General features: G+C 63.6%; 31 protein-coding genes and 2 pseudogenes (1 of these 33 running past the window's edge). 11 read left to right on the forward strand and 22 right to left on the reverse strand.

What is annotated here, in order from left to right; genetic code table 11:
• From nirB to AC4FIJ_RS02330, 10 genes are all read right to left on the reverse strand, one after another.
• On the reverse strand, positions 1 to 1457 hold the 5' portion of the coding sequence (nirB, locus tag AC4FIJ_RS02285; RefSeq protein WP_490335112.1) for a nitrite reductase large subunit NirB. It extends 1009 nt beyond the left edge of the window; the window shows 1457 of its 2466 coding nt (coding positions 1-1457); the start codon lies at positions 1455 to 1457; its stop codon lies beyond the left edge, outside the window.
• 287 nt (positions 1458 to 1744) lie between these two features.
• The gene (locus AC4FIJ_RS02290) at positions 1745 to 4309 is read right to left on the reverse strand and encodes a nitrate reductase (RefSeq protein WP_490335142.1); all 2565 of its coding nucleotides are present in this window, start codon (positions 4307 to 4309) and stop codon (positions 1745 to 1747) included.
• 202 nt (positions 4310 to 4511) lie between these two features.
• On the reverse strand, positions 4512 to 5756 hold the full coding sequence (locus AC4FIJ_RS02295; protein WP_490335113.1) for an alginate export family protein: 1245 nt from the start codon (positions 5754 to 5756) through the stop codon (positions 4512 to 4514).
• A 204-nt stretch (positions 5757 to 5960) separates the two neighbouring features.
• Positions 5961 to 7640 carry an ABC transporter ATP-binding protein gene (locus tag AC4FIJ_RS02300; protein WP_490335114.1) on the reverse strand — a complete coding sequence of 560 codons (1680 nt, stop codon included), beginning with the start codon at positions 7638 to 7640 and terminating at the stop codon, positions 5961 to 5963.
• Positions 7641 to 7663: 23 nt separating this feature from the next.
• The gene (locus AC4FIJ_RS02305; RefSeq protein WP_490335115.1) at positions 7664 to 8719 is read right to left on the reverse strand and encodes an ABC transporter permease; all 1056 of its coding nucleotides are present in this window, start codon (positions 8717 to 8719) and stop codon (positions 7664 to 7666) included.
• Between the two features lie 76 nt (positions 8720 to 8795).
• Positions 8796 to 10226 (reverse strand): CmpA/NrtA family ABC transporter substrate-binding protein, encoded by a 1431-nt coding sequence (locus tag AC4FIJ_RS02310; RefSeq protein ID WP_490335143.1) that lies wholly within the window; start codon positions 10224 to 10226, stop codon positions 8796 to 8798.
• A 220-nt stretch (positions 10227 to 10446) separates the two neighbouring features.
• Positions 10447 to 11661, reverse strand: coding sequence for an ABC transporter substrate-binding protein (locus tag AC4FIJ_RS02315; protein WP_490335116.1), 1215 nt, complete (start codon positions 11659 to 11661; stop codon positions 10447 to 10449).
• A gap of 34 nt (positions 11662 to 11695) precedes the next feature.
• Positions 11696 to 12271, reverse strand: coding sequence for an ANTAR domain-containing response regulator (locus AC4FIJ_RS02320; protein WP_490335117.1), 576 nt, complete (start codon positions 12269 to 12271; stop codon positions 11696 to 11698).
• 73 nt (positions 12272 to 12344) lie between these two features.
• Entirely contained in the window at positions 12345 to 14426 is a 2082-nt protein-coding gene (locus AC4FIJ_RS02325; protein ID WP_490335118.1) for an NAD(+) synthase, read from the reverse strand.
• Positions 14410 to 14952, reverse strand: a complete 543-nt coding sequence (locus AC4FIJ_RS02330) for a CinA family protein (protein ID WP_490335119.1) — start codon at positions 14950 to 14952, stop codon at positions 14410 to 14412. Before AC4FIJ_RS02330 ends, AC4FIJ_RS02325 begins: the two co-directional genes overlap by 17 nt.
• A 196-nt stretch (positions 14953 to 15148) precedes the next feature.
• Between AC4FIJ_RS02330 and AC4FIJ_RS02335 the strand changes: the two genes are divergently transcribed.
• Positions 15149 to 17266: a TonB-dependent receptor gene (locus AC4FIJ_RS02335; RefSeq protein WP_490335120.1), complete on the forward strand. Its 2118-nt coding sequence runs from the start codon at positions 15149 to 15151 to the stop codon at positions 17264 to 17266.
• Here AC4FIJ_RS02335 and AC4FIJ_RS02340 read toward each other — a convergent pair.
• Genes AC4FIJ_RS02340 through AC4FIJ_RS02350 form a run of 3 tightly spaced genes read right to left on the reverse strand, consistent with a single transcriptional unit; the run spans position 17263 to position 19497 of the window.
• Positions 17263 to 18609 (reverse strand): ABC1 kinase family protein, encoded by a 1347-nt coding sequence (locus AC4FIJ_RS02340; RefSeq protein ID WP_490335121.1) that lies wholly within the window; start codon positions 18607 to 18609, stop codon positions 17263 to 17265. The genes AC4FIJ_RS02335 and AC4FIJ_RS02340 overlap by 4 nt on opposite strands.
• 4 nt (positions 18610 to 18613) lie before the next feature.
• On the reverse strand, positions 18614 to 19108 hold the full coding sequence (locus AC4FIJ_RS02345; RefSeq protein ID WP_490335122.1) for a DUF427 domain-containing protein: 495 nt from the start codon (positions 19106 to 19108) through the stop codon (positions 18614 to 18616).
• Positions 19105 to 19497: a thiol-disulfide oxidoreductase DCC family protein gene (locus AC4FIJ_RS02350; protein WP_490335123.1), complete on the reverse strand. Its 393-nt coding sequence runs from the start codon at positions 19495 to 19497 to the stop codon at positions 19105 to 19107. Before AC4FIJ_RS02350 ends, AC4FIJ_RS02345 begins: the two co-directional genes overlap by 4 nt.
• A gap of 120 nt (positions 19498 to 19617) precedes the next feature.
• Between AC4FIJ_RS02350 and AC4FIJ_RS02355 the strand changes: the two genes are divergently transcribed.
• Entirely contained in the window at positions 19618 to 19797 is a 180-nt protein-coding gene (locus AC4FIJ_RS02355; protein ID WP_490335124.1) for a hypothetical protein, read from the forward strand.
• Positions 19798 to 19942: 145 nt separating this feature from the next.
• On the forward strand, positions 19943 to 20818 hold the full coding sequence (locus AC4FIJ_RS02360) for a DUF5996 family protein (RefSeq protein WP_490335125.1): 876 nt from the start codon (positions 19943 to 19945) through the stop codon (positions 20816 to 20818).
• A 40-nt stretch (positions 20819 to 20858) separates the two neighbouring features.
• On the opposite strand, the gene AC4FIJ_RS02365 is transcribed toward AC4FIJ_RS02360, so the two are convergent.
• From AC4FIJ_RS02365 to AC4FIJ_RS02380, 4 genes are all read right to left on the reverse strand, one after another.
• Positions 20859 to 22271, reverse strand: coding sequence for an amidohydrolase family protein (locus AC4FIJ_RS02365; protein WP_490335126.1), 1413 nt, complete (start codon positions 22269 to 22271; stop codon positions 20859 to 20861).
• Complete coding sequence (locus tag AC4FIJ_RS02370; protein WP_490335127.1) at positions 22268 to 23344, reverse strand: alpha/beta fold hydrolase; 1077 nt, start codon at positions 23342 to 23344, stop codon at positions 22268 to 22270. Before AC4FIJ_RS02370 ends, AC4FIJ_RS02365 begins: the two co-directional genes overlap by 4 nt.
• A gap of 74 nt (positions 23345 to 23418) precedes the next feature.
• Positions 23419 to 24570: a copper resistance protein B gene (locus AC4FIJ_RS02375; RefSeq protein WP_490335144.1), complete on the reverse strand. Its 1152-nt coding sequence runs from the start codon at positions 24568 to 24570 to the stop codon at positions 23419 to 23421.
• Positions 24570 to 26399: a copper resistance system multicopper oxidase gene (locus AC4FIJ_RS02380; RefSeq protein ID WP_490335145.1), complete on the reverse strand. Its 1830-nt coding sequence runs from the start codon at positions 26397 to 26399 to the stop codon at positions 24570 to 24572. The genes AC4FIJ_RS02375 and AC4FIJ_RS02380 overlap by 1 nt, the downstream gene beginning before the upstream one ends.
• A 102-nt stretch (positions 26400 to 26501) precedes the next feature.
• Here AC4FIJ_RS02380 and AC4FIJ_RS02385 point away from each other — a divergent pair, with 102 nt between their 5' ends.
• The 4 genes from AC4FIJ_RS02385 to AC4FIJ_RS02400 all read left to right on the forward strand — a co-directional run bounded on the left by AC4FIJ_RS02385 (position 26502) and on the right by AC4FIJ_RS02400 (position 30303).
• Positions 26502 to 26777, forward strand: coding sequence for a metal-sensitive transcriptional regulator (locus tag AC4FIJ_RS02385; protein WP_490335128.1), 276 nt, complete (start codon positions 26502 to 26504; stop codon positions 26775 to 26777).
• Between the two features lie 62 nt (positions 26778 to 26839).
• Positions 26840 to 27316 (forward strand): DUF411 domain-containing protein, encoded by a 477-nt coding sequence (locus AC4FIJ_RS02390; RefSeq protein WP_490335129.1) that lies wholly within the window; start codon positions 26840 to 26842, stop codon positions 27314 to 27316.
• A gap of 29 nt (positions 27317 to 27345) precedes the next feature.
• Entirely contained in the window at positions 27346 to 28071 is a 726-nt protein-coding gene (locus tag AC4FIJ_RS02395) for a glutaredoxin family protein (protein WP_490335146.1), read from the forward strand.
• A 294-nt stretch (positions 28072 to 28365) separates the two neighbouring features.
• Positions 28366 to 30303 (forward strand): hypothetical protein, encoded by a 1938-nt coding sequence (locus AC4FIJ_RS02400; protein ID WP_490335130.1) that lies wholly within the window; start codon positions 28366 to 28368, stop codon positions 30301 to 30303.
• Between the two features lie 275 nt (positions 30304 to 30578).
• Here AC4FIJ_RS02400 and AC4FIJ_RS02405 read toward each other — a convergent pair whose 3' ends face one another.
• Positions 30579 to 31097 carry a DUF6692 family protein gene (locus AC4FIJ_RS02405; RefSeq protein ID WP_490335131.1) on the reverse strand — a complete coding sequence of 173 codons (519 nt, stop codon included), beginning with the start codon at positions 31095 to 31097 and terminating at the stop codon, positions 30579 to 30581.
• Positions 31094 to 31615 (reverse strand): DUF305 domain-containing protein, encoded by a 522-nt coding sequence (locus AC4FIJ_RS02410; RefSeq protein WP_490335132.1) that lies wholly within the window; start codon positions 31613 to 31615, stop codon positions 31094 to 31096. The genes AC4FIJ_RS02405 and AC4FIJ_RS02410 overlap by 4 nt, the downstream gene beginning before the upstream one ends.
• A 303-nt stretch (positions 31616 to 31918) precedes the next feature.
• On the opposite strand from AC4FIJ_RS02410, the pseudogene AC4FIJ_RS02415 reads away from it, so the two are divergent.
• A pseudogene (locus AC4FIJ_RS02415) lies at positions 31919 to 32793 on the forward strand (DUF5996 family protein).
• 50 nt (positions 32794 to 32843) lie between these two features.
• Here AC4FIJ_RS02415 and AC4FIJ_RS02420 read toward each other — a convergent pair.
• The gene (locus tag AC4FIJ_RS02420) at positions 32844 to 34724 is read right to left on the reverse strand and encodes a beta-L-arabinofuranosidase domain-containing protein (RefSeq protein ID WP_490335133.1); all 1881 of its coding nucleotides are present in this window, start codon (positions 34722 to 34724) and stop codon (positions 32844 to 32846) included.
• A 334-nt stretch (positions 34725 to 35058) separates the two neighbouring features.
• Here AC4FIJ_RS02420 and AC4FIJ_RS02425 point away from each other — a divergent pair, with 334 nt between their 5' ends.
• Both AC4FIJ_RS02425 and asd read left to right on the forward strand, forming a co-directional pair.
• On the forward strand, positions 35059 to 36273 hold the full coding sequence (locus AC4FIJ_RS02425; protein WP_490335134.1) for a Gfo/Idh/MocA family protein: 1215 nt from the start codon (positions 35059 to 35061) through the stop codon (positions 36271 to 36273).
• Between the two features lie 70 nt (positions 36274 to 36343).
• Positions 36344 to 37195: an archaetidylserine decarboxylase gene (gene asd, locus AC4FIJ_RS02430; RefSeq protein WP_490335135.1), complete on the forward strand. Its 852-nt coding sequence runs from the start codon at positions 36344 to 36346 to the stop codon at positions 37193 to 37195.
• A 159-nt stretch (positions 37196 to 37354) separates the two neighbouring features.
• On the opposite strand, the pseudogene AC4FIJ_RS02435 reads toward asd, so the two are convergent.
• Together AC4FIJ_RS02435 and AC4FIJ_RS02440 are read right to left on the reverse strand one after the other, a co-directional pair.
• A pseudogene (locus tag AC4FIJ_RS02435) lies at positions 37355 to 38226 on the reverse strand (IS3 family transposase); the annotation flags it as partial.
• A gap of 196 nt (positions 38227 to 38422) precedes the next feature.
• Complete coding sequence (locus AC4FIJ_RS02440) at positions 38423 to 38935, reverse strand: hypothetical protein (RefSeq protein WP_490335136.1); 513 nt, start codon at positions 38933 to 38935, stop codon at positions 38423 to 38425.
• 607 nt (positions 38936 to 39542) lie between these two features.
• Here AC4FIJ_RS02440 and AC4FIJ_RS02445 point away from each other — a divergent pair.
• Positions 39543 to 43355, forward strand: a complete 3813-nt coding sequence (locus AC4FIJ_RS02445) for a MobA/MobL family protein (protein WP_490335137.1) — start codon at positions 39543 to 39545, stop codon at positions 43353 to 43355.
• The last annotated feature ends 378 nt before the right edge of the window (positions 43356 to 43733 follow it).

Raw genomic sequence — 43733 nt, forward strand, 5'->3', positions numbered from 1 at the left:
ATCGCCTTGGGGGCGCTGGCATCGAAGCTGTCGCCCAGCGTCAGCGCCATCAGGCTCTCGACCAGATTGGTGCAGGTGCCACAGGACGCGCTCGCCTTGGTATGGGCGCGCACCTCGTCCAGCGTGGACAGGCCCTTGTCCTTGATCGTGCCGGTAATTGCCCCCTTGCAGATACCGTTGCAGCCGCAGATTTCCGCGTCGTCCGCAAGGTTGGCGACAGCCGCAAGGGGGTCAGAATTTCCCGCGTTCTGGAACGCCTGCCCGAAGATCAGCGTCTCGCGCAACTCGCGCACGCATTCGCCCTTGCGCAGCAGTTCGTTGTACCATCCGCCGTCGGCCACATCGCCATAGAGCACCGCGCCGATGATGCGGTCGTCCTTGACGATCACCCGCTTGTAGGTGCCGCGCGCGGCATCGCGCAGGACCACTTCCTCGCGGTCGTCGCCTTCCGCGAAATCGCCGACGGAATAGAGGTTCACGCCCGTGACCTTCAGCTTGGTCGGCGTTTCGGCGTGGAGGAACCCGTCGACGGGCGCGCCTGCCAGATCGGCGGCAAGGATCTTCGCCATAGTATAGAGCGGCGCGACGAGGCCATAGACGCGCCCGTCCACCTCGACACATTCGCCGATGGCGCTGATCGCCGGATCGCTGGTGCGCAATTGCACGTCGCACACGATGCCGCGATTGACCTCAAGCCCCGCCTCGGCGGCGAGGGCGGTGCTGGGCCGGATGCCGACCGCCATCACGACCATGTCGGCGTCGATCACCGTGCCGTCGTCCAGTTCGACCGCGATCACCCTGTCGTCGCCGTCGCCAAGGATCGCCCTGGTGTTCGCGCCGCAGCGAATGTCGATGCCGCGCCCTTCCAGCTCCTTTTGCAGCAGATAGCCGGCAGCGGTATCCAGCTGGCGTTCCATCAGCGTGGGCATCAGATGGATGACGGTGACCTTCATGCCCTGCATGTGCAGTCCGGCGGCAGCCTCAAGCCCAAGCAGGCCGCCGCCGATCACCACCGCGTTTCCGCGGAACGAGGCATAGCGCTGCATCGCCTCGACATCGTCGAGATCGCGGTAGGCAAGCACGCCTTCCAGCTGATGGCCGGGGACGGGGATGATGAAAGGGCTGGATCCCGTGGCGATGACCAGCCGGTCGTATGGCGCGGTAATGCCGTTCGCCGATGTCACGGTCTTGGACGCGCGATCGATCTCGGTGACGCGCGCGCCGCGGTGCAGGGTGACGTTATGGGTTTCGTACCAGGCATCGTCGTGGATCACGATGTCGTCGAACGATTTCTCGCCCGACAGCACCGGCGACAGCATGATGCGGTCATAGTTCACGCGCGGTTCGGCGTTGAAGATCGTGACGTCGTATCGGCCGGGCGCCTGCTCGAACAGATGCTCCAGCATGCGGCCCGGGGCCATGCCATTTCCGACGATGACGAGTTTCTCAAGTGCCATGAAGGCCCTCCGTGTTCGGCAGCGGTCAGGCTGCGGATTGCTGGGAAGCAGGAACACGGGGGTGCAATGGGCTGACCGCGTTCCCCGATCAGCCGGATATCCGGTTGATCGACCGCGCAGCGCCATTGCTGCTGTTACAGATTGGATCTGGATGATGACAATACCGCTTCGGCGCGGAGAGCCCAAACGGGGCCTGTCATCGATGCATCATTATTACCGCGATTCGCCCATTGCTGCAATGCAAAAAGGCCGAATGACCCAAGCTGCGGTAATTGCGGGCGAAATCGTCACACCCTGCTCGCCAGCGCCTCCTCCTCGACCATGCGAGCGATCAGCGGGCGGCAACTGCCGCAATTGCTGCCGGCGCCGGTCCTTCCCGCGATTTCGTTCAGCGTGCCGCAGCCTTCGCGGATGGCGCATCGCACGTCGTTCTCTCCCACGTCGAGGCACAGGCAGACCAGCTTTCCGCGATCGGGCGCAGGCCGGGCCGGGCGGCCCGCCAGCAATTCGATGGCGCTGGCATCCTCGGCCACGAATTGCCGCGTCACCCAGTCGCGATCGGGCAAGGATCCGCTGCGGGTCAGGTAGAGCACGGCTGCGAGCACGCCGTCCTCTGCGCGCACGGTGATACGGGTCATGCCTTGCGCCTTGTCCGCGGCTTCGGACCTGATGCCTGCGGGCAAAAGCGCGTCGACATCAACGGCGCCCGTTCCGGCCAGCTCGGTCAGCCACCCGCCTTCGACGCGGGCCAGTGCCCAGAACAGGCTGCCGGGCCGCACAGGCTCGCGCGTCACCAGAAAGCCGCGCCAGTCGGGCGTGACGGCGGCAATCGCGGCCGCGACATTCTTGAAGCCGGGCTGGCCCGATACCGGATCGACTGCCGGGTGCATCAGCCTGCCTGTGCGCCCGCTGCCGGTCAGGTCGGTCCAGTGCATCGGCACGAAGATCTCGCCGCCGTGCTGTCCATCGGTCACCGCCACGCGGTAGGCGGCATCGCCCCATGGTGTCGAAACGCGCGCAAAGCCGCCGTCAGTCAGGCCGAAGCGCTGCGCATCGTCAGGCGCGACTTCGACCAGAGGCTCGCGGCGATGGATCGACAGTTTCGGGCTCAGCCCGGTTCGCGTCATCGTGTGCCACTGGTCGCGGTAGCGCCCGGTGTTGAGGCGCAGCGGGAAATCGGGATTGACGGGCGGCGGGGCAGGGGGCTCCACCGCGACGATCCGCGCCTTGCCGTCGGGAAAGGCGAAGCGCCCGCCTGCCGGATGCGCGCCGCCCCAGCGGAACGGCTGCATCGCGTCATACTCCTCGCGGCTGCATCCGGCCCAATCGGTCAGGTCGAACAGCCTTCCGTGCCGAACGCTCAGCCGGGTCATGGCGGCATATTCGGCGAAGATCTCGGCGGGATGGCCGAAGGCAAACGCCGCGCCGTGCCCCAGCCTGTCCGCAATGTCGCACAGGATCCGCCAGTCGGCGCGCGCTTCGCCGGGCGCGGGAAGCAGTGCGCGCTGGCGGCTGATGCGGCGTTCCGAATTGGTGACCGTGCCGTCCTTCTCACCCCAGCCGAGCGCGGGCAGGCGGATGTCGGCCAGCTTGGCCGTGTCGGTCTCGGCGATGACTTCGGACACGACCAGCGTTTCGCAGCGGGCCAGCGCCTCGCGCACGAAGCCCGCGTCGGGCATGGATACGGCGGGATTGGTGCCCATGATCCACAGGAACCTTATGCGCCCGTCGTGCACGGCGCGGAACATCTCCACCGCCTTGCTGCCGGGGCCGGAGCACAGGTTCGGCGCGTTCCAGAACGCGGCGACGGAGGCGCGCTCGTCATCCTCGAAGCCGAGGTGGCAAGCAAGCATATTGGCCAGCCCGCCAACCTCGCGCCCGCCCATCGCATTGGGCTGGCCGGTGATGCTGAACGGGCCGCTGCCCGCGCGATTGATCCGCCCCGTCGCCAGATGAAGATTGATGATCGCATTGCCCTTGTCGGTTCCGCAAACGGACTGGTTCGCCCCCTGGCTGAACAGGGTCACCATGCGGGGATGGTCGGCCACCAGATCGCACAATTGCGCGAAGATTCCGGGATCGAGCCCATGAGCGGCGGCGTCCAGACCGTCGACAAACCCGCCGGGCTGCTCGCAATGTTCGGCCATGTAGCTGCCGTCGAGCAGCCCCCGTTCGCGCATCGCGGCAAGCAGCGCGTTGAACAGCGCCACGTCGCCATCGGGCGCGACCGGCACGTGCAAATCCGCGCGTTCCGCGGTTTCGGTGCGGCGCGGGTCGATCACGACCAGCTTCGTGCCGCGCTGTTCCCGCGCCTGTTCGATGCGCTGCCAGATGACCGGATGGCACCATGCGGTGTTCGACCCGACCAGCAGGATCAGATCGGCGCTGTCGAGGTCCTTATAGCTGCAAGGCACCACGTCTTCACCAAAGGCCCGGTTATGCGCGGCGACCGCGCTGGCCATGCACAGCCGCGAATTGGTGTCGATATTGGCGGTGCCGACAAAGCCCTTCAGCAGCTTGTTGGCGACATAGTAATCCTCGGTCAGCAGCTGGCCGGAGACATAGAACGCGACGCTATCAGGGCCATGTTCGGCAATTGCGGCGCGCATCCGCTGCGCCACCAGCTCCAGCGCTTCGTCCCATTCGGCCTGCTCGTCGCCGATCATCGGATGCAGCAGGCGGCCTTCCAGCCCGGTGGTCTCGCTCAGCCACGTGCCCTTGGAACAGAGCCGCCCGTGATTGGCGGGATGGTCCGGATCGCCCGCCACCTCGATCCGGCGCGGGCCGGTGACGCGCGCGGCAATGCCGCAGCCGACACCGCAATAGGCGCAGGTGGTGCGGATTGCGGTCATGGTCACGTCAACCTTTCCGTCATGCGCACGCAAAAAAGCCGCCACGATCCTGCACCCATCGGGCAGGTTCGGGCGGCACCATTGCCACGCGCGTCGCGATTTGGGGTCGATGCCATGCGGCGAAGCCCGACCATGGGCTCCGCGGCATCGACCCTGCCTCTATAACGCGATTTATGGGACTGCAGCAAGACGCGGCTCCGGATCAGAAGCTGAAACCGGCCTGCAGCCAGAACTTCTCGGTATCGGTGCCGAAATTGGCGGCCTGGTAATTGGCATATTTCGCCAGAACCCCGATCGCGCCCAGCTTGAAACTGATCACCGCATCCCATTCGCTGCCATAATCGATGCCGCCGACATCGCTGTCGAACTGGTGATAGATGATATTGGCGCCCAGCCCCTTCATCATCGCGACATCGCCCAGCTTGATGCTGGCCGTCCCGTAATAGTCCTGCAGGCCGGTGGCGGGCGTGGAGAGGAACAGGTCGGCAAAGCCGTTGAACTTGTGCAGCGTCGCCAGCGGGGTCTGGAACGCGGCCGCGCCGTCGTCGCTGCCCAGCAATTCATATCCGCCCTTAAGCCCGACCGGGCCGATGGCAAAACCGGCCTCGCCGTTGAGGTAATCGGCGTCATAGGACACCGGGTTGTCGCCGTAATCGCTCTGCCGCGCATAGCTGGCGAGGTAATCGAGCTTGAACGTCTCGCCGATGGGAACGGCGCCCATCGCGCGGAACCCATAGCTCTGGCTGGAATAGACAAGCCGGCCCGGCTTCTCTTCGTCATAGTCCAGCAGATAGGCAAAGGCCTTCACCTGCGCGATCTTCACGTCGATCCCGCCGTTCAGCAGGATCATGTCCCCGTCGAAATGCGCATTGGGGCTGTCTATGCCAAAGATCGTGCGCTGCGAGATCGCATAGGTCGCGTCCAGCGCCACCGGCCCGATCTTTCCTTGGGCGCGCACCGCGTCGAAGGTCTGCTCGTTCTGCCGCCAGCCGACATTGCCGACGAAGCGGTGATCGTCATGGATGATGCGCTGGCGCCCGACGGTCAGCGTGCCCGCCTTGCTCTTGTATCCGATCTGCAGGCGGTTGAGCTCGACGTTCTCGGGATCGGGGACGACGGGATAGGGCTCGATCCCGTTGCCGGGAATGGTGTCGTTGTAATTGTCGACGATGGCCAGCGTCGCTTCCGCTTCGCCCAGCACGAAAAAGCCATGGCTGACCAGTTCGGCGCCCGACCGCATGCGGAAGGTCAGCGCGTCGGCGTCCTGCAGCGGCGTATCGGGCTGGCTGACGGTTTCATAGCGCAGCATGCCGTCGACGATCAGGTCCAGCGTGGTGTCGTCCGCGATCTGAACCGGAGCGGCCGCGAACGGACCCGATTGGGCACAGGCCGGCGCGGCGGAGCCCATGGCCGATGCGGCACACAGCAAGGCAAGTTTCTTCTTCATACAAGGCCTCCCTTCCGGGCCAGCGCGGCCCGGTGTCGTCTGGAAAGGGCAGGCTTCGTCGCCCGCCGATGTGGGTGGAAAGCGGGCCCCTCATGCGCCCGCCGGGTGTTCTTCGCCTGCGCTACCGGGCGCCCTTGCCCGGAATCGCGGCGTGAATTCGGTCAATCGGGGCCCGGCCGGATCCTTCCGGTCCGGGCGAAACGGTCAGGCCGCCTTGGCCGAGGGACCGTGATCATATTCGGCCAGGAAGTGCAGTACCTCCTGCCGGTATTGGTAGAACTTCGGATCCTCCAGCAGCGCCTTGCGATCGCGCGGACGCGGCAGGTCGACCTTCAGCACCTTGCCGATGGTGGCATTGGGGCCGTTGGTCATCATCACGACGCGGTCGGCCAGCAGGATCGCCTCGTCCACGTCATGCGTCACCATGATGGCGGTGACCTTAGTGCGGTTCCAAACCTCGACCAGCACGTCCTGAAGGTCCCAGCGCGTCAGGCTGTCGAGCATGCCGAAGGGCTCGTCCAGCAGCAGCAGGCGCGGGCTGAGCGCGAAGGCGCGGGCGATGCCGACACGCTGGCGCATGCCGTTCGACATTTCGGCGGCCATCTTGTCCTTGGCATCGGCCAGCCCGACGCGGTCGAGATAGTAATCCACGATGTCGCGGCGCTCGGCGCGGGCGGCATGCGGATAGACCCGCTCGACCCCCAACGCCACGTTCTGCCGCGCGGTCAGCCACGGCATCAGGCTGGGGGCCTGGAAGACCACCGCCTTGTCCGGTCCCGCCGCGCTGATTTCCCGGTTGTCGAGGACGATGCCGCCCTTCGAAATCTCGTTCAGGCCCGCCGCCATGGTCAGCACGGTCGACTTGCCGCAGCCCGAATGGCCGATCAGCGAGACGAATTCGCCGCGGTTCATGATCAGGTTGAAATCCTCGACCACGGTCAGCGGGCCCTTGGGCGTCGGATACACCTTATCGAGCTTGAAGAATTCCAGATAGCGGTTCTCGACATTGCTCTGCCCCGCCTCGCGATAGGCCTTGGGCGGGGGCGCGAGGTCGAGCGGGATCACGCCGGGCAGTTCGGTCGCGCTTTCGCCGACGCTGGACGAGGCATCGTTCAGCTTTGCCAGATAGTTCACGATGCGCCCGCGCAGGGCCTTGTAGCGGTCGTCGTCGTTCATCGCCTCCCTCTCGCGCGGGCGGGCGATGTCGACGTCGAAGATCTGGCCGATCCTTGCGGCGGGCGCGGGCGTCAGCACGGCCACGCGGTCGGCCAGCAGCAGCGCCTCGTCCACGTCATTGGTGACGAGGATGATGGTGCGCTTCTCCTCCTCGCGGATGCGCTCGATCTCGTCCTGCAGCTTGGCGCGGGTGAGCGCGTCGAGCGCGGAGAGCGGCTCGTCCAGCAGCAGGATCTCTGGCTCCATGGCGAGCGCGCGGGCCACCGACACGCGCTGGCGCATCCCGCCCGAAAGCTGGGCAGGCTTGCGGTCCATCGCATGGCCCAGCCCGACCAGTTCCACCTTCTGTCGGACCAGAGCGGCGCGGTCGGCCTTGCTGCGGTCCTTGTGCACCGCGTCGACCGCCAGCGCGACATTCTGCTGCACCGTCAGCCAGGGAAACAGCGAGTAGGACTGGAACACCAGCCCCCGGTCGCGGTCCGGCCCGTCGATGGCCTTGCCGCGCAGCAGCACCTCGCCGCCGTCCGCCTGAACCAGCCCCGCGACGGTGCTGATCAGCGTGGTCTTGCCCGCCCCAGAAAAGCCCAGGATCGCGATGAATTCGCCTTCCTCGACGTCCAGGTCGATACCGCCCAGCACTTCGGTGACGCCGCCGGTCTTGCCGGTGTAGCTTTTCGTCACGTTCTTCAGCGAAAGGATCGGCTGCATGTCCGCTCTCCTCTTCCGGGCGATCAGATCTGGTGGTTCTTGGAGACGAGCGCCTGAAGGCTCATCATGATGCGGTCGAGGCCGAAGCCGATGAAGCCGATCACGACCACCGCGAACATGATGCGCGCCAGTGACTGCGAGGATCCGTTCTGGAATTCGTCCCACACGAACTTGCCGAGGCCGGGATTCTGCGCCAGCATTTCCGCGGCGATCAGCACCATCCAGCCCACGCCCAGCGACAGCCGCATGCCGGTGAAGATATAGGGCAGGCTGGCCGGCAGGACCAGGCGGCGAAGCTTGGCGAACCAGCCCAGTTTCAGCACGCGGCCCACATTCAGCAGGTCCTTGTCGATGCTAGCAGTGCCGACGGCGGTATTGATCAGCGTCGGCCACAAAGAGCAGAGCATCACCACCAGCGCCGAGATCACGAAGGCCTTGGGAAGGATCGGATCGACGCTGCTGATCGTGGCGCTGATGACCATGGTCACGATGGGCAGCCATGCGAGCGGGCTGACCGGCTTCATGATCTGGATCAGCGGGTTGATCGCCGCGTTGAACAGCGGCGACAGTCCCGCCGCCAGTCCCAGCGGCACCGCGACCAGCGTGGCAAGGCCAAAGCCCAGCGCCACCGTTTTCAGCGAGGTGAAGATCTGGTCGAGGAAAGTCGGCGGGCCCGCATATTCGAAGTCGCGCACCGCCGCCGTGTTGCCTGCCGCCATGGCCTGCGCATTGCGCGCCTCCTGATCGGCATAGAACTGCGCTTCGGTCTCGCGCGCCGCCTGCCATTCGCCGAACAGGCTGACGCCTTGCTCGGCAACTTCGACCGGCCCCGGCAGCGCGCCCAGCGAGGTATCGACTTGCGGAGCAAGCACCGCCCACAGGCCGAGAAAGGCGAGGATGCCCAGCACCGGAGCGACGATGGTCTGGCCCCATTTCGCCATGAAGCCCGACAGCGGCGAGACGGCGCTCCCCCCCGTCTCCGCCGGTGCGGCCACCTTGCCCGCGACCGAGCCTGCCATGGCCTCAGTCGCCGGCTGCGCGGTGCCGTCGTCGAACTTGTCTGCAAATACGGTCGCCATCTGATCGCTCCTGTTCGCGGTCACTGGTTGGTTGCTGGCCGGCAGCTTATTGGCCGGCAGCTTATTGGCCGGTAGCTTATTGGCCCGTCACGCCCGAAGCGGCGACCCGCTGACCCTGCTTCAGGCCGATGGGGAATTTCGCCAGATAGGCATTGGGCTGCGATCCATCGAAGCTGATATTGTCGATGAAGCCGCTCTGTTCGCCCCGGAACCCGTCGGTCTGCGGGATGGAGGCCGCCGGGATCACCCCGTCCGCCACCAGCTTGTTCGCCGCCGCGAGATAAAGGTCGGGACGGTACACCGATTTCGCCTTTTCGATGTACCAGCTGTCGGGATGGTCCTGAGGAATCTGGCCCCAGCGGCGCATCTGCGTCAGATACCAGATCGCGTCCGAGTAATACGGGTAGCCCGCATATTTATCGAAGAAGATGTTGAAGCCCTTGGCATCGCGGGTGTCGCCCTTTTCAAAGGTGAACTTGCCCGTCATCGAGGCCGCGATCACTTCCTCGTCCGCGCCGACATAGTTGGGCTGGGCCAGGATCTTGACCGCCTCGGCCCGGTTCGCGCCATTGTCGGCGTCCAGCCATTGCTGCGCCTTGATGATCGCGCGCAGCATGGCGGCGGTGGTGGCCGGGTTCTGCTCGGCGAAATCCTTGCGGATCGAGAACACCTTTTCCGGATTGTCGTGCCAGATCTCGTCATCGGTGATGACCGGCACGCCGATGCCCTTCTGCACCGCGGCCTGGTTCCACGGCTCGCCGACGCAATAGCCTTCGATCGTGCCTGCCTCCAGCGTGGCGGGCATCTGCGGGGGAGGGGTGACCGACAGCTTCACATCGGCATCGACCGTGCCCGACACGTCGCCATCGGTGTAGTATCCGGGGTTCAGCCCGCCCGCCGCCAGCCAGTAGCGCAGCTCGTAATTATGGGTCGAGACGGGGAAGACCATGCCCATGTTGAAGGGCTTGCCCTGCTGGGCATAGGAATCGACCACCGGCTTCAGGGCCGCTGCGCTGATCGGGTGCCGGATCTTGCCGCCTTCGGTGGGAAGATCCGCCCTGATCTGCGACCAGACCTTGTTCGACAGTGTGATCGCATTGCCGTTGAGGTCGAGACTGAGCGGCGCGATCAGATCGGCCTTGGTGCCATAGCCGATGGTCGCCGCGATCGGCTGTCCCGCCAGCATGTGCGCGCCGTCAAGCTGCCCTCCGATCACCCCGTCGAGCAGGACCTTCCAGTTCGCCTGCGGCTCCAGCGTGACGTTCAGCCCTTCCTCGGCGAAGAACCCCTTTTCCTTGGCGATGGCCAGCGGCGCCATGTCGGTCAGCTTGATGAAACCCAGCTTCAGGTTCGGTTTCTCGGGCTGTCCGTCGACCGAGGTAGCGGCGACCGCTTCGCTCGTGGCCTCGCCGCCGCCGCCGCAGCCGACCAGCGCGACCGAAGCCAGCATGGCCACGACGACGGTGCGCCGCTTCAGTCCCGTATTCTTCCCGTCACATCCGAACATCGCCACTCGATCCCTCTATCGTCGGACAACGCAAAAAAGCCGCCTCGAAACACTTCCGCATGGAAGGTTCGGGCGGCGACATTGCCACGCAATTTCGTAAGTGCAGCGAGGTTCGCTTGGTCACCCGTCCATGGGCGGCGATCCTTGCGCTGTGCCCATTGTCTAGCCGATTCGCGGCGGACCCGTAAAGCGGTTTTTGCACTGCACCATGAATTTTCGATCACGACTGGCTGGCCAGATATTCCTCAAGTTGTTCGGGATCAAAGGTTTTGCCATCGAAAAATGCGTCGAGCTCCATGACCAGATGGCCTTGCTCGGTGCTGGCGCCGATCATGCCCTTGACGGCGCCCTCGACCTTGGAACTTGCGCCGGGCAGGGGCGAATCCGCGCCGCGCAGGGCGCTGCGATAGATGTCGGGCCGGAATACGGCGGCGGCCCTGGCGGCATCGGCGGGGTCGTATTCCATGCGGTCCCACCGGACCATCTGCGTGTAGAGCCATTGCGCCTGGCTGATCCACGGGAAATTGGCCGCCTCGCGGTGCTGGAACATGAAATCGGAATAGTGCACTGCCGGGCCGTCCTGCCGCAGCACCAGCCGGTCAGAGATCGCCCCCAGCACCAGCCGAGGGTCCGATGCAAGATATTCGGGCCGCGCCAGCAATTCGGCATTGGCTTCCCAATTGGCCGGGTCCACGAAATGCTCCCCCGCATGGCGCAGCGCGCGGATCAGCTTTTCGACCGCGTCGCGCCGCTCGTCCAGCACCGGCTGGCGCATGGCGAGCACCTTTTCGACGCCGCGCCGCCAGATCTGCGCGGTCGCTAGTACGATCCGGCCCACGCCGCGGTCCACCGCGACCGAGTTCCACGGCTCACCCACGCAGCTGCCGTCGATCTCGCCGCTGGCCAGCGCGTCGGCGGTGAAGGGCGGGGCGACGGTGACGATCTCAACATCCTCGTCCGGCCTTATTCCGCAGCCTGCCAGCCAATAGCGCAGCATGTAATTGTGACTGGAGTAGCGATGCACCACGCCAAGACGGATCGGGCGGCCCGCATCCCTGCGGGCCAGCGCTTCTTCGCGCAGCCGCGCGCCAAGTTCCCTTGGGTCGCACAGGCTGTCGGTTTCGCCCGGCATCAGCGTATCGGCCAGCACGTTGGACAAGGTCACCGCATTGCCGTTCAGCCCCAGCACGAACGGCGCGACCAGCGGCTGTGCGGGACGACCCCGGCCCAGCGTGGTCGCGATGGCCAGCGGCGCCAGCATATGCGCGACATCGCTGTGCCCATAGAGCAGCCGGTCGAGCACCGTCGCCCAGCTGACATCCCGCACGAAATGCAGGTCCAGCCCCTCCTGCTCGGCAAAGCCGCGTTCCTGCGCTATGATCGGCAGGCACGCGTCGACCAGCGGCAGAAAGCCCACTTTCAGCTGCTGCGTCACAGGCGCGCTCCCCTTTGCATTTCCATCCCCCGTTTCATTTGCCGATCAGCTCGTGCGCGGTGACAAGCGCCTCGGCGATGTCGGCGATCCGCTTGGACGAGGACATCGCCTTGCGCCGCAGTTCGGCATAGGCTTCCGGCTCGGTAATGCCCCGCGTGTCCATCAAGATGCGCTTGGCCTTGTCGATATTGGCGCGTTCGGCCAGCTTGCTGTTCGCCTCGGCAAGGTCTGATTGCAACCGGGCAAAGGCGTTGAAGCGGCGCACCGCCATCTCGATCAGCGGGCGGATGCGATTGGCCGCCAGGCCGTCCACCACATAGGCCGATACGCCCGCGTCGATGCTGGCGGCGATGGAATCGTCGTCCGACTGGTCGACGAACATGGCGATGGGGCGCGACAGGGCGCGGCTGACGGCGAAATATTCCTCCAGCACGTCGCGCGACGGATTGCCGAGGTCCATCAGCACGATCTCGGGGTCGATCTCGGCCATGCGTGCCAGCAGGCCGTGGCGATTGGTGACCACCGAAATCTCGCAATCGGGAAGCTGCGACAGGCCTTCTTCGATGATCGATGCGCGCGAGGCGCTTTCGTCGATGATGGCGATCCGCATACCGCCTTTACTGCACTGCAGCATGATGGCTGGCAAGAGCCTACCGGGCAGTAAGGCCGTTCAGTAAGGCCGTTCAGGCGCCGGTCGCGCCCGGCAGTGCCTCGGCCGGGATATTGGCATGCAATTCCTCCAGCCACGGCGCGGCGGTGGCGTCCGACGGCGCGCGCCAGTCGCCCCGCGGGCTGAGCGCGCCTGCCGACGACACCTTGGGCCCGTTGGGAATGGCGGACCGCTTGAACTGGCTGAACGCGAAGAAACGGCGCAGGAAGGATTCGAGCCAGCGTACTATCACCGGCAGATCATATTCGCGCCGCTCATGCTCGGGAAATTCGAAGGGCCAGCTCCCCTCGGCCGCGTCGCGCCATGCGTGCCAGGCCAGGAACGCCACTTTCGATGGGCGCTGCCCGAAACGCACGATGTGATGCAGGAAGAAATCGTTGAGCTCGTAGGGGCCGATCACGTCTTCGGTGCTCTGGATCTCGCCGTCTTCGCCTTCAGGCACCAGTTCGGGCGAAATCTCGGTGTTCAGGATCGACTGCAGGATGTCGCCGGTCGCATCGTCGAACTGGCGGGTGCGCACGGCCCAGCGGATCAGATATTGGATCAGCGTCTTGGGCACGCCCGCATTGACTGCGTAATGGCTCATCTGGTCGCCCACGCCATAGGTGCACCACCCCAGCGCCAGTTCGGACAGATCGCCCGTGCCGATCACGAAGCCCCGGTGCTGGCCGGCAAGGCGGAACAGATAATCGGTCCTCAGCCCCGCCTGTACGTTTTCGAACACCGTGTCATAGACCGATTCGCCGCCGGCGAAGGGATGGCCGATCTGCTCCAGCATCAGCCGGGCGGAGGGCTTGATGTCCAGCTCCTCCGCCTCGATCCCCAGCGCGTCCATCAGTTTCCATGCGTTCGATTTCGTGCCTGCCGAGGTGCCGAAACCCGGCATCGTATAACCCCGGATCGTGCCGCGCGGCAGACCCAGCCGGTCGCAGACCTTGGCCGCGACGATCAGCGCATGGGTGGAATCGAGCCCGCCCGAAACGCCGATCACCATGCTGTCGCCGCTGGTCGCCTGGAACCGGCGCATCAGCCCGTCGACCTGGATGTTGAACGCCTCGAAACAATCGTCGTCCAGCTTGTTCTGGCGGTTGGGCACAAAGGGGAAGCGGCGCACCGGACGGCGCAATCCCAGATCGCCGGTGGCCGGGCGATGTTCGAAACTGATCGTGCGGAACCGGTTTTCGGGCCGCCCCGCTGCATCGGCGGCATCGCCAAAGGTCTGCAGCCGCAGCCGGTCGCCCGCGATGCGTTCGCAATCGACATCCGCGACGCAGAGTTCCGGCTCCAGCGAGAAACGCTCGCTCTGGCACAGCAGATCGCCCAGCTCATAGATCATGCCCTGCCCGTCCCACGCGAGGTCGGTCGTGCTCTCGCCGTGGCCCGCCGCCGAATAGACATAGGCGGAGGCCGTGCGTGCGCTTTGCGAGCGGCAGAGCATGTGCCGCTCGTCCGCCTTGCCGATGGTGATGTTCGATGCCGAGAGGTTCGCCAGAATGGTCGCGCCCGCCAGCGCGCCCCGGGTCGAGGGCGGATCGGGGGCCCAGAAATCCTCGCAGATCTCGGCAAATACGCTGAAGCCGCGCATATTGTTCGCCGCGAAGATCAGGTCGGTGCCGAAGGGTACGCTTTCGCCGCCGATTGCAATCTGCGCGTCCGCGAAGCCGCGTCCCGCAGCGAACCAGCGCTTCTCATAGAACTCGCGGTAATTGGGCAGAAAGCTCTTGGGCACCGCGCCAAGGATTCGCCCGCGATGAATGGCAATGGCGCAATTATACAGCCGCGCCGCCCGGCGCAGAGGCGCGCCGACCAGCATCAGCGGCGTGAGGTCGGCGCTGGCGGCTGCGATCTCGTCCAGCGCAGCCTCCGCAGCATCGAGAAGGGCGGACTGCATCACCAGATCGTCGAGCGCATAGGACGAGACGCAAAGTTCGGGAAAGACCAGCAGGTCGACGTTCGCGTCATGCGCGCGCCGCGCCTCGGCCAGTACGGCGTCGCGGTTGAAGGCGACATCGGCAGTACGGACACGCGGCGTGGCGGCGGCCACGCGGACGAAGCCATGGATGTGCAGATCGGCGAATTCAGTCGTTTTCGTCACGCTCGTCCTTCTGGCCGTCGATGGCCGCCATCATCATGTCCAAAGCCACGCCCGCAGCCTTGATTCGCACGGGATCGCGCCCGATTGCGCCGAAATGCTCTTCCCGGTGGCCAAGCGGCCCGCCGCGGCGCTGACATGCCAGATGGACCAATCCTTCCACCTTGTCATCGCCGCCGGGGCCATCGTCGCCGGGAGGTCCGGCAAAACCCGTTATGGCAATCGCCACATCCGCATCCGACCGGTCAAGCGCCCCCTCGACCATCGCCTCGGCCACCTCCCGGCTGACCGCGCCGCAATCGTCCACCAGGCGCCTTTCGATCCCCAGCAGTTCGCATTTCGAGGATTTCGAATAAACAACGAAGCCCCGCTCGAACACATGGCTCAGCCCCTCCAGATCGGTGAGGAGCGAGGACAGCAGACCGCCGGTGCAGCTCTCAGCCGCCGCCAGCGAAAGCTCGCGGTCGTGGGCCATGCGGCACAGATCCTTCGCCTTCTTAACCAGCTCGTCGGGCAGGGAATGGCTCATGGGCTACATCCTCTCTTGTCTTTTCCATCACCCGGCCGAGCCCCGATGGCCGGGTGACTCTGCAACCGACCGCTCGTGAAAACTGTTCCGGAACGAAAATCCGGGACGTGCAAATTAGATATTGCAACTGCAACAAACTCGCATTAGCGGCGCTGTGAATTAAATGCGAACCAGTCGCAAGAATCAGGGAGCCGTCATGTTCAGCCGCCGTATCCATCGAAGCGTCCTCCATCTTTCCGCCGCATTGCCGCTTGTGCTGCTGGCCAGTCCCGCGCTGGCGGAAGAGGGTGCCGAAGCGCAGGAGCGCCGGTCCTATCTGCCCGAGGAGATCCTCGTCTCCGCGGCGCTGGACGGCTATGCGATCGACGACGGATCGACCGCGACCAAGACCCCGACGCCGGTCATCGACGTGCCGCAATCCATCTCGGTCGTGACGCGCGACCAGATCGAGGACCAGAACATCCGCCAGCTGAACGATGCGCTGCGCTTCGTCGCGGGCGTGACGCTGGAAACGGGCGAGGGGCACCGCGACGAGGTGTTTATCCGCGGGCAGGAGAGCACCGCCGACTTCTACCTCAATGGCCTCCGCGACGATGCGCAATATTACCGCTCGCTCTATAATATCGAGCGGATCGAGGTGCTGAAGGGCCCCAATGCGCTGATCTTCGGGCGCGGCGGCAGCGGCGGGGCGATCAACCGCGTCAGCAAGATCGCAGACCCCGGCAAGAGCTTTGTCGCGGCTGACGCGACGGTGGACACATTCGGCGCCTTCGCGCTGGGTGCGGACATCAACGCGCCGCTTTCGGCTGCGGCTGCGGCCCGGCTGAACGCGACATATCAGGAATTCGACAACCACCGCGATGCCTATGAAGGGCGCTTCTTCGGTATCAGCCCGACCGTCACGCTCGACGCCGGGCCCGATACGCGCGTCGTGCTGGGCTATAGCTATGACGACGACGAGCGCGTGACCGATCGCGGCGTGCCTTCGCTGAACGGCGGTCCTCTGACCGGCTATGACCGCACATTCTTCGGCGACCGCGACTTCAATGAGGCAAGCGCGCAGGTCCATATCGCCCGCGCCCGCGTCGATCACCAGCTGTCGGATGGGCTCAGCATCAATGTCAGCGGCCAGTTCGCCGATTACGACAAGGTGTATGGCAATATCGTGCCGGGCAGCACCGACGGCGATCTGGTGACCCTGTCGGGCTATCGCGACGCGACCACGCGGCAGAACTGGATCGGGCAGGCCAACCTCGTCTGGCAGGGCGATACCGGCGGAATCGGTCACACCTTCCTCGCAGGGTTCGAGGCGATCGGACAGGACACGACCAATGCGCGCGACACCGTGCGCTTCGGTGCGCCGGATGGCCCGACTTCGGTGCAGGTGCCGCTGGCCGAGGACATCGCGGTTCCTTCGTTTTTCGTGCAGCCGCTGGCGCGCAATCGCGCGTCGGAGCTGACCGTACTGGCCGCCTATGTGCAGGACCAGATTGCCATTGGCGAGCATGTCGAGCTGATCGGCGGGGTGCGTTTCGAAAGCTTCGATCTCGACAGCACCGACCTCGTCAGCGGCACGCCCGCCGCGCGCAAGGACGAGAAATGGAGCCCGCGCTTCGGCATCGTGGTCAAGCCCGAGCAGGCGCTGTCGTTCTATGCCAGCTATTCGGAAAGCTTCCTGCCGCAGGCGGGCGAACAATTCCTGGTCCTCAGCCCCGGTTCGGCGGAACTGGAGCCCGAGAAGTTCGAGAATATCGAGGCGGGCTTCAAATGGGCGCCGCGGCCCGAACTGCTGGTGACCGGCGCGATCTTCCAGCTCGACCGGACCAACGGGCAGACCGCCGATCCGAACGATCCGACGCTGGTCATCCTGACCGGCAAGACCCGCACCAAGGGCGTCGAACTGCAACTGGCGGGCGAAATCGCGCCCAACTGGAACGCCAACATCGGCTATGCCTATCTCGACGGCGAGGTCCGCTCGCGGCTTGGCAGCGTCGAGCCCGGCACGGTGCTGGAGCAGGTGCCCGACCATCACGTAACCGCCTGGACCCGCTATGATTTCAGCGAGCAATTCGGCATCGGCGGGGGCATCGTGCACAGCTCGAGCCAGTATGCCTCGCTCAGCAATGCGGTGACGCTGCCGTCCTATACGCGGGTCGACCTTGCAGGCTATTTCACCGTGAACGAGCGGCTGGCGCTGCAGGTCAATGTCGAGAACCTGTTCGACGAGGATTATTATCCCAGCGCGCATGGCGACAACAACATCCAGCCCGCACGGCCGCTGAATGCATCGGTGACGGCGCGGATGGTCTTCTAGGGGGCGACCGGCTGCTCGACCCAAGGCAGGGCGAGGGCGCGGACATCGACCCGCGCCTTCAGCCGCGCCGCCAGCAGCGCGGTGCCGCTGACCTTGCGCTGGACGAAAAGCAGGTCCGAGGGCGGCACATGCCATGTCGCCCGGTCCGCCGCCACCGCCATGCCCTCGTCGCGCAGGACGGAAACGAACTGCCGGTCGCCGAAATCGAAGGGGCCTTCGCGGGTCATCTCGCCGATCACGATGTCCAGCATCGCGTCGATCCGTTCGCGGTGGCCATGCACCGCGCCGGGGCCGATGAACCCCACCGCCGCCGTCCGCACCGCGTCGCGATTCCCTGCGAAACCGGTGCGAAGCAGGCGGCGATAGGCTTCGGAGGTTTCCATGGCCACGGGCCGCGCGGCCCCGAAATCGAGCAGGACGAGCCGCCCGCTGTCCGGCTGATAGCGGTAATTGGCGAAATTGGGATCGGTTTGCATCACCCCGAATTCGAACAATTCGCGCAGCACCAGCGACATCAGCACCCGCATGACGCTGTTGCGAACGTCCTGCGGCGCGCTCTCCAGCGTCTCGATCGGCTTTCCGGGCAGGAAGCTCATCGCCAGCACGCTGTCGGTGGTGAACTCGCTGTCGAGCGCGGGGACGACGACTTCGGGCGTGTCGGCCAGCAATTGCCCGAACAGCGCCATCTGCTCGCCCTCGCGCCGATAGGCAGTTTCCTCGGCCAGCTGCCGCTTTGCATCCGCCAGCAATGGCGCGATGTCGAGTTCGCGCGGCAGCAGGCCCGACATGCGCAGCAGGGTGGCGACATTGTCGACATCGGCGTCGATGCTTTCACGCACGCCGGGATATTGCACCTTGATCGCCAGCTCTCGCCCGTCATGCGTGACGGCCTTGTGCACCTGCCCGATGGAGGCCGCCGCGATGGGGCGCGCATCGAATTGTCGGAACCGCGTCCGCCAATTCGCGCCCCATTGCGAGGCCAGCACCTTCTGCAGCTGTTGAGGCCGCATGTGATGCGCATTTTCGCGCAGCCGCGCCATGATCTCGGCCAGTTCCGGGGGCAGCATGTCGCCCGCATCCATCGAGATCATCTGCCCCAGCTTCATCGCCGCGCCGCGCAGATGCGACAGCCGGTCGGCGACCTTGGTGACATTGCCGGGAGTCAGCAACATGTCGCGCATGCGAGGGCGCTCCCCATCCGCGATCCGGCGCGCGCCCTCGGCGACCATGCCGCCCGCGACGCCGCCCGCCAGCCGTCCGAACTGGCCCAGCCGCGACAGGCGGCCGCGCGGGACGGTACGGCCCCCGCTGTCCAATTGACCGTCGAAAGGGTTATCGCTCATGACCTCACCAGAACCGGCTGCCGGGCACGCCCTTGAACGGACCGGAATAGCCGCTGGTGATCCAGCCGCCGTAAAAGCCGCCGGGCTGCGGGGTCACAGTTTCGCCATCCACGCTGCATCGGTCGAACGGCGCGGCGTAAAAGGCGACATGATCGCGCAATTTCGCGAAGGCGCGAGTGGGATCGGGATAGCTCCACCCGACGCGGGGCAGCACATTGTCGCCGATCACGACATCCCAATAGACGGCATGGCCCTTCCATTCGCAGAAAGAGCTGCCGTCGGCCTGACGCAGCACGCCTTCGGCAATATCGGCGGGCGGGATGTAATAGCTGGGCGGATGGCTGGTCTCCAGCGTGCGGATCGTGGCGCGGCTGTCGGCGACGATGGTGCCGGCATGTTCGATCACGATATGCGCGGGGGAGGGTTCCGCGATCGCGGGGCGGGGAAACCCCCAGACGCTTTCCTGACCGGGTCCTGTCGGGTCGGGGCGCGGCCTCATGACTTCTGTCCTTCCACGGCGGTCTTGCGCAGGGCCGGACCTCGCCGCGCCAGTTGCTGAAGGCGGGGGCGGATCCGCAGGAACATCCCATAGGCCCGCTCCAGCAGCGCCAGCATCAGCGGATTGCGCGCCAGCAGGCCGAGCGGGCGCAGCAACGGTATCGCGCGCCACATCGCCGCGAAAGCCGCTGCGCCCGACAGCAGCCTGCCATCCTCGCTGGCGTGAAAGCGTGCCAGCAAGTCGGCCCGGTCGATGGGACATTGCATGTCCGCCCCCTCGCTGACGTCGACGAAACGGATCGCGCCGCGCCGGTCGAGGCGGCGCATCAGGGCGATTTCCCGGCGGCAGAGGGGACAGGCGCCGTCGTGCCAGACGATGAGTTCGGACATGTCATCAATATGGGGCGGCGCGCTGCGATGTCACCCGCACCTGCACCATCGGGCAATCGGAGCGGCAACCGGTGATGCGGCGCCATAGCCATGCCGTCCATCAGCCGCTAAGGCCCTGCGATGGCCGAACGCTTCGAACGACACAAACAGCCCTGGCGATCCGACGAGATCCAGAAACTGCACACGCTCGCCAAAAAGGGCATGGGGCTGAAGGCGATCGCCAAGACGCTGACCCGCAGCGAGGAATCGGTCAAACAGCGCGCCAAGCAGGATTCGATTTCCATCGCCAAGCTGCGCTGATCCGGCTGCACCTGCCAAGGGCCTTGCCAATGGGCGTCTTTGGCGGGATTCATCCGGCTGGGCGGACAGCAAGGATGGCACGCATGACCGATCGACCCGAATGGCCCGACATTCCTTTCCAGCCATGGAGGAGACTTGCGCGGCTTTGCACCTGTACACCCAGATCGTCGGCAAATATCGCCTCGCGCATGTGCCGTGGGTCAACCATTCGTGGCACGCGACGCTTTACGTCAACGCCGACGGGTTGACGACTGGGCTGATCCCCGATGGACCGGGCATCACCGTCCAGTTCGACCTGCAGCGCCAGAGGCTGACCATATCCTGCAGCAGGGGAGAAAGCCGCGGCTTCGCGCTGGAGCCGATGTCGGTCGCCGACTTCGATGCCCGGTTCAAGAAGACGGTCGCGGCGGTCGGGGGATCGCCCGAATATCACGGGTCCCCCAACGAACTACCCGAAGTCGTTCCCTTTAAGCAGGACACGGCGCAGCGGCCGTGGGATGCCGATGCGGTGTCGCGCTTTCACCGCGCGTTGGTGCGGATCGACGCGGTGTTCGGCGAATTCCGCACCGCATTCCTGGGCAAGGTCAGCCCCGTCCATCTGTTCTGGGGCAGCTTCGATCTGGCGGTGACGCGCTTTTCCGGCAAGCGCGCGCCGCTGCACCCCGGCGGCATCCCCAACCTGCCCAACGCCGTCACGAGGGAGGCCTATAGCCACGAAGTCAGTTCGGCAGGCTTCTGGCCCGGCGGCGGCGGGATCGAGGAGCAGTGCTTCTATTCGTATGCCTATCCGGCCCCGGACGGCTTCGACGCGCAGAAAGTGATGCCCGAAGCGGCCCGTTTCGACAGCGGCCTCGGCGAGTTCGTCCTGCCCTATGAAGCGGTGCGCACCGCAGCCGATCCGCGGGGTGCGTTGCTCGATTTCCTCCACTCAACTTTCCGCGCCGCAAGTTCGCTGGGGCATTGGGACGAAGGGCTGGTGTGCGAGATCGGCAGGAAAGGCGTACCGCGGCAGGTGGGCTGACCGCAGGGCACGCCGGGGTCACGCCATAGGCGGAACAGGATCAGTTTTCGGCGCGCTCCATCACGCCCTCTATCGACGCCTGCGCGGCGTCGACGACGGCCCGCTCGTCCAGCATCGTCAACCTGCCGCCGCGCTGCAGGATCCGGCCTTCGACCATGGTCATGCGCACATTCGCGGGCTTTGCCGAATAGACGAGGAGGGCGCTGGGGTCGGTGGCGGGAAAACCCATGTTGAGCGCGGAGGGGTCTATCAGGATCATGTCGGCGCGCTTTCCGGGTTCGAGCGAGCCGATCCTGTCCGACATCCCGATCGCTTCCGCGCCGCCCATGGTGGCGAGGCGCAGCACCTCGCGCGGCAGGATCGCCAGCTCGTCGCCGCTGGCTGCAGTCTGCACCATATGGGCGTTTCGCATGACCGCGAACATGTCGGGCGCGCCGCCCAGCGCGCCGTCGATGCCAAGGCCGACGCGGCTTGCCGTACCGGTATAATGGCCAAGCATGGTCAGGCCAAAGCCGATCCGGTGTTCGGTGATAGGCGTCAGCGCGATCGCCGCCCCCGCATTCTCCACCGCGGCAAGGGCGCCCGCATCGGCACCGGTGGCATGGACCAGCAGCATGTCGCGGCCCATCAGTCCGCGTTCGATCAGGAAGGCCAGCTGGTCCGGTCCGCGGTCGCCGCTGATATGGGTCGATACCGGCAGGCCCAGCGCGCGCACCCGTGCAAGCTCTTCCACTGCCAGTGCCGTGACCGCCTCACCCGCGTCGGCGGTGGGCGTGCGCCATCCCAGGCCGAGTTCGACCGGAGCACCCTTCGCCCAGTCCGCCCTGCTGTCATGCAGCCGCGCCAGATGGTCGATATCCAGCGGTTCGCTCGGCGCAAGCCGGTCGTGCCCGGCATAGAGGAAGCGAGCGCGAATGCCGGATTCGACCAGCCCTGCCAAAGCCGCTTCCGCGTCCTGCGGCATGCGGATATTGTCGCAATATTCCAGCGTCGTGGTGATGCCTGCCTGCAAGGCCCCGGCTGCGCCGAACAAGGTGCCGATGCGCATGTCCTCGGCGCGATAGGCAGCCCCCAGCCGCTCGACTAGCGGGAAGTATCGGGTTTCGGCCGAACGCCCGAACAATCCGCGCATCTGCGACAGCCAGATATGGGTGTGCGTATCGACTAAACCGGGCATCAGGATCTGCCCCGCCGCATCGACGATCTCCGCATCCCCGGCGGTCAGTGCCGGCCCGATGGCCGCGATCTCTCCACCCCGGACGAGCACGTCGGCGCGCGGCAGATCGCCGCCCGGACCCATCGTGATGACATAGGCGCCGCGCAACAGGATCGGCCTGTCGCTGCGGGGCTGCGCAAAACTGCGGATTGGCATGGCCGCCATGGCCGAGGCGGCGGCAGCGCCCATGAAGAAACCGCGCCGGTCGACACCGGCCATGCCCTTTGGCGCGCTCATTCGCCGTCTCCTTCGTCCAGCAGCGCCAGCAGTTCCGCTTCGAAGCGGGCAGGGGCCTCGACCTGCGGCGAATGGCCCAGGTCGGGGAAGGTCACGAGCGTCCCCTGCGGCATGAGCGCAGCCGCTTCAGGCGCGAGTTCGGGGATCGGGCGCAAGCTGGCGGCGACATCGGGCGGAGCCTGTCCCTTGCCGAAAGTCGTCGTGTCGAGCATGCCGATCATAAGCGTCACCGGCAGCTCCAGACGGTCCAGATGCTGCGAAACGGGCTGGGTCAGGATCATTTCGCTGGTCTTGGCCTGCGCAAGAGCGACTTCGTCCGAATCTTCGCTTGCGTATTGACCGGCCAGCATCGCCACCCAGCGGTCATAGCGCGGCTGCCACTCGCCGTGGTAATAGGTGTTCAGCTGATATTGCCTGATCGCGGCGAAGTCCTTTTGCCGTTCCTGCTCGAACAGGGCGTCCAGCGGCACATAGGGGACCCCTTCGGCCATCCGGTCGGTCAGGCCAAGCGGATTGATCAGCACCAGCCGGTTTGCCGCATCCGGAAACATCAGCGCAAAATGCATCGCCAGCATGCCGCCAGTCGAATGACCGATGACGACCGCTTCCTCTATCCCGCGCTCTGCCATCAGGGCGTGGGTGAAATGCGCCATCATGGCAAAGCTGTACTGCGCCTCACGCGGCTTGGACGATTTGCAAAAGCCGATCTGGTCGGGGATGAGGACGCGGTACCCGGCACCCAGCAGCGCCTCTGCCGTATCCTCCCACGTCGCACCGCAGAAGTTCTTGCCATGCAGCAACAATGCCGTGCGGCCGGAGGGCTGTTCGGGCTGCACGTCCATATAGGACATCTGCGCCTGCTGCATCCCGATCGTGACCGGGAATTGCCGGACCTCCCACGGATATTCGAACCGCTCCAGATTTGCGCCAAGGGAAGCGGCGGGACCGGCCTGCGCCCCGACCTCCTGCGCCCCCAGCTCCCGCGCCCCGACCTCCGGCGTCCCGGCGAATGCCAGCGCGATGGCGGCTGCGGTGACTAGCGATAGCCGGCCCCCATGTCGTGGTTCGGTCATGTCCTGCTCCTGCCTTCCCTTGGGGAATGCGCGGGGCGGGCAATGGGTTTCAGCCTAGGGGCACTTCGCAGAAATCAGAACCAGAACCGCAGGCCCACGACGTAATTGGTGACGCTGGCATCCTCGCCCTCGGCGCGGGCATAATCTGCGCTGCCGCCCAGTTTCCACTCCTGCTCGATACCCACATAGGGCGCGAACTCGCGGGCGAATTCATAGCGCAGCCGCAGGCCAAGCTCGGCGGAATCGAAACCCGCCCCGATGCCCAGCTCGGGCACGTCCTGCGCCGACAGGTTGATCTCGGCGCGGGGCTGCAGGATCAGGCGCTGGGTGATGCGCTGATCGACTTCCGCCTCGATCCGCGCGGTCAGATCGCCCTTGTTCGACAGGAAGGCTGCGGCGTCGACCTCGAATATATAGGGCGCAAGGCCCTGCACGCCGACGACCGCATGGGTGCGGCCCGGTCCGGTCAGGTCCTGCCTTATGCCGGTCTGCAGATCCCACCAAGGGCCGATCGCATGGCTCCACAGGGCCTGGATTTCGGCGGATTTGGCCTTTTCGCCAAAACTGCCTTCGCCTTCGGACTTGAACCAGACCTTGTCGATGTCGCCGCCGTAATAGCCCTGCACATCCCACAGATAGCCGTCGCTGCCTTCGCGGGCACGATACTCGGCGCGGTCGCCCTGAAACCACAGATAGCGCATGCCGCCATTCTCGATCCGCAGCGCCCGACGCGAGGCGCGCATCGCCTCCGCGCCCCAGATCGCATCGGCAGCACGCGGCGGTCCCGACCCTGCGGCGGGCGGCGGCGGGGCGTCGGGTATGGGAGCGGGCTGCATCGCGCCGTGATCCATTCCCGAATGGTCCATGCCCGAGTGGTCCATCTGAGCGTGATCCATTTCGGGCATGGCGCCGTGATCCATGCCGGAGTGGTCCATGCCTGAATGATCCATGGGTTGGTCCATCGCACCATGATCCATCCCGCCATGATCCATGCCCGAATGTTCGTCATCCGCCCCGTCGGCAGGCTCTGCGGCAGGCGCGCAGGAGCCTTCCGCTACCGGATGCCCCATCGCGCGGTGACGGGCGGCCTCTTCCTCGCATTCGCTCTGCGCGGATTGCGTGGCGGGCATGGCGTGGTCCGAATGGCCCTCCGAATGACCCGAATGATCTTGCGCCATCGCAGGTTGGGCGATGCCCGCCAGCATTACGGCCGTAAGCAGGCGCATCATTGCTCGCCCACCCGTTCGACGTCGGGCTGGCTTCCCTGCGGCGCGACGGTGACGATCTGAAACATCCCCATGTGCATGTGGTAGAGCAGGTGACAGTGGAACGCCCAGTCGCCTTCCTCGTCGGCGGTCAGGTCGAAGCTGGCGCTGCCGCCGGGCTGGACGATCATGGTGTGTTTTTGCGGCTGGCGGTCGGCGGGCGCGCCATTCACCAGTTCGAAGAAATGGCCGTGCAGATGGATCGGATGCGCCATCATCGTGTCGTTGACGAGCTTCACGCGCACCCGCTCGTTATAGGCAAAGCGGATCGGCTCTTCGCTGACGGCAGAGAATTTCCGCCCGTCGAACGACCACATGTAACGTTCCATATTGCCGGTCAGGTGGATCTCCATCTGCCGCGAAGGCTGTCGCAGATCGTCATTGGGGGCGAGCGCGACGAGGTCCTTGTAGGTCAGTACCTTGTGCGGAACGTCGCCAAGCCCGATGCCCGGATCGCCCATGCGATCGACCGGGTTCATCGAGACCATGTCGATCCCCGGCCCCACCGCGACGTCGGGCGGCAGCAGCGAGGTATCGCGCATGTCCATGCCGGACATGTCCATGCTGCCCATATCCATCTCGGCCATCGGCTCGGAGCCGTCTTGCGCGGGCATGGCGTGTCCCATCGCCGCATGATCCATGCCGGCCATGCCGGCCATGTCGCCTTCGCCGTGACTGCCATGGTTCATGCCCATGTCGGCCATCGTCAAAAGGGGCGGATCGCGCAGCGCCGGAACTTCGGCCCGCGCGCCAAGGCGCGAAACCAGCATCGCCAGCGCCATGCCCGAACGATCCATGCTCTCCGCCACGATGGCATGCGCCTCGCCGGTCGGTTCGACCAATATGTCGTATGTTTCCGCCGTGCCGATCTGGAATTCCTCGACTTCCACCGGGCGCACATTCTGCCCGTCGGCGGCGACGACGTGGAACTTCAGCCCCGGAATGCGGATGTTGAAAAAGGTCATCGCGCTGCCGTTGATGATCCGCAGCCGAACACGCTCGCCCGGACGGAACAGATATTCCATCCCCTCTTCCGGCCCGCGGCCATTGGCGAGATAGGTATAGGTCGAACCCGTCACGTCGGCGATGTCGGTCGGCATCATGCGCATCCGTGCCCACATGCGCCGATCCTCGCCCGACAGCGGATAATCGCCGGTCCAGCTGGTCTTCTGGTAGTTGAAGTACTCCTCGCCCTTCTTGAGCTTGTCCATGATCGTATGCGGATGCAGCGGGGTGAACTCGCTCAGCAGCAGGACATGGTCGCGGTCGGCCTGCACCGGATCGGCCCCGGCGGGTTCGACCACGATCGGGCCGTAGTGCCCGGCCTGTTCCTGCAGGCCCGAATGGCTGTGCCACCAATAGGTGCCGCTCTGCCGCAGCGCGGGAATGTCGTAGACGAAGGTTTCCCCGGGCATGATGCCCGGAAAGCTGACCCCCGGCACGCCGTCGTACTGAAAGGGCAGCAGCAGGCCGTGCCAGTGGATCGAGCTGTCGGTCTTCAGTGTGTTGGTGACCGCGATGCGCACCGGCTCCCCCTCGCGCAGGCGCACCAGCGGGCCGGGGACGCTGCCATTGACCGCGACGCCGTGGCCCCGGCGGCCCTGCACGATGCGCGGCCCCTCGGCGATGGTCAGCGCGATGTCGCGGCCCGATACCTCGTCGAAACCGGGGCGGATCGTGCTCCCGTGCGGGCCGCCATGCAGATCGGACCCGCGCGCCCATGCGGGCCATGCCAGCGCACCTGCGCCCAACGCACCCCCCGCGAGCATGCCGCGACGTGAAACCTTCATTCCGGCCATTGAACTTGAAACTCCTTCGACCCTTGTCATATATACCCCCGAGGAGTATTTCAACATACCCCTGAGGGTATAGGTTCCAGTGGAGGTCCGGCCATGCCCGGCAGTGAGGGCACCCGCATCGTCAACCGCCTGCGCCGCATAGAGGGGCAGGTGCGCGGCGTCGCGCAGATGATCGAGGACGATCGCTATTGCATCGACGTGCTCACCCAGATGCAGGCCGTGAAGGCCGCGCTGGGCCGCGCCGAGAGCGAGATCCTGAAACGCCACGCCGCCTGCTGCGTCTCCGAAGCCATCGAAAGCGGCGACGCGGACGAACAGAAGCGCAAGTTCGGCGAGCTTGTCGATCTGTTCGAAAAGGCAAAGCGGTGATCGATGCGCTCCCCAATCTCCCGACATTCGATCTCCCGATTTTCAAGGCAAGGACTGCACGCATGACGACCCGATCGACCAGACCCGCCCGCCGCTCCATCGCCTCGATGGCCGCATTCCTTTTGGCGGCCTGCGCCGGGGCGGCACAGGCGGCGAGTTTCACCATGTACCGCGACCCCAATTGCGGCTGCTGCCTGTCATGGGCGGACCACATGGAACAGGGCGGGAAGCACGAGGTCGAGACTATCGACCATCCCGACATGCGCGCGGTCAAGACGCAGCGCGGCGTGCCGGGCGATCTGCGGTCCTGCCACACGGTGATCGCGGATGGCTATGTGATCGAGGGCCACGTCCCCGCCGCCGATGTCGAACGCCTGCTGGCCGAGCGGCCCGAGGGCGTGACCGGGCTTGCCGTCGCGGGCATGCCGATGGGATCGCCCGGCATGGAGCACGGCGATCATCGCCAGCCCTATCAGGTCATCGCCTTCGGCCCCGCAGGCCGCAGCGTCTGGGCCAGCTATCCGGGGAATGCGTCGTGAGCGCATCGAAAAAGGCGGTCGTCTACCGGATGGTGATGCCCGAGCATGTCTGTCCCTACGGCCTGAAAACGGTCGACCTGCTGCAGCGCGAAGGGTTCGAGGTCGAGGACCACCATCTGACCACGCGCGAGGAAACCGACGCATTCAAGGAGAAGCACGGCGTCAAGACCACGCCGCAGACCTTCATCGGCGGCAAGCGCATCGGCGGCTATGACGATCTGCGCGCCCATTTCGGCAAGTCGGTGCAGAAGGAGGGCGAGACCAGCTACCAGCCGGTCCTCGCCATCTTCGGCGTCGCCTTCCTGCTCGGCCTTGCGATCAGCTGGTACGTGTTCGGCACGATCTTCACCGTGCAGGCAGTCGAATGGTTCGTCAGCCTGTCGATGGCCCTGCTCGCCATTCAAAAGCTGCAGGACGTGCGCAGTTTCTCGACCATGTTCCTGAACTACGACCTGCTGGCGCGGCGCTGGGTGCGATATGGCTTCATCTATCCGTTCGGAGAGGCGCTGGCGGGCATATTGATGGTCGCCCATGCGCTGCCGATCATATCGGTCCCCGTGTCGCTGTTCATCGGCACAATCGGCGCGGTCAGCGTGTTCAAGGCCGTCTATATCGACAAGCGAGAGCTGAAATGCGCCTGCGTCGGCGGCAATTCGAACGTGCCGCTGGGCTTCGTCTCGCTGACCGAGAACCTGTTCATGATCGGCATGGGCCTGTGGATGGGGGCGAAGGCGCTGGGCTGGATCGCGCTGTAATTCCCGAAATCGCTTTCGCGGCCAGCGGTGCCGGCGGTCCCAGTCCCTCGACGTTCCTGATCGAAGGTGACCTTGCCGGGAAACATCCCCGTAACGGGGTGGGCCAGTTGCGACCGGATTCCGTAATCGCACCCCACTAATACGAAGGCCGTAACCCCTCAAACTCCTTGATCAAATGGTAATGAATTTGAATTAATGCATCGGACAAGACGTCTGGGACGAGAGATGACGGGCAAACTGACTTATACGGGACCTCGAGAAGATCGACTGCATTCCGCGACCGTGACGCCGGACGTGACCCGTACAGACCGTTTCTCGTGCTATGATCTTTTCGATACGGTGTTGTTCCGCAAGTTGCTGGATCCAAGCGATGTGTTTCGCCTCGTACATGCGCGGCTCTCCGATCGCTTTCCCGAACTCATGGACGAAATGTCTGAGGATGGCTTCGTCGCCGCCCGCCGCTCGGCCGAAAGGGCGGCGCGCGATGGCAAGAGTGAAACGACCCTTGACGACATCTGGCGTCAGATGGGCTGGCTGATCGGCGATCGACACCATGAAGCGGTGGAAATCGAACTATCCTGCGAAAGGGAAGTCCTGTTTCCCAATGCGCAGATCTGCGGTGAACTGGCAGAGAGGCGTTTGCGCGGAGAGCAGATCGTCTTCATCTCGGACATGTATCTGCCCGAGAGCTTTCTGAAATCCGTCCTGTTCGATCTCAAGATCATGCGGCCCGGCGATCGCCTGTTCGTCTCGTCCACGCATAGCAAGACGAAGCAGCGCGGCGATCTGTTCACGCACGTCATCGCGGAACTGGGCGGCAAGCCGTCCAGCTATTCGATGACCGGAGACAATCGTTCCGCCGATGTGCGGGCGCCGCGCGCCAAGGGTCTGAAGGCCCGGCTTTACAAGGGCCACCGCCTCAGCGCCTATGAGTCGCGGCTGAACCGGTCGCTGGGCGTTCGCCAGCGGTTGAGTTCCACGCTTGTCGGTTCGATCAGGAAGGGGCGGCTTGGGCCGGCTTCGGATAGCAACCGGCTGGTCACCGATTTTCTTGGACCCGCTTCGCTTTTATGGGCCATCTGGGCCATTCGCCGGGCCGAAGAGGAGGGTGTGCAGCGTCTCCACTACATGGCCAGGGATGCATATCTGCCGTTCCTGTGTGCGGACCGGCTCGCCCGCGATGGGCATACGAAGGTGACGGCCAACTACCTGTACGCTTCGCGCTATGGGCTTTACTTCTCGAACATCGAGGACCTGCAAACCGACCTCGAATGGATTTTCCATCAGGCCGAGACGCTTACGCCGAGAAAGCTGGCAAAATATCTGCGTCTGGACCGGTCCGACCTGTCCCCGCCGATGCAGGGTCTGTTTAGCGAATTCGATGCCGATCAGCAGCTCGAAGAGCCGGACTTCGACTTGTTCGTGGCGACCCTCGCCAGCAGTCCCGATGGTGAAAAGGTCCTGTCCGATGCAAGGCGGATGCGAGAAGCCGCGCATTCCTATTTCACCCAGGAAGGGCTGCTGAGCGGGGAAAATTCGGCCTTTGTCGACATCGGATGGCACCTGAACGTGCAGGCCGCGCTGCAGAAGCTGATCCCGGCGCACCGAATGCAGGGGCTTTACCTTTATCTCAGCGATACAAGGCGAAACCCGAGCGAGGCAGGCCGCGCGGATGCCATGATGGAGATGACCGTCGCGCATCCGCGGATCGCGCGCTGTCCGTCGGTTTGGTACAATTCGACGGTGACAGAGCATCTTTTCGGCATGGTTCCAGAGGGGACGTGCAGGGGTTTCGAAACCGATGCGGACGGTCGCGCCAAGCCGATCCTGCAAGAGATCCCCGCCGACGAGATCGCGGCCAAGCAGGATATTTGTTCAGGCGTGAAATGTTTCGCCAGCGAATGGGGGGCGGACTATGCGCACGCCTTTCAATCATCGCAGGACTGTGCGGATGCATTCCGTGCGCTGACCGACGAATATCTCGATCACCCGACACGCGAATCCCTTGCCGTCATCCGGCGCAGCATGCGCTTCTCTACCGAAGCTCTGAATCATGAGAGCCGAGCGTTGGTCAGCCCTTTCCAGTGGAGCGATCTGTTCGGCGCGCTTGCGCTCGTCATGCTCAGGCGAAGAAGCAACGGCTTCGGTTGGCTGTCGGCAAAGTTCTCTCTTGCACCGCCGCCCTTGCGTTTTGGCAACCATATTGTGCGGATGCTCAAACCCTATTTCTAAGGGCGTCCGCACGGGCAGTCGCATCGAGCACATCGATGATCGGGCTGACAGTGCAGTTGAGCAATGGTCCTGACCGGCTCTCTGTTCATCAGATCGATTTGCATTCGAACGAAGTGCTACGCGCTGCTCGGTCGAGCGCTGATCGAGAGCCTGTCCATGATGGGCATGGGTTCGTGAATGGGGCAAGGGCGCCGGGCTGGATGGGGGTGTAGTCGCCGCGATCGGCGGGCGCGCCTCTCCCTCCGGTCATCAAGTCTGGCCTGTTGGCGGCATTTTCATGGCCCATCCCCATCGTGACAACGGACATAGCCGTCATAGCCGATCTCGTCCTCGGCGGCCGGCGATATGACGATCATCCGCATGCCCTGACTGCCGGCATTGCCTTCCTCTTCCAGTGGGCGCAGCGTAACGCTCAGCCCGCCGTCCGCAAAGCGGTTCTCACCAATAGACGGCAGGGGAATAAGCTTGCCGTTCAGTTTGATCGCGCCGTCGCTGCCGGGTCGGTAGAGGAAGGACGGGAACGCCACCTCGGTCATGCCGAAATCGCATCGGCCCTCCATGCCGCCAAGCACGCCAATATCGGCGCTGGTCATGGTCTGGGGCTTGATAATCGCGGTCGCGACATTGGCCAGCGCAGCGCTGGCGCTTTCCACCGGCGCAGCTTTGGGCGGGTGTTCGAGCTGGGCCTCGCGGTCGTTTCCCGGGTCGGTGTTCCGGTTGCATCCCCCACGGTAAAGCGCCAGCGGCAGGGCGAGCATGGCGAGGGCGGGCAGCGCTCTTGCGGGCGTCGTCATGGTGCGGCCTCCTCGGGCAGGCGCCGGGTCGTGCGCACGCCATTGGCTTCGATATCGCGGATCAGATATTTCATCTGCGCGATCTCGCGCCGCTGGGCGACGATGATGTCATGCGCCAGCTTGCGCACGCGCGGATCGCGCAGATGCGCTCGCTCGCTGGTCATGATCGCGATCGAATGGTGCGGGATCATCGCCTGCATGTATTCGGTATCGGTTACCGTGGTCTGGCTGCGCACCAGCCACAAGGCGAGGGCGAAGACCAGCGCGGCCACCCCCAGTATGATCCAGTTCTTGGCCTTGTTGCGGTACATGCCCCACATGAACAGCAGCATGATGACCGCCATTACCGCGCCCATGACAAAGGTCATCCAGAAACGCGTCTCGCTCCAGAATACATGGTCGATGCTATAGGTGTTCAGGTACATCAGGGCGAACATGACGGCTGTCGACGTGCCGATCATTGCCATGAAGCGCCCGTAATTGCCTCCGCCCTTATCGTCTTTCCGGCTCTCCTGCATTACGCATGCCTCCTCCAATTCCTGACTTGGAGCTATGGCCCCGTGCGCAGATCCGGCCAGTCCATTAACTTGATCCGGCAGCAACGGGCGCGGTCCGATCTTTGCTGCGCTGCCTCACAATCTGCCATGTCCCCCTGTCCTAACGCGCCAAAATCGCGGGTCGTTCCGAATGCGCCGGGCTTGCAAATCGGCTAGCTTGCAGGAAAATCCTCTGGGCGCGGCGACAGCGAGGAAAGCATCATAACCGATCATACCGAGTGGCCTTCCATTCCCTTCCAGCCATGGCAGGAGAGCTGCGCCGCATTGCACCTGTACTGCCAGATCGTCGGCAAATATCGCCTCGCGCATACGCCGTCGAACAACCACTCATGGCATGCGACGCTCTATGTGGATGCCGACGGGCTGACCACCGGCCTTGTCCCGGACGGGCGGGGCATCACGGTCCGGTTTGATCTTCAGCGCCAGAAGCTGACAATTGCCTGCGCCAGCGGAGAGAGCCGCGGCTTCGCGCTCGACCCATGTTGGTTGCCGACTTCGATGCAAGGTTCAAGCAGGCGGTCGCTGCGATTGGCGGTTCGCCTCGGTATCATGGATCGCCGAACGAGGTGGTCGATGCCATTCCCTTTGCGCAGGACACCGCGACCAGGCCCTGGGACGGGGCGGCGGTGTCCCGCTTTCACCGGGCGCTGGTTCGGATCGATGCAGTGTTCGGCGAATTCCGCACCGCCTTTCTGGGCAAGGTCAGCCCCGTCCATTTGTTCTGGGGAAGCTTTGATCTGGCGGTCACGCGCTTTTCGGGTAAGCGTGCGCCGCTCCACCCCGGCGGCATTCCGAATCTTCCCGACAGCGTCACGAGAGAGGCCTTTAGTCACGAAGTCAGCTCCGCCGGTTTCTGGCCCGGTGGAGGCGGGATCGCAGAGCCATGCTTCTATTCCTACGCCTATCCGGCGCCCGCCGGGTTCGATCGGCAGGCGGTGACCCCCGGCGCGGCGCGTTTCGATCGGGATCTGGGCGAATTCGTCTTGCCCTATGAAGCGGTCCGCACGGCGCAGGATCCGCGGGAAACCCTGCTGGGTTTCCTCGAATCCACCTTCCGCGCCTCGAGTTCGCTCGCTGGATGGGACGAGCATCTGGTCTGCGCCATCGGGCGAAAAGGGGTTCCGCGCGCCATCGAATGATCCTGCCGTGAACGCGCGGCAGCAAAGCTCAGCGGCGCATCGCCGCCCTATCAGACCTGCGCAGCAGGCTGGACCGGCCAATAGGTCGCGTAACGCTCATGGGCGATCCGGTGATAGGGTATCATGCGGATCGTACTGCCGTCCGCCGCCGGTGCCATGAATTCAAGTGGCCCCGGTCCCGCCGTGACGCGGGCGGCCAGATCTTCGGGATCGCCCGAGATTTGCGGGGGCGTGAAGGGCGTGTCGTTATATTCGCCGAACTTGCGTTCATTGATGACGATGTCAGACCCCGGTGCCAGCCCCTCGCGGCCGAGCGCACCGGCCAGCACCAGTGGACCATATGTAAACGCCACGATATCGGGGGCAGCGGGGGCCAACTCTACCGCGACTTCCATGGCCAGCTGCAATTCGACCGTATCGCCGCTCTGCCATGTGCGCTTCAATTCGATGAAGCTGCCGGGCGCAGAGGAACGCGCCGCTTCCGCGCCATTAACCAGCACTAAGGCATTCTCGCTCCAGCCCGGATGACGCAGCTTTAGCGCCAGTTCGGCCGGCTGCTCCAGCGTCCAGCGAAACATGGTGCGCGGCTGTTCGGGAAAACGAGTGATCTGAGTCAGCCGCGCGCCCTTGTCCCGCCACTGGACCGACGATGGCACGAACAGGTTGACGTAGAGCGCGTCGTCGCTCCGAAAATAGATGGAGTCGCGATATTTGACGTGATTTTCCATCCCCGTACCGGTGCAACACCAGAAGGAATCCTCAGGCGTGTGGTACAGTTTCATGTAACCGGGCCGCGCGCCCTGGAAGTAGGTCGCCATCCCGCTGTCCGGATCCTGCGAGGCAAGGATTCCGTTGAACAGGCTACGTTCGTAGAAATCGGCGTAGAGCGCTTGCGGATCTTCCATGAACAGGCCGCGGGTCAGCTTGAGCATGTTGTGATGGCAGCAGGTCTCGGACGCCTTGGCCGAGAAGACATGTTCGGCGAAATCGGCCATCGGGAAAAAATGCTCGACGTCCCCATGCCCACCCGTGGCGAAGGACCGGGTCAATGCCACGGTACGCCAGAAAAACTGCGCCGCTTCGCGGTATTCCGGCTTGCCGGTGGCTTCCCAGACACGTTGATATCCGATGATCTTGGGGATCTGCGTATTGGCGTGCAATCCGTCGAGATAGTCGCGCCCCTCTGCCAGAGGGCGCAGGATCGCCTTTTGCGCGAAATTCTCGCCCGTTGTCCGGTAATCCTCGTTGCCGGTCATGTCGAACAGGTCGATCATCACCTCGCTCATGCCGCCATGTTCGGTTTCCAGCATGGTTTCGAATTCGGCATGGCCCAGCGGGCGAGTGGCAACGACCACCCAGTCGGCAAAGCGCAGCAGGACCTTGCGCGACATGGCGCTGTCGGCCAGCTGTGCCGCGTCGCGAAGCCCGGCGAGGATTTTGTGCAGCGTGTACCACGGCACGCCGGTAATCGGCTCGCCGCGCAAATGCGCCGCGACCAAACCGGCGCCGCTGGGGAATGCGCAAACCAGCCCGCTATTGGCGGCGTCCTGACACGCGTTCAGCTCCGACGCGATATAGTCGATCCTGCGCTTGAACTCTGCCCTGCCGGTCGAACGATAGGCCAGCGAGCAGGCCGAGAGATAATGACCTAGCGTATGGCCATGGCAATGAATATCCGCCCAGGTTGGTTCGGATTCCCAGCCGCCATAGACCGGCGCCTTCGGCTGCAGCCCCGCGTTCACACGGAAATTATGCAGCATGCGATCGGGATCGAGCGACATCAGATAGGACTCGGTCATGCGCTGCGCGTGAAGGAAGGGACCTTCGCCAAGCGTGACGTCCGCAAGGTCGAAGGGCCGAAGGCGGGCGGGGCGGGGATTGCCTTGCAGCGATCCTGCATGGGCTGCCGTGATAAATGGCGATCCGGCCATAAGCGCAAAAGTGCCGGAGCTTGCCAGAAAAGAACGCCTTGAAGAGGCCATCTGCCGCGTCATGCCCATGGTTCAATCTCTCCTGCTCTGTATGATTAGTAGGAGTACATGCGGGGGAGAACTAGTTTGATCAACCCGGTTTCGGGCCCGGACGGAAGAAATGGCCTCTAAGGTTGGAACGCTGTCGCTTGTCCGGGTATTTCCTTGCCGTGGCCCGCCTCGGTGACGATTATGCTATGAGGCGCGCAATCGCTGGGAAGGTCCGGCAACCGCGACGAAGATACGAACTGTGACGAGACATGCTAGCCGCTGGGCGGCAGATGGGGACGAAGCGATGACAGGATATTCGATCAACAGGCGGCGGGCGATGGCGGCCGGCAGCGCGGCAGCAGCATCGGTGATGCTGGCGGGGCGGGCGCTCGGACAATCGGGCGGCGTCCGCGCCGAGGGTCACCCCATGCCGGGCGGCGTCGAACTTCCGGACACCCCTCCGCGCCCGAAACGGGCCGATAGCGTGGGCTATGCCATCGTCGGTCTTGGCGGATATGCGCTGAACCAGATGATGCCGCGGTTCGAACGGGCGGAGCGGGCGCATATCGCGGCGCTGGTATCCGGCAATCCCGACAAGCTGAACAAGGTGGGGGACGCCTATGGCGTTCCGGCAGGCTCGCGCTATTCCTACGACAATTTCGCCGAAATCGCGTCGAACGAAAGCGTGGATGCCGTCTATATCGTGCTTCCCAGCGGACTGCATGCCGAGTGGACGGAGAAAGCCTTTGCCGCCGGCAAGCACGTGCTTTGCGAAAAGCCGATGGCGCTGTCCAGCGCCGAATGCGAGCGGATGATCGCCGCCGCGCAGCGCGCGAACCGCAGGCTGATGATCGCCTATCGCTGTCATTTCGAGCCTTACAACATGCAGGCCATGGAACTGATGGATCAGGATGCCGTGGGCACGCTGCGGATGATCCGTGGCGAGCAGTCCTATCGCATGGGTCCCACCACCCCCGCCGAGAACTGGCGCGTGAACCGTGCGCTCGGGGGCAGGGGTCCGCTGGAGGATTACGGGATCTATGGGCTGCAGGCCGCGCTCTACCTGTCGGGCGAAATGCCGGAAAGCGTGGCCGCGGCCAGCTATCAGCCGGCGGGCGACCCGCGCTTTGCGGAGATCGCCGCCCATGTCGCCTCGCAATTGCGCTTTCCGTCCGGCGCGGTCGCGCAGCTGGCCACGTCCTACGATTCGGCCGGGATCAATGAAGTCGACGCGCGCGGCACCACCGGCGCACTGCTGATGCAGCCCGCGACGGGCTATTCGGGCAATAACATGGTGCTGGAGATGGGCAGGGAAAGCCGCGAATTCACCCCGGGCGATTCGACCGTTCAGTTCGCGCGCCAGCTCGACCATCTGGCGGACGCCATCCGCGACGGGTCGGACATCCGCACGCCGGGCGAAATGGGCCTGCGGGACGTGCGCCTGATGGAAGCGATCTATGCCGCCGCCGAGAGCCGCCGCACCATCATGCTCAATCCCGACGGTACAATGAGGAGCTGAGGGAGCGCGTCCGCACACGCAATCATCGCGAAGGATGGCTAAAACGGTCGCGCCTGCGTTATGGGGACGTATGGCCGATCGTTCGAAAGTTCTTCTGCAATATCTGCTGCCCAAACGGCGCCTTACCCAACTCGCCGGCCGCGTCGCCGGTGCCCGGGGCGGATCCATGACATTGCGGCTGATCCGCTGGTTCGTCCGCAGATATGGCGTCGACATGAGCGAGGCGGAAAATTCCGATATCGCCAGCTATGAAAGCTTCAACGCGTTTTTCACCCGCCCGCTGAAGGCCGGTGCACGGCCTTTGGCCAAGGCCGACTTCATCTGCCCCGTGGACGGCGCGATCAGCCAGTTCGGCGCCATCGACGATCACCACATCCTGCAGGCCAAGGGACACCGTTTCACGACGACCGAACTGCTTGGAGGGCACGGCGAACTCGCGGGCCTTTTCCGCCATGGCAGCTTCGCCAATCTCTATCTCTCGCCGCGCGATTATCATCGCCTGCATATGCCTTGCGACGGCATGCTCACGCGCATGATCTATATTCCCGGCGCGCTGTTCTCGGTCAATCCTGTGACTGCGCGCGGCGTGCGAAACCTGTTCGCCCGCAACGAACGGGTGGTGTGCATGTTCAATTCGCCTGCACACGGTCCGTTCGCGATGGTGCTGGTCGGGGCCACCATTGTCGGAAGCATGGAAACCGTCTGGCACGGCGTGGTCAATCCTAGGCGCACCGGCCGGATTTCCGAATGGTCCTATGACGAGGGACAGGTCCGTTTGAAGCAGGGTGAGGAAATGGGCCGTTTCCTGCTTGGATCGACCATCGTGATGCTTTTCCGTCCCGACACCATTGCATTCAACGCCGATTGGGCTCCCGAACGGTCCGTCAGGCTGGGGGAAGCGATGGGGGACCAATCGGCGTGATCCGCTGTCGTGATATCTCTACGATTGCTGTTGCTTCGATTTTTACCCGCCATGGCAGCAGCAAAAAACGGGCGGGTTACGCAAAGCCTGGCACGGTTTGCTCATCAGCCGGTGTTAGCACTGGCGTATGAACTACCCGTTTGCCGGCAGTTATTGCCGCGCAGCGCAGTCCATGCTTGTGAACTGCGAGCCTTGATCCGAGTGGATCAGCACCCGCTGCTTCGGCTTGCGCCGCCATGCCGCTATGTGCAGCGCCTGCAGCACCACATCGGTTGTCTGCCTGCTCTGCATCGACCAGCCCACCACGCGGCGGGAATAGAGATCGATCACAAGGGGCAGATAGGCAAAGCCCTCCAAGGTATCACCCAACCCCGATCGGGAGCAGCAACATCGAACTTACGATCCAGATTGTTGTCGACCGCCAAGGGTGGCTTGCCACCATAGCTCCCCGGCCGACGCTTGTAGCCGATCTGCGCCTTGATACCCGCCAGCCAAGTCAACCGGGCAACCCGGTTCGGACAGCAAGCCTCGCCCTGATCCAGCAGGTCGTCGTGTAGCTTGCGGTAGCCATAGATCCTGCCGCTGTCGTTCCAGGCCTGCCGGATCAACTCTATCTGTCGAGCATCTTCCCGGGCTCGTTGGCTCAGTGGGATCTTCTGCCAAGCATAGAAGACAATTTGCTGGATGCGCAGGCACCGGCACATCGACCGAACCCGGAACTGGTCACGATGCTCGGCAACAATTGCGTATCTCACTTGCATCCCTGGCGAAATACGCGGTGGCCTTTTTTAGTATATCGCGCTCCTCGATCACCCGGGCCAGCTCGCGCTTCAACTGGCGGATCCCGGCATCCTTGCTGGCATCGCCAGACACCACCTTCGCCAGTTGCCGCTTCCATGCGTACAGCGAATGCTGACTGACGCCGAGCCGTTCAGAAACCTCCGCTACTGGGTACCCAATGGGTACCACCGCTCGGTGATCTGGGCCACCGCATCACGCTTTAACTCATTGCTGATATTGGGCTTCCCCATCGTCGTCTCCTGTCCTCAAAATTAGGAAAGAAGGCGTCCAGCAATCTCGGGGCTAATCAATACGGGTTCGCCGTTTCGGCCGTTTTCATAAGGGCAGAAAACGCATGCTGCTTGTTCAAGGCGGGGTGGCTTTTGCCATTCTCTGCTCGCCAGGTTACCTTGACTACCCGTTTTCAAATTAAGAGGCTTATGCCATTCAAACAATATCGACAGGTTCCGACAGTCGATGAAGGCGGGCTATGTTCTCCCGCAATTTCTGATCGTCATCTGCAGCAGGATGGATCAATTCCGAGTGCGGGGGAGCGGATGTGATGCGCTCGGCGGATCCTTCATTCGTGCTTTTGTATGCTTTTGCCTTGTCCATTGAATGTGGCTCGTCGAATGCCGAGAGAAGCTCGGCTTGGTATCTTACCTCTTCCAGACAGATGAATAGATTTTGATAGGCAAGCACAGCCTTGTGCTCAGCTTTGCGGAGATTGTCCGTGCAACTTTTCATCGCCGCTCGCCGCGCGGTCGTTCGGAGGAATGGGTTTGTTTGAACCGCTTGACGAGCTTGATTGGCTCCCGGTGTCAATCGTCCCTTGCTATCTCTCTGCTCACTGCTCCTCACGAGGTCTTCGATCCTTTTGAGCTCTTGGGCAGCGTCCTTGTCTGCTTTGATTAGAGCTTGGCGAACTCGCCTACGGAATTGGTGATGATCGTTTTTCATAAACTAGTTGTAGGATGACAGCGCTCATTTGCCAAACATCACTGCGAACCTTTTTTGGCCGCCGGAATGGGGTCCCGAACCCGCTGCGGATTCGAATTCGAGTAACTATCGCATTCGAATCCACTCCGGAAGCGTCCGAAGGAAATTCAGGAGTCAATTCGGGCCTAGCCTTCTCGAACCGGTTTCATCTTTTTCGTTCGTGAGCGGGAAACTGTAGGCGCAATACCTCTGCTAAAGGTGATCGTTCCGACAACCTATAGCAGCTGCGTACTGCGCCATAATTGGCTCCGGATGAGGCTCGCTACGCTTGCACGTCGGCCTGTCGGCCTCCTTTGGCGGGGGGGCGGGCATCTGCCCTTGGGGCGACGTCTGTAGTCGTCTTGGGTTTGGTTTTTCGAACGGGACGCGCTGCGGTTTTGGCCTGTCTCACGAGACCACCCGAAGCGATCACCACGACCGATTGGCGACCGCGCTTCGATGAATTTTGGGCTCGCTGCTAACAGCGAAACGGCTCACGGTACGAGGCGATTTCTCGTTTCCAGATCGCTAATAGGATAAATCAAGACTCAACGCGGAGTTTTGACTTTTCTATCCTATAACCTTCCTCATGACATATCGACATGAAGACCGCGAACTCGACGCAGCGCGCGAGAGTTTGAAATCCCTCACTGACAAGAACGAAAGCTTGCGCGCAACCGGTGGTAATCTCGACCGCAATGGCGAACCTGCTTTGACGGCCGGGCGGGGTGGTTCTTCATTCACGCCATCGTCGCCCGATCCTTCAGCTGCAGCGCGAAAAAGTTTTCGAGGCGCCGAGGCTTTGAATGTGCCCCCAAAGACAGCATTCACTCTCGGTGATCGGCATATCACTGGCGACGTCGGCGGACGAGCCGTCCGGCAGCAAAAGCGGATCAGCTGGACGGAGGCTGAAAAGCCTAAGAAGGGCGAGGAAGCATCCCGCCGTTTCACCAAGCTGAACATTCCAGCGGCCCGGCCTCTTCGTGCGGCAAATGCAGCTGGCGCTACCAGTTTCCATTTTTCGCACGAGGCAATCAGCAAAACCCGCGCGGAAAAGGTCACGGCACGCGGCACCAAAAACCGGAAGGGCGCTGCTGCCGATCACACCAGCTATATCGAGCGCGATGGCGCCGTGGCGACGGGAGGCCAGACCGAGCTCGACAAGATCCAGGCTGAGCTGATCGAGCAGGCCAAAAACGACCCGGAATTAGCGCGCAGCCTATCGCTTGATCTTACCCCATCCGCAGAAGCCTCTCAGGAGCCCGCTGAGCGCCTTCCGGACGACCTTGGAGCCGGAGGCCGCGCGAGCGCCTACATCGAGCGAGAAGAGGCCCTGGCGCACGATCCAAATGGATCCGCGGTTCTGTTCTCCAATATCTCTGACGATCCTGTCGAGCGCCGTGAATTCTGGAAGCTGGTCGAGCGCGCCGAAAGCAATCCATCGGCCGATCGAATGCAGCTCCGCATTGCGGGCAACGAAGAGTTCTGGTCAAAGGTCGGTGCGGACAAGGACTGCCCGAAGCCCGTTCGCGATGCAATCGCGGCGGCGGACCCAACCGAGATCGTCAAGATCATTACGCAAGATAACGTCGCCGTACGTGCGATCATGAAACGTCATGGCTGGAAGCCTCGTGAGCGTCGCCCTGCCAACGAAACCGATGAACAGAAAGCTGCGCGCGAAGAACGCGAAGCCGCCGCTAGCTACGGCGCCAAATTTGAAGATGGTCGGGGCGGGCGCGTCCAGTTCAGGATTGTCGGCGAACTGCCGCACGAAATCTCCCATGAAGCACGCGTTCGGATCCTCAAAGATTTCACGCGGGAGTTCGAGGCGCGAAACCTGCCGCACATCGCAGTCATGCATGCGCCTGATCACACGAACGATGACCGCAACTGGCACTTCCATCTCGTCTATCACGACCGGCCGGCCAAACGATTCACAGGACTTGCAGAGGATCACCTTCCAGCTCTCGATCCAAATGCCGGCGAACGGACCATCCAAAAACACCAGATTAAAGTTCAGGCAATTTCCGATCCAGCAATCCAGAAGCATGTTGGCCGATGGGACTTCACCGTGCCTTACACCTATCGAAAAAAGGTCAGCGGCAACATTATCGAGACGACCCCATTTTCACAATTCAAGGACCGCGACTGCAACAAGCGCGAATTCGTACCGCTGCTTCGCAGCAACCTTGCGTATCTGACCAACCGCGAACTGGAGGCTGAAGGCATCGACCGCCGGGTCGACCCGCGTCGCTACTCGGAGATGGGGATCCATAAGGAAAGCGACGAGCACCTTGGCACCCAGGCAGCATCCCTGGAATCAAACGGCGTGCCCACCGAGATCGGGGTTCGCAACGAAGCGAACCAGTGGGAGTTCGTCCAGCGCAAACTCGAAGCGCAGTCCCGTGCCGACCAGGCGAGGATCGACCAGCAGCTCAAGGTCTGGCGCGCTGTCCTCAGCGCTGCCCAGCTATCCGACCAGGATCGCAAAGACGTCGACCGTGAGCTGATCCGCTGGGAGCAATCCGAACGCGTTGCTGCCGAGCACCGCGCGATCGCAAAGCAGATGGCCGAGAATATCGACCGCCTTCGCTCGCGTGCGAACAAAGTTGCAAAGATGGCGAAGAAGCATCTCGGCGCCATCGAAGACGGCCGCGCGACTAAGCGCCAGACGGCCAGTAAGCCGAGATACCAAGCCAAGGTCACCGAGGCAGAGATGCATCTTGCCGGTCTCGAGATCATGATGGGCCAGGAGATCTCACAGATTGCCACCAGCAATGAAGCTGCCATGCGTCATTCGCGCACCGCCGAGACCGCAAAGCTCGTGATCGAAGGCCACATCGAACTTGGTCGCCAGTTGCGCAGATCCAACGAGCAGTCTGCAACGCCGGCGCCGGCCAAAGACCATCAGCAGGTCAACGCCCCGAAAGCCGAGGCAAAACCGGCGGCCGCTGCTCCTGCGGTCGGCAACTCGACCATCGACGGCTACATCCAGAAAATCGTCGAACTCAATCGCCGCCTCGTATCGAGCCCGAAGGGTATCGTGCCGCGCGACCGCGTATCGAGCGACATTCCGATTATCAATTCGCCAAACTACGCTTCCGCGCAGAAGCGTCTCACCAAGATTATGGATCATCAGGAAACTGCGATCAGCAATCTCGTTTCGGCGTTCCAAAGGAACCCCGGCATGGTGCAGTTCCGCCAGGAGCCGACCGACCGGGATTACATGCTCACCAATGCGGAGCGATTCAAAATAGGTACGCCCGATCGCGCGATGCAGGCAGCATTCGTGAACTTCGCGGAAGAACCCGAGATCGTTGCCGAATTGAAGAAGGCAGAAGCCCGTCTGCTGAATGAACGCGCTGCAAGATCCGTGCAGGCTTCCAGCCCCAAGGCAGAAGACAAATCGGCTCAACCTTCTGCGACGATCGAGGCCGCAAAATCATCCAATACCAAAAAGCCCGAGACGAAGCCGGCGCGTCAACCTACCCATGATCATTCACAGATCATCGAGACGATGCGCGCCAAACACCTTCGGCCGAGTATCACGAAGACAGATGCCGGCCTCGAGGTCAGCTTCAGCAAAGCCGACGCAGCGCTATTCGACCTGCCTGCCAATCTGGTCATTGCGGACGCGCGCTCGGTTTCAAGGATCGAAGGGATTGCGCGAACGCATGATCGCGCAGTTAAGCGCCTGATCTCGTACATGGCGAAAAACCCCTCGAAGGTCCAAGCGGGCGAGAATGGAGAGGCTCATAAGCTTGCCGCGACAGCTCCTGCCGAACTGCTCGACATCTCGAAGCAATTTTCACGCGATCCTGAAGTGGCCCGGGCAATGCAAAATGCACTCGTCAAAGCGCGCATGGAAGCTGCAGATCCGCGCAAAACAGCTGCATCCGAAAAGCCGGTCACGCCTAAAACCGAAAAGGCCGGGGAAGGGGACTTTGGTCTCTTCAAAATCGAAGACGGCAAGATCGTTATGCCGACGCAGGATCTCCCCGAGGTGGAAATTCCAGACTGGCGGACCTACGAGCCAAGCGGATACGGCGACTCCGCGCCCAAGAAAGACGACGAGCGGAAACCCAAAGCGCGCGAGCGCGTCACCATCAAGATCGACCCGTCGCGCGCCCACGAGCTTTCCAGTTCGAACGAGCCGGCGCAGGCCCGGAGGCTCGAGCCTGGCATCGATCCAATCTTTGACCGTTGGATCGAAGCCAACATTTCCGGCGACCGGGAGGAGCGTGCGCGATTGTCTGCTCTCATTCGCCAGAACGAGAAGCTCCGGGAAATCGCGCAGTCGGGGGAACCGGGATATGCCGCGAGTTTGAAGGCGGATTGGGAACGCCATGGTGACCAAATGCGAAACACGTTTCCACCGCCAAATTTCGGCCGAGAAGTGTGATGTACGGTCGGTTCAATTCGAAGATTGGCGATCCGTCGACCATGAATTGCCATCAAAGATGAGCCGGGCCGAATGGCGAGGTCTGGGACAATCTTGCCGTCCGGGCTGCGGACGGAAGTGTCGAGCTAGGCCGGGACCGGTCATTCGTCGGGCTGCGAAATCCCGCTCTTCAATGGCTAGCCTGTCGGACAAACCGGAACGGCGGCTTTCGGGCGACAGATCCGGATAGCGGACATTCCAGCCGAATTATCCGGGCGTCAGCAACGCGCCCCAAATTCGGTCGTTCGGCGTTGTCGCCGACGATCCCGAAAGCCGCCATTCGATTCGCCAGCGCTCAACTGGTTCAGACCCGACATTGCGCTCACGGCCCAACAGGCG

This window comes from Croceicoccus sp. (assembly GCF_983967925.1).

What these genes read in the sequence shown, in the direction of transcription:
- asd (WP_490335135.1), top strand. Translation starts at nt 36,344, where the DNA reads ATGGCCGATCGTTCGAAAGTTCTTCTGCAATATCTGCTGCCCAAACGG.
- AC4FIJ_RS02425 (WP_490335134.1), top strand. Translation starts at nt 35,059, where the DNA reads ATGACAGGATATTCGATCAACAGGCGGCGGGCGATGGCGGCCGGCAGC.
- AC4FIJ_RS02355 (WP_490335124.1), top strand. Translation starts at nt 19,618, where the DNA reads ATGGCCGAACGCTTCGAACGACACAAACAGCCCTGGCGATCCGACGAG.
- AC4FIJ_RS02345 (WP_490335122.1), bottom strand. Translation starts at nt 19,108, where the DNA reads ATGAGGCCGCGCCCCGACCCGACAGGACCCGGTCAGGAAAGCGTCTGG.
- AC4FIJ_RS02335 (WP_490335120.1), top strand. Translation starts at nt 15,149, where the DNA reads ATGTTCAGCCGCCGTATCCATCGAAGCGTCCTCCATCTTTCCGCCGCA.
- AC4FIJ_RS02320 (WP_490335117.1), bottom strand. Translation starts at nt 12,271, where the DNA reads ATGCGGATCGCCATCATCGACGAAAGCGCCTCGCGCGCATCGATCATC.
- AC4FIJ_RS02445 (WP_490335137.1), top strand. Translation starts at nt 39,543, where the DNA reads ATGACATATCGACATGAAGACCGCGAACTCGACGCAGCGCGCGAGAGT.
- AC4FIJ_RS02340 (WP_490335121.1), bottom strand. Translation starts at nt 18,609, where the DNA reads ATGAGCGATAACCCTTTCGACGGTCAATTGGACAGCGGGGGCCGTACC.
- AC4FIJ_RS02380 (WP_490335145.1), bottom strand. Translation starts at nt 26,399, where the DNA reads ATGAAGGTTTCACGTCGCGGCATGCTCGCGGGGGGTGCGTTGGGCGCA.
- AC4FIJ_RS02330 (WP_490335119.1), bottom strand. Translation starts at nt 14,952, where the DNA reads ATGAGCCATTCCCTGCCCGACGAGCTGGTTAAGAAGGCGAAGGATCTG.
- AC4FIJ_RS02295 (WP_490335113.1), bottom strand. Translation starts at nt 5,756, where the DNA reads ATGAAGAAGAAACTTGCCTTGCTGTGTGCCGCATCGGCCATGGGCTCC.
- AC4FIJ_RS02375 (WP_490335144.1), bottom strand. Translation starts at nt 24,570, where the DNA reads ATGCGCCTGCTTACGGCCGTAATGCTGGCGGGCATCGCCCAACCTGCG.
- AC4FIJ_RS02395 (WP_490335146.1), top strand. Translation starts at nt 27,346, where the DNA reads ATGGTGATGCCCGAGCATGTCTGTCCCTACGGCCTGAAAACGGTCGAC.
- AC4FIJ_RS02420 (WP_490335133.1), bottom strand. Translation starts at nt 34,724, where the DNA reads ATGGCCGGATCGCCATTTATCACGGCAGCCCATGCAGGATCGCTGCAA.
- AC4FIJ_RS02300 (WP_490335114.1), bottom strand. Translation starts at nt 7,640, where the DNA reads ATGCAGCCGATCCTTTCGCTGAAGAACGTGACGAAAAGCTACACCGGC.
- AC4FIJ_RS02390 (WP_490335129.1), top strand. Translation starts at nt 26,840, where the DNA reads ATGACGACCCGATCGACCAGACCCGCCCGCCGCTCCATCGCCTCGATG.
- AC4FIJ_RS02410 (WP_490335132.1), bottom strand. Translation starts at nt 31,615, where the DNA reads ATGCAGGAGAGCCGGAAAGACGATAAGGGCGGAGGCAATTACGGGCGC.
- AC4FIJ_RS02405 (WP_490335131.1), bottom strand. Translation starts at nt 31,097, where the DNA reads ATGACGACGCCCGCAAGAGCGCTGCCCGCCCTCGCCATGCTCGCCCTG.
- AC4FIJ_RS02370 (WP_490335127.1), bottom strand. Translation starts at nt 23,344, where the DNA reads ATGACCGAACCACGACATGGGGGCCGGCTATCGCTAGTCACCGCAGCC.
- AC4FIJ_RS02440 (WP_490335136.1), bottom strand. Translation starts at nt 38,935, where the DNA reads ATGAAAAACGATCATCACCAATTCCGTAGGCGAGTTCGCCAAGCTCTA.
- AC4FIJ_RS02290 (WP_490335142.1), bottom strand. Translation starts at nt 4,309, where the DNA reads ATGACCGCAATCCGCACCACCTGCGCCTATTGCGGTGTCGGCTGCGGC.
- AC4FIJ_RS02305 (WP_490335115.1), bottom strand. Translation starts at nt 8,719, where the DNA reads ATGGCGACCGTATTTGCAGACAAGTTCGACGACGGCACCGCGCAGCCG.
- AC4FIJ_RS02310 (WP_490335143.1), bottom strand. Translation starts at nt 10,226, where the DNA reads ATGTTCGGATGTGACGGGAAGAATACGGGACTGAAGCGGCGCACCGTC.
- AC4FIJ_RS02385 (WP_490335128.1), top strand. Translation starts at nt 26,502, where the DNA reads ATGCCCGGCAGTGAGGGCACCCGCATCGTCAACCGCCTGCGCCGCATA.
- AC4FIJ_RS02365 (WP_490335126.1), bottom strand. Translation starts at nt 22,271, where the DNA reads ATGAGCGCGCCAAAGGGCATGGCCGGTGTCGACCGGCGCGGTTTCTTC.
- AC4FIJ_RS02350 (WP_490335123.1), bottom strand. Translation starts at nt 19,497, where the DNA reads ATGTCCGAACTCATCGTCTGGCACGACGGCGCCTGTCCCCTCTGCCGC.